The organism is Streptomyces liliiviolaceus, assembly GCF_018070025.1.
Classification (GTDB): domain Bacteria; phylum Actinomycetota; class Actinomycetes; order Streptomycetales; family Streptomycetaceae; genus Streptomyces; species Streptomyces liliiviolaceus.
This window is the reverse complement of sequence record NZ_JAGPYQ010000002.1, coordinates 1,954,537-2,012,207: the sequence shown is the minus strand read 5'-3', so window position 1 is coordinate 2,012,207 and position 57,671 is coordinate 1,954,537. Positions and strand designations below refer to the sequence as shown.

Below are 57,671 nucleotides of genomic sequence, written 5' to 3'. Positions count from 1 at the left end.
CGCGTCGGAGAAGTCGACGCTCACCTTGGTGCCGTCGACCTTGTAGGGACGCGAACCGGCCTGCCACAGCATGCTGGTGGTGAAGCCGGCGTCGCCCGCGTCGTTGGCGATGTAGACCTTCGGGTCGGCCTTGTGCAGCTTGCGGGCCGCCTCGACGTACTCGTCCCAGGTGGTCGGCACCGCGATCTTGTACTTGTCGAAGACCTTCTTGTTGTAGTACAGCGCCATGGGGCCCGAGTCCATGGGCAGGCCCCAGACCTTGTCGCTGCCCTGGGTCACGGCGTTCCACGGGCCGGCGGTGTACTTGGACTTCAGCTTGTCGGCGCCGTAGGGGGCCAGGTCGCTGAGCCCCTTGGTCAGGGCGTACTGCCCGAGCGCGAAGTACTCGACCTGCGCGACGTCGGGAACGCCCTTCTCGGCCGAGATGGCGTTCGACAGCGCGGTGTAGTGCTTGTCGCCCGACCGCTCGGCGACGAGGTTGATCTTGACCTTGGGGTACTTCTTCTGGAAGTCGGCGGCGACCGTCTTCAGCGTGGGCTCCCAGGCCCAGACCGTGACCGAGCCGCCCTTCTTGAGGGCCGCCTGGATGTCACCGGAGGAGACCGGCTTCGAGCCGGAGCTGTCGTCGTCGGAGCCACCGCAGGCGGTCGCGCCCAGGGCGAGGACGGAGAGGACGGCGAGGCCGCGCATCAGGCGGCTGGTCGTTCTGCGCATGGAGGTGCTTCCACTTCTTCGTGGGCGGGACAGGGTGAGGGTGGAAATGCGGCTCTGGGGGGTGGTGGCCTGTGAGTGGTGCGTCATTCCTTGACGCTTCCGGCGGCGAGGCCGGACTGCCAGTACTTCTGCAGCAGCAGGAACGCGGCGATCAGCGGCACGATGGTGAGCAGCGAACCGGTGATCACCAGGTTGAAGATCACGTCTCCGCCGATCGTCTGGGCCTGGTTGTTCCAGGCGTCCAGACCCAGGGTCAGCGGGTACCAGTCGGGGTCCTTCAGCATGATCAGCGGCAGGAAGTAGTTGTTCCAGGTCGCGACCGTGGTGAAGAGCAGGACCGTCACGATGCCGGGAGCGAGCAGCGGCAGGGCGACCTTGAAGAAGGTGCGCGCCTCGCCCGCCCCGTCGATCCGGGCGGCCTCCAGCAGTTCGACGGGGATCGCCTCGGTGGCGAAGACCCACATCAGATACAGACCGAAGGGCGAGACCAGCGAGGGGATGATGACCGCCCACGGGGTGTCGGTCAGTCCCATCTTGCTGAACATCAGGAAGGTCGGCACCGCGAGCGCGGTGCCCGGGACGGCGACGGCACCGATGACCACGGCGAACACACCGCGCTTGCCGGGGAAGTCGAACTTGGCCAGCGCGTAACCGCCCAGGATCGCCAGGAACGTGGCACCGCCGGCCCCGAGTCCCACGTACAGCAGCGTGTTCAGCAGCCAGCGGACGAAGATGCCGTCGTGGTACGTGAACGTGTCGTGGATGTTGGACCAGAGGGCGAAGTCGTCGGCGAACCACAGTCCGGACGAGTCGGCGAGCCCCTCCTGGGTCTTGGTCGCGCTGATCACCAGCCACAGCAGCGGAACCACGGTGTAGACCAGGATCAGACCGGTGAGCACGGTCAGCAGGACGCTGCGCCTCGGGCGCCCGGCGGAGTGCTCACGGCGCTTGCGCAGCCGGGGCACGGCCCTGGTCGTACCGGTGGCCGCGGCGGATGCGGACGGGGAGGCGGAGGTGGCGGAACTGCTCGTGCCGCTCATGCTGCTCATTGCTGGTCACGCTCCCTTGCGCATGCCGCGAAGCTGCACGACGTAGGCGATGACCATGGTGATCAGCCCCATGATGATGGCGACCGCCGCGGAGTAGTTGTGCTGCTGGCCGTTGAAGGACAGCGAGTACGTGTAGAAGTTCGGGGTGAAGTCGGTCGTGATGGCGTTGCGCGCCAGCGGCCGCAGGATGCTCGGCTCGTTGAAGAGCTGGAAGCTGCCGATGATCGAGAAGATGGTCGCGATCACGAGGGCGCCGCGGATGGCGGGGAGCTTGATGGCGGTGATGACCCGGAACTGTCCGGCCCCGTCGATCTCCGCGGCCTCGTAGAGCGAGTTCGGGATGACCTTCAGCGCGGAGTAGAAGATCAGCATGTTGTAGCCGATGAACTCCCAGGTCACGATGTTGCCGATGGAGGCCAGCACCAGATCGCTGGAGAGCGGGTCGGGCAGCGTGACCCCGAACGCGCTGTTGATGTCACCCACCAGCCCGTACTTGGTGCCGTACATGAAGCCCCACATCAGGGTGGCGACCACGGCGGGCACGGCGTACGGCAGGAAGATCGTGATGCGGAAGAAGTCCGTGCCGTAGAGACGGCCGCTGTCCAGCGCGAGGGCGATCAGCAGGCCGATGAAGAGCATGATCGGCACCTGGACGGCGAGGAAGAGCGAGACCCTGCCGAGCGAGTCCCAGAACCGTTCGTCCTGCAGCGCCTGCTGGTAGTTGTCGAAGCCGACGAACTGGGTGCCGCCGATCAACTGGTCCCGGAACAGGCTGAGATAGATCGAGTAGGCGATCGGTGCCAGGAAGACGAGGGCGAACACGGCCACGAAGGGACCGATGAAACCCCACCCCGTCCAGGAGCGGCGGTCACCCTGTGCCGGAGGCCGTGACTTGCGCGGCTTGGCGGCCGCCGGCGGTTGTAGCGTCGTCATGTCGTTCCTCGCTCGTCCCTCTCGCGAAAACCCGGCGTCCTGCGCCGATGATGTTTGCGTAAACACGAAGACCCTCGAAGGCCCGTGGCCTGTTATGTTTACGTAAACATCTGATGGCGGCATGTCTACACTGCCCCGTTGACGGTGGTCAAGGGTCATTTGAGGAAACTACGGTTCGGAACGACGAGGGGGACGGGTGGACACAGCGGACAGCGCCTCGGCGAGCAGACCGCAGGCCGCGGCGCGCACCAGGAAACGGGCTTCCCGCCGGACGGCGAGCGCCTCGATGGCGGACGTGGCCCGGCTGGCCGGCGTCTCCTCGCAGACCGTCTCGCGGGTCTCCAACGGTTACGCGGGTGTGAACGAGGAGACGCGCCAGCAGGTGCTGGAGGCCATGCGCGAGCTGGGCTACCGGCCCAACAGCGCCGCCCGTGCGCTCAAGCGTGGCGAGTTCCGCACCATAGGCGTGATCACCTTCGGTCTGTCGACCACCGGTAACGTCCGCACCCTGGAGGCGATCGCGACCTCCGCCGCGCACGAGGGCTACGCCGTGACGCTGCTGCCCGTCGCCGTGCCCACCCAGGACGAGGTGCGCGGCGCGTTCTCCCGACTGGGGGAGCTGGCCGTCGACGCCGTCATCGTCATCCTGGAGGTGCACCTCCTCGACGCGGTGACCCTCTCCCTGCCGCCCCACATCAAGGTCGTGGTGGCCGACTCGGACGCCGGTGACCGGTACACCGTGGTCGACACCGACCAGGCGGGCGGCAGCCGTGACGCCGTGCGGTATCTGCTGGGCCTCGGCCACGAGACGGTCTGGCACCTGGCGGGCCCCGAGGAGTCCTTCGCCGCCCAGCGCCGGGCCGACGCCTGGCGCGCCGAGCTCACCGGGGCGGGCCGCGCCACACCCCCGCTGGTACGGGGCGACTGGTCGGCCGAGTCCGGCTACCGGGCCGGTCTCGAACTGGCCGAACAGCCGGACTGCACCGCCGTGTTCGCCGCCAACGACCAGATGGCGCTGGGCCTGCTGCGGGCACTGCACGAACGCGGGCGGTACGTGCCCGACGACGTCAGTGTGATCGGCTTCGACGACATCCCCGAGGCGGGTTCCTTCCTCCCGCCCCTGACCACCGTCCACCAGGACTTCGCCGAGGTGGGGCGACGCTGCGTCGAGGGTGTGCTGCGGCAGATGGGCCAGGACACCCCCGAGCACGGCACGACGCTGGTCCCGACCCGGCTCGTGGTGCGGGACAGCGCGGGGGCGCCGCGACCGCGGTGACCCGTGCTCGGTGGCCGGTGGCTGACGGCTGGCGCCGGTGGAGATGGCGGGTGGCCGGTGCGGGGCCTGGCTGGAGCAGGCTCCTCACGGCCCCGGACACGGCTCATCGGTGCGTGCCGGCCGGAAGTATTGATCATGCGGACACGCCGGAGATGAATCCGGACGCGTCGGCGGACGTACTGACGGTTGTACTGAGAGGAGAGATTCTTTGATGACACAACCGGCAACCGCAGAAGGACTGTTGGCGTGGGTGCCCGGCCACGGGCTGATCGCGGGTCTCGCGGCCGACACACAACTGCTGGTCGCGGACTCCTGGCTGCTCAGGGACGGGCAGGTGCGCGGCCTCGACCGGCACCGCGAGCGGTTCCTGCGGGCCTGCGGCGACTGCGGAGGGCCATCTCTCCAACAACTGACCGAGTTCTGGCGGGACATGACGGCGGCGCTGCCCCGCACGGGATCCTGGTTCCCGCGCGTCGAGCTGGTGGCCGGCTCTCTCCAGCTGAGACTGCTCCTGCGGCACGCCCCGCCGCTCGCCCCGGATGTGCGGGTGTGGGCGGCCGGCCAGCCCGATCCGCGTACCGTGCCCCGACGCAAGGGGCCGGACCTGGACGTCCTGGCCCGGGTCCGGCAGCGGGCGGCCGGACAGGGCGCGCAGGAGGCGGTGCTGATCGCGCCGTCCGGCCTCGTACTGGAGGCGGCCACCTCCAGCGTCCTGTGGTGGGAGGACGACGTCCTGTGCCTGCCCCCGCCGCAGCTGCCGATCCTGGCCGGCATCACCACGGGCCTCATCCAGGAGCACGCCCTGCGCGGCGGGGTCCAGCTGGCCCACCGCGAACGAACCCTGGACCAGCTGGCAGGCCGGGAGGTGTGGCTGGTGAACGCCCTGCACGGAATCCGTCCGGTGGCCGGCTGGGAGGGACGGCCCATGGAAGCGGGGCCGGCTCCCCGCGCGAAGCCATGGCGGGAATGGCTGGACGGCCGGTTGGAACCGCTGCCGGTCGGCTGACGGGCCGGCTGCCCGGACAACCCGCCGAAGAGACGCGCGCCGGACCGGTCGGGTCCGGCCCGGCGCGCAGCGCCGCGTTCCACGCGAGGGCTTCCGCAGGACGACGTGATCGAGACGTTGTTCAATGGACGAGTCCGACCCATGACGTCGTGGGAGTGCGTATGTCAGCGACGGAGTCCAGCTCAGGAGGGGGGTCGGGGGCAGCGGGGAGACTGCGCCGGCTGGGGGAATGGTGTGCCCGGCATTTCGTGATCGTCATCGTGGCCTGGCTCGTCGCCCTCGCGGCCGTACAGGTCCTGAACCGGTCGTTCGGTGGGGAGTACTCGGACGACTTCTCCCTCTCCGGGGTCCAGTCGCAGCAGGGCCAGGACGTCCTGAGACGGCACGACCCGGCGGCGGGCGGCTACAGCAGCCAGATCGTGCTGCGCGACGCGAAGCAACCGCTGGCCTCGGTGAGTGCGCAGCTGGGCCAGACGGTCACCGACCTGCAGAAACTGCCGCACGTCCTGGCCGTGCAGAACCCGCTGACGGCGGCCCAGAGCTCCTCGCAGCAGAGTTCCTCGCAACAGAACTCCTCGCAGCAGAACGTGGGCCCGCTCTCCGGTGACGGAAAGACCGGATACATCACCGTCCGCTTCGACGTACAGCCGTCCACGCTCGGCGACTCGTACCTCGACGGGGTGGACACCTCGGTCGAGCCCCTGCGAGGAGCGGGCGTCGACGTCGAGTACGGCGGACCGCTCGGCGAACTCGCCCGACCCGCCCCCGACGACCGGGTCAGCGAGCTGATCGGATTCGGCGTGGCGATCGTGGTCCTGCTCGTCGGCTTCGGCAGCGTCCTTGCGGCGGGCCTCCCGCTGCTGACGGCCCTGGTCAGCGTCCTGGGAGGGCTGGCCTGCCTGGGACTGCTCGCCGCGGCCTTCACCTTCGCCACGGTGTCACCGACGCTGGCCACGATGATCGGGCTCGGCGTCGGCATCGACTACGCGCTCTTCCTCATCACCCGGCACCGGCAGAACCTCATGGACGGCGACGATCCGGTGCGGGCGGCGGGACGGGCCACCGCCACGAGCGGCCGGGCGGTACTCGTCTCCGGCTGCACGGTCATCGTGGCCCTGGCCGGACTGTCGGTCTCCGGCGCCGGATTCATCGGGAAACTGGGCGTCGCCGCCGCCGTGACGGTCGTCTCCGCCGTCGCCGGCGCGCTGACCCTCGTCCCCGCCCTCCTGGGCCTCATCGGCCACCGCGTCGACCGCTACCGGGTACGCCGCCCCGTCGCCGAGACGGACGCCGAGCCGGGAGCCCCCGCCCACGGCACCTGGCACCGCTACGCCCGGCGCGTACAGCGGCGGCCCTGGTGGTTCCTGGCGGGCGGCACCGTCACCGTGCTCGTCCTCGCCGTTCCGCTGCTCTCGATCCAGCTGGGTCACATCGGGGACGGCGCGGACCCGAGGTCGTTCACGGACCGGCGGGCCTACGACATCATGGCGCAGGCTTTCGGGCCCGGCTCCAACGGCCCGCTGACCGTCGTCGTCGACCAGACGGGTGTGCCCTCCGACCAGCGGTCCTCGCTCAAGACGCAGGTGCAGAAGTCACTCACCGATGTGCCGGGCGCCGCCACGACCACCCCGCTCACGTCCACCCAGGACACGGACGTGCTGATCGCCACCGTCTACTCGAAACAGGCCCCGCAGAGCGCCGACACCACCGACCTGACCAACCGCCTGGTCGACGAGACCCTGCCCGCGGCCGTCGCCGGAACCGATGCCAAGGGCTATGTCACCGGTACCACCGCGGCCCAGGTCGACTTCCGGGACATCGTCGCGGAACGCCTCCCGCTGATCATCGCGGTGGTCGTCGCCCTGGCCTTCCTGATCATCCTGATGGTCTTCCGCGGCGTGCTGGTCGCACTCAAGGCGGCGGTCCTCAACGTCCTGTCGATCGCCGCCTCGTACGGTGTGGTCGTCGCCGTCTTCCAATGGGGCTGGGGCGGCCCGGCGCTCGGCGTGGACGGGAAGGTCCCCATCGAGAGCTACGTACCGATGATGATGTTCGCCATCATCTTCGGCCTCAGCATGGACTACGAGATCTTCCTGCTGTCCCGGGTGCACGAGGCCTGGCTGCGCACCGGCGACGCGAGGGCGAGCGTCGCCCACGCCCTGGAGATCACCGCCCGTGTCATCACCTGCGCCGCCCTGATCATGGTGAGCGTCTTCGCCGCGTTCATCGTCAGCGACAACATCGTCGTCAAGATGCTCGGACTCGGCCTTGCGGTGAGCGTCCTGATCGACGCGACCGTCGTGCGCCTGCTCCTCGTCCCCGCCGTCATGACCCTGCTGGGCCGTCACGCCTGGTGGACCCCCGGCTGGCTCGACCGGATCATGCCCCATGTGGATCCGGAGGGCGATCACGGCTGACCGGGGGCCGCGCGGGCGGACGCACAGCGCCTACAGGGCGTACGGGGTGGAGAGGTCGCTCAGGGAGCGATGCCCACGCCGTCGATCCGGCTCCAGGCCTTCTCCTGGCCGGACGTCATGGCCGGCCAACGCAGTCCGCCCGGCCGGGCGTCGACCTTCGAGGCGTACGAACCGGGCCGGAAACCCGGGTCGTAGAAGCAGCCGGTGCCGTGGACGGCGTCGAAGGCGGGGCAGGACGCGGCGACCGACTTCGGCGTCGGCTTCCTGCCGGTGCGCACCCAGGAGTCCAGCGCGGCGATCGAGTTGGCGTACTCGGAGTCGCTCAGCCCGCTGTGCTCGCTCTCCCGGGAGAAGGTCTGCACGAGGTGCCGGTCCCGGCCCGCGCCCCGCAGGCTGTCCCGGTACGCCGACTCGTGCTCGACGAACGCCGTCGGGTCGTCGATGGCGTGGAGCGTGAGCACCGGGATGTCGACCTTGCCCGTCAGATCACTGTCGTACGACAGGTCGCGTACGGCGGTGGGGTCGGCGGAGAAGCGCTCGACGCCCGCGTTGAGCGCCTTGTCGTCATGGGACCCGGAGTAGCGCACGCCCTGGTTGCTGAACGGATTGCGGCCGCCGAGCCGGTTGTGCACGATGTCGCGGAAGGTGAAGGTGGCGAACCGCAGATGCGACTCCAGCGTGCGCTCGGGCACTCCCGTGACGCCGAGGATGTCGTCCAGGTTGCGCTGCTGCACGGCGGTCCGGTCCTGCGGCGCGGACTCGAAGCCCGTGCACTCCTGCAACCGGGCGCCGAGCCCGGCGGACGTCATCGTCGAGCCCTCCCGCAGCCCCTCCCACAGCGGGTACTGGACCTCGGTGGGACGAGGATGGTTCTGGCAGTAGTACTGGTAGACCACGCGCAGATCCACGCGGTAGTCGTAGCCGCGCGACCCACCGCCGAGGACACCGTTGGTCAGCAGCGCCCCGTCGTAGGGGCCGCGCTTGCCCGCGCCGTACGTCTCCACGACCTTCGCGGCGACGTCGCCGCCCCACGACTGACCGTGCACGTACGTCCGCTTCGGTGTGCCGAACTCCTCGACGAACAGCCGGCGCACCTTCTCCGTGTCGGCTGCCGCCATCCGGGTTCCGTACCCACCGCGACGGTACGAGGAGCCCGCCCACGCGTAGCCCTCGTCCACCATCACCGACCAGCGCTCCAGGTCACCCGTGCTGCGCTCCGGGTCGGACTCCGCGCCGAGGTCGGGGCCGCCGTGCGCGTGCACGACGAGGGACCTGTTCCAGTTCTTCGGGACGGCCATCGCGTAGTAGGCGCCGTCGGCGTCCCGGCCGGTGTAGCAGGTGGCCTTCCCCGCGAGGTTCGCCGGGCACTCCACGACCGCCGGTGCGCTCGCGTCCGTGGTCGTCGTCGCGGAGGCAGGCCCGGAGAGCGTGCCGAGGAGGATTCCCGCGATGCCGGCGGCCACCGCCGCCCGGCGGCGCCGGAGGAAACCGGACCCGCCCTGGATCTCCGACGTACTCGGCCTCGTCCTGTCCATGACGTGCTCTCCCTCTCCTGGTCGGCGCACCGTTGCGCGACGGGGCCGATGCTAAGGAGGGGCGCGGCGAAAACCCATGGCTTGATCATTTGCGTTCATTGAGTTCGTGATCGGACCGTGCACGACCGGAACCCCGGGCCGGCGCAGGAGCCGTGAGATCCTGCTCCTGCGGCAGGAGGTCTGTGACTCGGGGGGATCATCCGTGCTCCACATACATTTCTCCACGGCGGATCTGAGCCGGATCCGCATCGCCCAGGAGCCGGATCCGGCCTGGGAGATCCTGCTGAGCCTGCATGCTCTGGGCGGCCCGGCCGATCACGTGGTCTTCGGCCCCTGGAGGTCCGAGACGCTGACCCGCGTCGACTCCTCGACGCGCATGCTGCTCGCGCTGGCGCCGCCCCGCGGCTACTCGCCCGACTTCCTCACCCCCTCCGGTGCCCCCGACGTGCGCTCCGCCGTGGACGCCGTGCTCAGCACCGGCCGCAGGCAGCTGCGTGCCGACCTCGCGCAGTTCGCCGTCCGGCGCCGGACACCCTCCTGGACGCGGCTGATGGCGGAGGGCGACGCCGAGACGATGGGCAAGCTCGGCAGCGCCCTCAACCGCTACCACGACCGTGTGCTCGCCCGTCGCTGGAACCGCATCCGCGCGGTGACCGAGGCCGAACGGACCCTGCGCGCCCGCGACTTCCTGGACGGCGGAGCCGAGGGGCTGCTCGGCGGCCTCGGACCGTCGGCCCGCTGGGAGGCCCCGGTGCTGACGGTGGACTACCCCCTCGACCAGCAGTTGCGTCTCCGGGGCAGGGGACTGCGGTTGGTTCCCTCGTACTTCTGCTGGCGAAGGCCCATCACCCTGCTCGACGAGGAGCTGACACCGGTCCTCGTCTATCCGGCCAACCGCGGCCTGCACCTGCTCACCGGACCCGAACGGCCGGGCCGCTCGGCGCTGGCCCGGCTGCTGGGACAGGACCGGGCGTCCGTGCTGGAGGAGATCGCCCTGTCCGGTGGAACGACGGAGGAAGACATCGCGCGGCGGCTCGGCATGTCACCCGTGTCGGCGGGCGAACACACCGCCGTCCTGCGGAGCACCGGTCTGATCGCCACCCACCGGAGCGCCGACACCGCACGGCACACCCTGACTCCGCTGGGTCTCGCACTGATCGAGGGACACCTGCCGGTCGACGACCTGCCGTACGGGACGGGTCCGCCGGGCCCGGAGCACTGACATACTCCACGACCAACGGTGTGTGTCCTCAAGGAGGTTGCCGGTGACCCAGGACTCGTCCGCTCCTGACAAAGCGGCGTTAGCGAAGATCGACTCGACGGTGCCGCATTCGGCCCGGATCTGGAACTACTGGCTCGGCGGGAAGGACAACTACCCCGTCGACCACGTGGCGGGAGACGCGTTCCGCGAGGTCTTCGCCGGTATCACCGACCTCGCCCGCGGCTCCCGGGCCTTCCTCGGCCGGGCCGTGCGCCATCTGGCAGGCGAGGCCGGGATCCGGCAGTTCCTCGACGTCGGCACCGGACTGCCGACGGTCGACAACACCCATGAGATCGCCCAGCGGGTGGCCCCCGAGGCACGCATCGTCTACGTGGACAACGACCCCCTGGTCCTCACCCATGCCCGGGTCCTGCTGACCAGCAGCCCCGAAGGGGCGACGGACTACGTCGACGCCGACCTGCACGACCCCGCGACCGTCCTGCGGGAGGCGTCGAGGACCCTGGACCTCACCCGGCCGGTCGCGTTGACGCTGATGCAGGTCAGCGGACACATCGCCGACTACGACGAGGCACGCCGCATCGTCGGCACGCTGATGGCGGCGCTCCCCTCCGGCAGCTGGTTCGCGTTCAACGACAGCGTCGACACCAACAAGGCCAACGCCGAGGCCACCCGGCTCTACAACCAGAGCGGCGCGGCACCGTACCACCTGCGCAGCCCGCGGCAACTGGCCGGATTCTTCGACGGGTTGGAGCTGCTCGCCCCGGGTGTGGTCCCCATCGACGACTGGCGCCCCGACCTGGGGGAGGCCCGCTCCGTCGGCGACGTGATCGCGTTGGGCGGCGTCGCACGCAAACCCTGAACGGGGGAAGCCCCGGCCGGACCGGCGGCACGCCGACGGCCCGGCTCACCGCCGGCGGGCCCGCCGGTTCCCGTCGTCCGCGATCGCCTCGGCCACCTCGGCGAGTGCCCTGAGGCTGTGCCCGCTCACGAACGCGTCGCAGTGGGGGAGGGCGGCGGCCATCCCGCCGGTGCGCGGGGCGTAACCGGGCGCCGCCCTGCGCGGGTTGACCCAGACGATCCGGTGCGCGAGCCGTGCGAGGCGGGACATCTCGCGCCCGACCGCACCGGGATCCTCGCCCTCCCACCCGTCGGAGAAGACCACCACCACCGCCCCGCGCGCCATGCCCCGGCGGCCGTAGCGGTTGTTGAACTCGGCCAGCGCATGGCCGATCCGGGTGCCGCCCGACCAGTCGGAGGCCGCGCCGCCCACCCGGCGCAGCGCCGCGTCCACACCGGAAGGACCGGTGTGCCGCAGCACCGGGGTGAGCCGGGTGAGCCGGGTCGCGAAGACGAACGCCTCCGCCGCGCCCCCGGCCGCCGCGCGCGGAAAGAGCCGCAGGTAGGCACGTGTGTACGGTTCCATCGAGCGGGAGACGTCGCACAGCAGCACCAGCCGTCGCCGCCGCAGCCGGTCGCGGCTGTGCGTCAGGGACAGCACCTCGCCCCCAGTGCGCTGTCCGGCGCGCAGGGTGCGGCGCAGATCGACGCGGCGCCCCCGCCTGCCGGTCTCCTGGCGGCGACCGCGGCGCAACGGCGTCCGCAGCACCAACAGGGCGAGCAGCCGCTCCACTTCGGCCAGCTCACCGGCGTCGAGAGCGGCGAAGTCCTTGTGCCCGAGGACTTCGGCCGCGCTGCCCACGGAGGGCAGCGCCTCGGTCCGCCGGTCCCGGCCCGGTCTCAGGACCCCGCGGTCCGACACCGCCCGGAGGGCGCCGCTCGGCAGAGGCGCGGCGACGGCGTCCGGACCGGCCCCGCGCGGCACTGCGGCCCGCCCGCCCACGGGATCCGGCTCGACCCCCGCCCCAGGCCGCCCCCGGTCCTTGCGTACGGAGAGCGACACCGACCGCGGGAGGCCCCCGAAGACCCTCTCGAAGACCCGGTCGAACGGACCGATCTGCTCGCGCCCCGTCACGAAGGCCAGCCGCGCCGCCCAGTACAGCGCCGCCCGGTCCACCGGCGGCAGCAGACGCAAGGCCTCCAGGAACCGCACCGACCGCTCCGGTGTCACCGCCACCCCGGCGCGGCGCAGTTCCGCGCCCAGCCGGACGCCGAACTCCGCCCGGTCGAAGACCGGCACCCGCGCCGCGGTCACGGCCGGCGGCCCGCGACCAGCCAGTCCGGACCGCGCTCGCGCACCGACTGCTGGTCCTCCCGGTACTTGAGCAGCGAGCCGAGGGTGCTCCCGGCGATCTGCGCGTCCAGGACGTCCACACCGAGCAGCCTCAGCGCGGAGATCCAGTCGATGGTCTCGGCGATGCCCGGCGGCTTCTGCAGCTCCAGCGCCCGCAGCCGCCCTACGGCCGCCGCCACCGCGACCGCCAGCTCGCGTGACGTGCCGGGCACCCGGCGGCGCACGATCTCGATGAGCCGCTCGGTCTCCGGATAGTCGATCCAGTGGTACAGACACCGCCGTTTGAGCGCGTCGTGGAGGTCACGCGTGCGGTTGGAGGTGAGCAGCACGACGGGCGGCACCGTGGCCCGTACGGTGCCCAGCTCCGGAATCGTGACGGCGGCCTCGGCGAGCACCTCCAGCAGGAACGCCTCGAAGTCGTCGTCGGCGCGGTCGATCTCGTCGATGAGCAGGACGGCGGGCGCGGGCCCGGGATGGCTGAGCGCGGCGAGCACCGGCCGACGCAGCAGATACGCCTCGCTGAACAGGTCGTCCTCGCCGATCTGTTCGTGCCGTGCCTCGGCGAGCCGGATGCCGAGCAACTGGCGGGGATGGTTCCACTCGTACAGCGCCTCGGCCGCGTCCAGGCCGTCGTAGCACTGCAGCCGGATCAGCGGGCCGCCCAGGATCGCGGCCACCGACTTGGCCGCCTCGGTCTTGCCGACCCCCGCCTCCCCCTCAAGCAGCAGCGGCTGGGGGAGGCGCAGCGCCAGGAACAGGGCGGTGACCAGGCCGTCGTCGGCGAGATAGCCCAGTGCGTCCAGCGCGGCGCGCAGACTCCCGACATCGGGGAGAGCGCGCTCGACGTACTCGCTCACGAAGTCCCGGCCTCCGTCTCCGCCGCCGCCCGCGCCTTCGTGTACCGGCCGGGGTCCTTCTCGTACGCCTCTCGGCAGGAGGGGCGGCAGAACCACTGCCTGCCCGCGCCGCCCGCGTCCGAGTACGGGGTGGTGGCCGCCGAGCCGGCGACCTCCATCCCGCAGACCGGGTCGGTGGCCGTCACCGTCACCGGGGCGCCCACCCGGGCCTCTTCCGCCGCGGCCGTCGGCAGACGGACCGCCTGGACCACCTCCGCCAGGATCGACAGCGCGATCTCGCCCGGTGTACGGGCCCCGATCCACAGGCCCGCCGGAGTGCGGACGCGGGCCCGCTGCTCCTCGTCCAGCTCGTGGGCGAGCCCGGCCAGCACCGCCGCCCCGCGCCGGGGACTGGCCACCAGTCCGACGTACGGCACCCCGGCCCGTACCGCTGACAGCAGGGCACGTTCCTCGTCGCGGCCGTGCGAGGCGATCACCACGGCACGGGTGCCGGCCAGTGCCTCGGCGCCCGGGGTGTCGAGCGCGTCGGCACCGGACACCGACGAGATCGCGTAACCGAGCGCCGGTCCGAAGTCGAGCAGGGTCCGTGCGATGGGGGACTCGCCGAACACCAGCACGCGGGGCGCGGGCCGCAGCGGTTCGAGGAAGATCTCCAGTTCGCCGCCGGACAGACACGGGTTGCGGACGCTGACCGCGCCCTCCTCGACGACGGGTTCCCCGGTGCCGTCGGCCGTCTCCTCCGGCGAGATGCGCAGCAGCAGGGACTCGCCGTCGCGCAGGGTCCGCAGGGCCTGGACCCGTACCGTGGCCTCCGCGCAGACCCCACCGACGAAACCCTCGATCCTGCCGTCGGCGAGGACCAGCGCGGTGTCGCCGGGGCGCGCGCTCGCCGGACGGCGGGCGCGGACGACGGTGGCCTTCACGAACGGCACCCGCCGGCCCGTCAGTTCGGCCATGCGCGCTTCGAGCGGCCCGGCCCGCGACGGTCCGACGGGAGTGACGGGGACGACGGGTACGACGCGGCTCATTGCGGTGCCTCCACCTCGCCGCCCTGCAGCGCCTGCCACACCCGGCTCGGCGTCAGCGGCATGTCGGCATGGCGTACGCCGATGGCGTCGAGGACCGCGTTGACGACGGCCGGCGGGGAACCGACGGTCGCGGACTCGCCGATGCCCTTCGCCCCGAACGGATGGTGCGGGGACGGCGTGACGGTGTGGTCCAGCTCCCAGGCGGGCACCTCCAGCGCGGTCGGCAGCAGATAGTCCATGAAGGACCCGGAGAGACAGTTGCCGTCCTCGTCGAAGCCGATGATCTCCATCAGCGCCATCCCGATGCCGTCGGCGAGACCGCCGTGCACCTGCCCCTCGATGATCATCGGGTTGATACGGGTCCCGCAGTCGTCCACCGCCACGAACCGCCGCACCTTCACCGAGCCCGTGCCGGGATCGACGTCGACCACGCAGACGTACGCGCCGAACGGGTACGTCATCTCGGGCGGGTTGTAGACGGTCGTCGCCTCCAGATGGCCCTCCACGCCGTCCGGCAGCTCCAGCGAACCGTGCGCGGCGAGCGCGATCTCCTGGATGGTCGTGGTCATGGAGGGATCGCCCTTGACCGACCAACGGCCCTTCGTCCAGGCGAGATCGTCCGGGGCGACCTCCAGCATCGCGCCCGCGATGATCCGCGCCTTGTCCCGCACCTTGCGCGCCACCACGGCCGCCGCGGCCCCCGACACCGGCGTGGAGCGGCTGCCGTACGTGCCGAGTCCGAACGGCGTCTGGTCGGTGTCGCCGTGCACGACGTCGATGTCCTCGGGCGGGATGCCCAGCTCCTCCGCGACGATCTGCGCGAACGTCGTCTCGTGGCCCTGCCCCTGTGTCTGCACACTCAGCCGTACGACCGCCTTGCCCGTCGGATGGACACGCAGCTCACAGCCGTCCGCCATGCCGAGACCGAGGATGTCCATGTGCTTGCGGGGCCCGGCGCCGACCGTCTCGGTGAAGAACGAGAGCCCCACGCCCATGAGTTCGCCCCGGGCCCGCTTCTCGCTCTGCTCCTTGCGCAGCTCCTCGTACCCCGCGAGATCCATCGCCTTGCGCAGACAGGCGGGGTAGTCCCCGGAGTCGTACGTCCAGCCGGTCTTGTTCTCGTACGGGAACTGCTCCGGCCGCAGCAGATTGCGCATCCTCAACTCGGCCGGGTCGGCGCCCAGTTCGTCGGCGAGGCAGTCCACCAGGCGCTCGATGAGATAGACCGCCTCGGTGACCCGGAACGAGCAGGCGTACGCGACACCGCCGGGGGCCTTGTTGGTGTAGACGCCCGTGACCCGGCAGTGCGCGGCCTCGATGTCGTACGAGCCGGTGAAGATGTGGAAGAAGCCGGCCGGGTACTTGGTGGGCTGCGCCGTGGAGTTGAAGGCGCCGTGGTCGGCGAGGACCTTGACCCGCACGCCCAGGATCTTCCCCTCCCGTGTCGCCGCGATCTCGCCGGCCATGTGGTAGTCGCGGGCGAAGGACGTGCTCATCAGGTTCTCGGAGCGGTCCTCCATCCACTTCACGGGCCGCCCGGTGACGATCGATCCCACGATCGCGCAGACGTATCCCGGATAGATGCCGACCTTGTTGCCGAAACCGCCGCCGATGTCGGGGGCCACGACCCGGATCTTGTGCTCGGGGATGCCCGCCACCATCGCGTAGAGCGTGCGGTGGGCGTGCGGGGCCTGGGAGGTGGAGTAGAGGGTGAGCTTGCCGTCGACCGGGTCCATCGAGGCGACCGCCCCGCAGGTCTCCAGCGGGGCGGGGTGCACCCGCGGATAGAGCATGGTCTGCTCCACGACGACGTCGGCCCGCGCGAAAGCCTCCTCGGTGGCCGCGCTGTCGCCCGCCTCCCAGTCGAAGACGTGGTTGTCCGTACGTCCCTCCAGGTCGTCCCGGATGACGGGCGCCTCGGGGGCGAGGGCGTGCCGGGCGTTGACGACCGGGTCCAGGGGCTCGTACTCGACGTCGATCAGCTCGATCGCGTCGCGCGCCGCGTAGTGGTCCTCGGCGACGACGAACGCGACCTCCTGGCCCTGGAAACGGACCTTGTCGGTGGCGAGCACCGCCTGGGTGTCCATCGACAGGGTGGGCATCCAGGCGAGCCCCAGACCGGCCAGGGTCTCGCCGGTGATCACCGCTGTGACCTTGGGATGCGCCTCGGCGGCGGACGTGTCCACGGAGAGGATGCGGGCGTGCGCGAACGGGCTGCGCAGGACCGCGCCGTGCAGCATGCCGGGCAGCTGGATGTCGTCGACGTAGCGGCCCCTGCCGCGGACGAAGCGGGGGTCCTCCTTGCGCTTCATCCGGCCGAAGCCGATGGGCCGTTCGGGCTCCTGTCCCTGTGCCGGCTCCTGCGGTGTCACCGGGGGTTCGTCGACGGCGGTCATGCCTGGCTCCCGGTGGTGGCTGTGGCTGTGGCCGGGGTCGTGGCTTCCGGGGCGGCGACGGCGGCCTCTTCCCTGGCCGCCCACCGGATGGACCTCACGATGTTCAGATAGCCGGTGCACCGGCACAGCTGGCCGGAGATGGCCTCCCGGATCTCCTGGTCGGAGGGGTCCGGATTGCGGTCGAGGAGCGCCCGGCCGGTCAGCATCATGCCCGGCGTGCAGAACCCGCACTGCAGACCGTGCTGTTCGATGAACCCCTGCTGCACGGGGTCGAGCCGGTCGCCGTCCGCCAGGTCCTCGACCGTACGGATCTCATGGCCGGCCGCCATCACCGCGAGAACCGTGCAGCTCTTCACGGGCTCGCCGTCCATCAGCACCACACAGGTGCCGCAGTTGCTGGTGTCGCACCCCCAGTGCGTGCCCGTCAGCTCCAGGTCGTCGCGGAGGAAACGTACGAGCAGATGACGGGGTTCGACCTCCCGGGTCCGGTCCTCACCGTTGACGTTGACGGTGATCCGCATACGTCTCACGCCTCCCCTGTGGTGCCCTGGGCGGTCCGTGCCCTTGCGACGGACCGCCGCAGGGCCCGCCTGGTGAGTTCGCCGGCCAGATGCCGCTTGTACTCGGCGCTGCCCCGGCCGTCGGTGACCGGCGAACAGTTCGCGGAGGCCAGCAGGGCCGCCTCCTCGTACAGTGCCTCGGACGGTTCGCCGCCGTTCAGCAGCTCCTGCACCGCGTCGAGGTTCAGCGCGCCCGCGCCCACCGCGGCCAGACCCACGCCCGCGTCGGCGATCCGCCCCTCGCGCAGGGTCAGCGCGACCCCGGCGGCGGCGACGGCCCAGTCGCCGGACTTGCGCTCGACCTTCTCGTACGCGCTGCCCGCCCCCGGCAGGACGGGGATCCGCACCTGGACCAGCATCTCGCCGACGCCCACCGCCGTCTCGTACGGGCCCTGGTGGAAGTCGGCCATGGGCACGACCCGTTCGCCGCCCTCCCCGCGGATCACGACCCGCGCGTGCAGCGCCCCGCACACCGCCGACAGGTCCTCCGACGGGTCCGCCTGGCACAGGGAGCCGCCGATCGTGCCCCGGTTGCGGACCGGCGGGTCGGCGATCACCTTCTCCGCGTCGTGGACGATGGGGAAGTACCGGCCGACCAGCGGCGACTCCAGGAGGGTGCGGTGCCGGGTCAGCGCGCCGACGCGCAGCTCGTCCCCGACCAGCTCGATGTGGTCGAGTTCGTGCAGGTCGTTGATGTCGACGAGCAGTTCGGGGCCGGCGAGGCGCAGCTTCATCATGGGCAGCAGACTGTGTCCGCCGGCCACGACCCGCGCCTCCTCGCCGTAGCGCCGCAGCAGCTCCAGCGCCTCGGCCACGCTCGTCGCACGCCGGTAGTCGAACGAAGCGGGTACCTGCACGGCACGCTCCCTCCCTTGAGGACCGGGCCGGTGCCTTGCGATGCGACGGTCCGGCGGCCGGTCCGGGGGAACAATCGCGCGGTCGTACGGGCCGGTCAACGGCGACTCAAGCGAATGCTTAAGTCGGTCGGCGACGGAACGGGTCCTACCGGCCGAACAGCCGTTGTAATGGCGGACATGACGCTGACTCAGCTGCGCGCATTCGTCACAGTGGCCCGACTGGGTTCCGTGAAAGGCGCGGCTCAGGCGCTCGGAGTCACCGAGGCCGCCGTCTCCGGGGCGGTCGCCGTGCTCCGCCGCGAACTGGGCGACGTGCTCTTCATCCGGGCCGCCGGCGGGATCAGTCTCACCCCGGGCGGCAGCAGGCTGGCCGCGGGCGCCGCCGAGATCGTCGGTCTCGCCGAGGAGACCCGGCACCGGGTCCGCCAGGCGAGTTCCGGTACCGCCCATCTGCGGGTGGCGTCCACCGAGGCCGGCGTCGAGCAGGTGCTCCCCGCACTGCTGACGTCCTTCGGGCGCAGGCAGCCCGACCTGGACGTGGAGACCCTCGCCGTGCCGGTGGCGGTCTTCGGCGACCTGCTCCGCGACCGGCGTGCCGATGTCACCATCGGTCCGGCCCCGCGTCCGGCACCGGCCGTCGAGTCGATACCGTTCCTGCGCTTCCAACTAGCCGTCGTCGCGGCGCCGGACCATCCGCTGAAACACGGGCAACGGCTGGGCCCCGCCCAACTGGCCCACGAACCATGGCTGCTGGGCCCGGCCGGGCTCGACCCGGACACACTGTCGGGCGCCTTCCTGGCCCACGTCGGAGTCGAGGCGACCGGCGCGAAGGCCTTCCCCAGCGTCACCGCCTCGCTCAACGCGGTGGCCGCCGGGGCCGGTCTGTCCGTGGCCTTCCTGCACGTCGTACGCGACGACCTGCGGCGCGGGTCGCTGATCCGGCTCGATGTCACGGGCGCCCGGCTGAGCGGCATGCTGTACGCGAGCGCGCTCATCGGCGAACGCCGTTCGACGACGGCCGCCGCGCTGTGCCGCTTCGTGACGACACCGGCCGCGACGCAGGCGGTGCTGACGCGGTCCAACGGGGTGCCCATGAACGAGTTCCGTCCGCCGGTCCACGTCACCATCTGGAGCTGACGTCCGCCACGCCCGCCGGACGGGGTCGCCCGGCGTCTTAAGCAAAGACTGAAGAGCACGTTGACGGTCCGGCGGGCCGCGCCCATCGTGTGTCCGTCATGGACTTCACCAATGAGTTCCGAGTGAACCTGCCGCCCGACGAGGCCTGGGACCTGCTGACCGACGTGGAGCGGATCGCTCCCTGTATGCCGGGCGCCCAGCTCACCGGCGTGGACGGCGACGCGTACAACGGGGTCGTGAAGGTCAAGGTCGGACCCATGACCGTCCAGTACAAGGGGGTCGTCTCCTTCGAGGAGAAGGACGAGGCGGGGCGCACGGCGGTGCTGCACGCGCGCGGCCGTGACACCCGGGGGCAGGGCAACGCCGACGCCCGCGTCACCGCCCGCCTGGTCCCGGACGACTCCGGAACGCGGGTCACGGTGGACACCCGCCTCACCATCACGGGCCGGGTCGCGCAGTTCGGCAAGGGGATGATCGAGGAGATCAGCGGGCGGCTGCTGGCCCAGTTCGTCGACAACCTGGAGGGGCAGCTCGCGGCGGACCGACGCCGGGGGCGGGCCGCGACCGGAGCCGGCGAACCACTGGCGCCTGCACCTGCATCGGCGTCTTCGCCGGCACCGGCGTCTGCGCCTGCGGCCACGTCTGGTGCCGCGCCCGGACCGGCCGCGGCGGGGACGGACACCGGCCCGGCCCCCGGCGCGGAGACCGCGGTACCGGCCGCCGCCACGGCGAACGGCACCGCAGCGGACGCTTCCACGACCGGAACCGTGCAGGAGCCCGCTCCGGCGAGCCCGGCGGCTCCCGTCACCCCCGTGTCGAACGGGGTCCGCCCCGCGTCCCCGCCGCCCGCCCCGGCAGCGGTGCAACCCTTGAACCTGATGAGCGTGGCCCGCGGCGCGGTCCTGAAACGAGCCCTCCCGGCAGTACTGCTGCTGGCCGTGATCGTCATCGCCCTGATCATCTGGCTCACGCGGTAGAACCGCCGGTGCGGATTTCGCGCTCGGCCCGCGTGTCGACAGGATGGGGGCATGAACGACATCCGTACCCCCCGCCTGCTGCTGCGCCGCTGGCAGGACGACGACCTCCTGCCCCTGTCCGAGATCCACGCCGACCCCACGGTGATGCAGTGGATCGGCGACGGCCGGCCGCGGTCCCTGGAGGAGACCGCCGAGGACATCGAGGCGTGGGAGGAGGAGTGGGACGACGAGGGTTTCGGGGTCTTCGCCGTCGAACTCCTCGGCTCGGGAGAACTCGCCGGAGCCGTCGGCCTGTACGTCGCCGACTCCCCGCCCGAGATCGCGGACCGGATCGCCATCACCTGGCGGCTCGGACGGGTCTACTGGGGACAGGGATACGCGTCCGAGGCCGCCCACGCCGCGCTTGAGTTCGCCCTCCAGGACCGTGGCATCGACCGGGTTGTCGCCGCGCCCCGGCCGGGCGACAGCGCCTCCGCGAACGTACTGGAGAAGCTCGGCATGAAGAGGGAGGGCGCCGTACAGGACCCGGTCCACGGACACGACCTCCGGCTGTGGACGATCGACCTGACGGAGTACGAGGGCTGACCGGCGCGAAGCGCGCACGGCCGTCGGCGGACCTGCCGACGGCCGTGCGCACAATTGGCCGGAGTTCGCCCTGGCTCGTCACGGTCGGGCTTCGTACGATGCGATCGCTCCCGGCCTTCACAGCCTCTTCATTGAACCTTCACAGGGTCGGGTGCGGGCGTGCCTTCGAGTGATGAGCCTGTAGTTGATGAATTGACATGTTCATGACTTGTCTATCGATGGTGCGCTCCACCGTTCCATCGCTGCCTGACTGCCTGCCTGACTGTCTGATCCCAAGCACCTGGTCCGCGACGGCCTCCGTACACGGGGGCCGCACCCCCCATTTCGCGGCGGGGCACGCACCCCGCCGCCGGAACACCGACGCAACGGATTGGAGCACCATGACCGGTGGACTGCTGCTGAGCGGCGCGATCGCCGCTCTGTTCGCCACCGCACTGCCCGCGCACGACCCGTCGAGCGCGATCGTCGACCCGCCCCCGGACAAGATCGTCATCAATGTCGCCACCGTGAACGGCTCCGGCTGTCCCGCGGGCACCGCCGCCGTCGCCGTGTCCCCGGACAACACCGCGTTCACGGTGACCTACAGCGACTACCTCGCCCAGGTGGGAGGCAACTCCGATCCCACCGCGTTCCGCAAGAACTGCCAGCTCAACCTGGTCGTCGCCGTACCGGGCGGCTTCACGTACGCCATCGCCAGCGCGGACTACCGCGGCTTCGCCTCGCTCAAGGCGGGGGCGACCAGCACCGAGAAGGCCTCGTACTACTTCCAGGGCTCGTCGAACACGGCCTCCATCACGCACCCCTTCAGAGGCCCCCTCGACGACAACTGGCAGGCCACGGACACCACGGAGTGGGCGCAACTGGTCTGGGCGCCCTGCGGTGTCCAGCGGAACTTCAACATCAACACCGAGATACGCGTCAACGCGGGCACGTCGGCTCCGAGCAGTACCAGCTTCATGACCATGGACTCGACGGACGGTGAACTCAGCACCATCTACCACCTGGCATGGAAGGAGTGCCCCGCCTCCTGAGAGCCTGAAGGGCCCGCACCGGGTCCCCTCGGCCGGCTCCTCCGCACCGGGAGCCGGCCGAGGGCGTACCACCGGCGCACGGGATTCAGCCGCCGGGGCCGGCGCAGATGTGCTCGGGCGGCCGGAACGAGCGGGCGTCGTCCGCGTCCTCGTCCACCTGGACCCGTATGGTCTCCAACTGCCTGAGCAGCGAGTCGAGATGCTTCTTCGCGGGGTCGCGGAAGAACTCCAGGACCGCACGGTGGAAGGCGTCCCGCAGTTCGGGTGGCATCACGTCGGAGGCGTCGAAACACAGGGTCCGGGCCGTCGAGTTGAGCAGGCCGTCGATCTCCTGCTCGACGGTGTTCGCCGGCTCCGTGGGAGGCAGCCCCTTCGTGTCGGGGAACAGCGGACGCACCGCCGGGTCCGCCTCGGCCCGCCACCGCGCCCGCCCGGCCGGACTCGACAGCCGCTCGACCAGTTCCTGGGCGTCGGGGTCGTCGCTGAAGACGGCGGCCATGTCACCGGCGACCTCGAACGCGTCGCGGTTCTCGGCCCGCCCGCGCAGGAACCGGGCCGACGGCTCCACCCGGATGTCGTCGCCCGCGTACACGTACCGGATGAAGGCGCTCTGGTGTTCGTGGGTGCACGCGAAGCCGGGGGAGTTCAGCAGCCCGCGGGGCCCGGCCGGTCCGGACGTGCCTTCGTACGACGTGGTCAGCGACTGCTCGACGGAGGCGTCGGAGCGGCCGTCGAGCAGTTCCGCCCAGGTCGTCCACGCCCGTACGACGTCCGGGTCGCGCCAGCTGAGCCTGCTCGTGGCCCACTGCTCGTACCGGCCGGGACCCGCCTGGTGGAGCAGGATGTCCTCGATCCAGTCCGTACCGGGCCAGCCCGAGGTGGCCTGCGAGGCGAGCCCCACGCACCACGCCGGATCGTCGCTCGGTGTGCCCTTCTTGCTCCACACCAGGCTCTTCAGGTCGACTTTCAGCGGCACCCAGTAGGTACGGCTGCTGCCGTCCACCAGGAGTTCCGGCGACCACGGGGAGAAGGCGCGTTCGCGGGTCGGCTCGGTGAGCGGCTTCAGCTTGTCGCGGCGGGCGTACTCGGTGAGTTCGCCGATGCTGTTGAGGACCGCCACGTCCGGCGGGGTGTCCGCCTCCAGCTGTGAGACGAGGGTCTCGCGCAGGGAGCGCGTGCCCTCGTAGGTGTAGGTCCTGCCGGTCCCGTCGTCGAGCCGCTGGAGCGCGGCCTCGAAGGCCTCGCCCTCCTTGCCGGTCCACGGGCCGAGCACGACGAGGGGGTCGGGGGCGTCCGAGGCACAGCCGGGAACCAGGGCGAGCAGACATCCGGCCATCAGGACCCGCAGCCCTCGCAGGACACGCGTCCCGGGCGGGGCGGTCGGCGGGCGGGTCATGAGACGGCTCCCGGGCGGGCGACCACGAGATACTCGCGGCGGTACGCGTGCAGGGCGCCGCCGACGAGACCGGCGGCGAGCAGACCCGCGGGGAGGACGAAGGGCGCGACCCCGTCGAGGAAGGGGAGCCGGCCGTCGGACAGCGTCTTGTCGATCCGGGCCTCCAGCACCTCGATGGCTTGTGGGTCGGGGCCGTCGAAGGGGCGTTCCTCGGCGATCGTCTCCGTCTCCGGAGAGGTCCGTTCGGCGAGCGTGTCGGCCAGCGGAACGGCCCGCGCCTGGGCGTGCTGCGCGAGCAGCGCGTCGGCCGCCAGGAGCGGTACGGCGAGCAGCGGCAGGGCGGCTGCCGCCAGCGGAACACTGAGCCGGATGCGGAAACGGCGGCGCAGGAACACCACGGTGCGCCAGAGCCCGACGGCGACCAGCACGAGGGCGAAAGCGGAGACCACGGTCGCGGTGAGCACGCCCGGGCCCCAGGCGGCCCGTTCCGCGAGCCGTTCGTGCAACTCCCGCTCCAGCCCCGTGACGCGGTCCACGATCGAGGTCGCCCCGGAACCGGTCGCCGGCGGACACGGCGGATAACGGTCCTGCCGGTCCGCGGCGGCGACCGGCTCCGAACAGAGCATGCTGCGCGCGTACGTCAGCTCGGCGTCCCGCAGCACGGCGTCGCTCGCGTGGCCCTGCGCCCGGCCGATCCACCCCGTGTAGTCGACGACCAGCGCGGACACCACACGCAGCTCCTGCTCCTCGACCACCGTCAGGGCTCCGCTGCGGGTCACCTGGTTGAGGCTCTGCGTCGCCCGCGCCACCCGCGTGCGGTACCGCTCGCTGAGGCCGCCCAGTTCGGCCGCCCCCGCCTCGGCGAGGTTCTTCTCGGCCTCGCCCTGCGCGATGAACAGCGACGCCTTGGCGTTCGCGAGGCCGACCAGCGCGGGCGCCAGCCGGTCCCGCAGATACGCCGAGTCGTCCCGCACGTCCAGGTACGCCCACCCGAGCGTGCCGAACGCCACCACGATGAGCAGGGGCAGCGCGATGAGGCGGTCCCGCAGGTACGCGCGGTTGCGGCGGCCGGTGGGCGAGGGCCACAGGTAGCGCCAGAGCCGGCGGGCGAGTTCGGTGACGACGACCACCGCTCCCCGCGCGGCCCGGCGCAGACGTGCGGGCAGTGGGGTCGCGCGCGGCGCGGTCGCGGCACCCGCGCCCCGGGCCGTACGTCCGCGTCGTGCCGAACCGGTCACTCGCGGGCCGTCCGGACGTTCTCTTCCTGCGACTGCGACTGCGACTGCGACTGCGACTGCGGCTCCTGCGGCTCCGGGGATCCTTGAGGCCTCTGCGACCCCTGTGACCTCGGCGACCTCTGCGATCCCTGTGACGGCGTATGGGCGATCGTGCGCAGCCAGGCCGTCGCTCTCTTCCCGAGCCACGGGCTGTCCCGGTGGTGCCGGAAGGCGAGCGGGCGGACCGCGTAGGCACGGTCCAGCAGGGTCTCGGCGACGGCCCCGTCCTCGGCTCCGGCGGAACGGGCGGCCTGGTGCGCGAGGGTGAGATAGAGGCGGGAGAGCTCTCTGCGCAGCCCGGGTTCGTCGGACGGCAGGCCCAGCCGTGCGTCGGCGTCCGCGGCGAGCCCGGCCAGTCCCGCCGCGTCGATCGCACCCCGGACGAGGGCTCCCCGTACCGCCTCCCACACCTCCGCCGTCATCCGGACCCTGGCCTGCTCGTCCGTCAGGCCGTGCGCGTGGAACAGCCGGGCCAGTGCGGCCAGCACCTCGCGGAGCCGGTCGGCCGCCTCGTCCGGGCGCTCGGCGGTGCGCACGTGCTCGACGCCGACGCGTACGGCGGCCGTCCGTGCGGCGGTCCGGTGCCGGGAGTGCTGCGGCACCGCGTCCAGGGCCCGTACGGCGTCGTCCCACGCCCGTTCCCCGCCCAGGGCGAGACGGGCCCGCGCCGCGCCGAACGCGGCGCTGCCCAGCGACGGGTTGCGCAGCCGGACCGCCTCGTAGAACGTCAGCGCCTCCTGCCAGCGGCCGAGGCGCTCGGCGCAGTAGCCGAGGGCCAGTTTCGGCGCGTACTCGCCCGGGATCGCCGCGAACACCTCGTCGAAGTGGCGCCGGGCCGCCCCGACCCGGTCCTGTCCGAGCGCGAGCAGTCCGCGGTGCCAGCCGAGCCGCCAGTCGTGCGGGGCGTGCTCGGCGCCGATCAGGGTCTCGGCGGACCGCAGTTCCCGTTCGGCGGCCGAGGTCCCGCTCCCGGCGCTGCGCAACCGCAGACGGCAGCGCAGCAGCAGGACCTCCGGCGAGTCCCGCCAGTCCCCGGTGTGCTGGAGCAGCGCCTCGGGAGCGGCGTCGGCCAGCCGGCTCAGCTCGGCGTGGTGGAGGTCCTGCGGATCGGGGCGCGGCACGGGCAGCCGGCTGGCGACCTCGGCGGGCGACGGCGGTGCGTACGGGGCGGGCGCGTCCGGCGCCGCCCACCGGGTGACGGGCGGTGCCGAACCGAGGGCCGCGTCGAGCGCGTACGGCGACTGGAAGAAGAGCGGGGACGGCTCGAAGGTCTCAAGACCGGTCCGCAGCGACCGCAACTCCCGGAAGACACCGCGCAGTTGTTCCTCCATCTCGCGCGCGGTGGCGAACCGTTCGGCCCGTTCGGCGCGGGTGGCACGGTGCAGGACCCGGGCCAGCGACACCAGGCCGAGTCCGTGCGGAGGCGGCGCGGTCATGGAGGGTGCCCCGGAGATCCGGAGGGGCTCGTCCCCGCCCGGTGACTCCGGTGACTCCGCTGACTTCGGTGATCCGGTCGACTCCGGCGTGCCGGTCGTCGTCGGGCCGATCATGTCCAGGCGGCCCAGCTCCGCCAGGTCGCCGGGGCAGCGCCCCAGCCCGCTCAGCCGCCGCAGGGTCTCCCCGAGGCTGAACAGGTCGTCCTGGCCGGTGGACTGGCCGTTCGGGCCGACGGTCGGAGCCCGGAAGCCCTCCGTGGTGTGGCCGGGCAGTCCGGCCGAGCGGACGCTCCCCACGTCGATGATCTTCGTGGCGGTGCCGTCGTGCATCACGTTGTCCGGCTTGAGGTCGCCGTAGACCTTGCCGGGCCGGTCGGCGTGCAGATGCCCGAGAGCGGCCAGGATCCTTACCCCGTAGGCGAGTACGAACTCGTGGAACCGGCCGCCGCCGAACTCGTCCGCGTTCACCTGGACCCGGGCCCGTACCTCTTCGAGCGTGAGACCGTCCACGTACTGCAGGACGAGGAAGTCGCCGACCTCCGGATGGTGCCCGTAGTTGAAGACACGGATGATGTCGCCGTGGCTGAGATCGACCAGGGCCCGCCGCTCCTGGGCCAGGGCACCCGACGAGGTCGCCGCCTGCTGCGGGTGGAGGATCTTGATGGCGACCTCGCGGTTGTCGACCTTGGTGTCGAGCGCCAGGTAGACCTCGCCCATCCCGCCGTAGCCCAGCGGCCGGATCAGCCGGTACTGTCCCGCGAGCAGTCGCCCCGAGGGCAGGGGCAGTTCGTCCCGGCCGCCCCCGTGGGACGCCGCCCGGTCGAGCAGGGTGATCGACGGCAGCAGCACGGGGTCGGGGCTCTCCTCGGGCAGGACGACGTGCGCGGCCCGCAGAATCGGCGACGAGACCACGAGCGGGCCGAACGACGCACTGGACTCCGGCGGTTCACCGGTCGCCCCGCTGCCCGCTGCCCCCTCCATGCGACCCCAGAATAGACGTGGCGGCTCCGAATGACCCCGTGCCGAGGGGGAGATGCTGTGTCGGAGTCGATCTGCGTGCCGGTCCGGGAGGGGTCAGTCGGTGGCCTTCGCGTACTCCTGTGCCATCCCTCCGGCGAAGTCGAACACCACGGTGGGTTCGTCCCCCACGACCCAGGCGTCGTGGCCGGGCGGGCAGACGAAGACGTCTCCGGGGCCGACCTCGCCCTCGGCGCCGTCGTCCATCCGGATCCGCATACGGCCCTGGAGGACGTATCCGTTGTGGTGGACCTGGCAGCTCCCGGTGCCCGCGATCGGTCCCACGGACTCGGACCAGCGCCAGCCCGGCTCGAACGTCGCCACGGCGAAGTCGAGGCCGGTGAGGTGTACGGCCTCCAGGTGACCGTGCGGGAAGTCCCGCCGTTCGTCCGGTTTCTCGACCGCCTTGATCTCCATCATGACGGTCCCTCCAATTCAGCGTGTTCCGCGGCCTCTGGGCCCTTTCCTCCTCATCGTCCGCCCGCAAGCCGGGCGCCGCCAATCGGGGGAACCGCCCGGTGGATCACCCCGCGTCACACCAGGGGGATGACGACCTCGTCCTCGACGGGCGGATCGAGTTCCTGCGGCAGGTTCCCGGTCGCCGAGAAGCAGCGCAGCCGGACGGACTCCGGACTGACGTCCAGGCGCAGGAAGCACTTGAAGAACGGCGGACTGTACGTCGCCGACCCCGGCGAGAAGAGCTGCGTGTAGGCCTTGCGCACCGGCAGGCGCATGCGTGAGGTGCGGTCGGGTCGGCCGCCCGCGCCCAGCAGGCTCGCTACGAGGCGGGTGCGCGCGGTGACACGGGTGGCCCCGGCCTCGGCCCCGGCTCTGGCCCGGGTCCGGGGGATGCCGAGACGTTCGGAGACGACGGCGGTCGCCTGGTCCTCGGTGAGCGTGAAGAAGCGCCGCATCCGCAGCCGGCGCCCGTAGAGCCCGCTGTAGAAGGCCAGCGAGTCGCCGCGCAGCGGATAGCAGCGGAAGTCGGCCTCGGTGACACCGCCGATGGAGACGCGCGGCATGGTGTGGGTGGCGTGCATGAAGGCTCCGCCGCCACCGGCGACCACGTACTGGATGGTGCGGCCGTCCACCTCCACCGGATAGCGCTGGTAGTTGTGGATGTCACCGCCTATCGCGGCCACGTAGTGATGGGCGGGATCGCGCACGATGTCGTCGACCGTGCCGCCGCCGTCGATCTGGCAGGGGTGGTGCTCGGCGTCCACGTACAGGGGGGAGCCGGTGACGAGGATCTTGGGGGTGTCGCCCTGGGAGACCTCGCGGAGCCAGCGGCCCTGCTCGGCGTCGATGGTTCCCAGCAGTCCGGTGTCGATGCCTATGATCCGCACCGGGCCCGCGTCGACGGCCCAGTACGGGCCCGGCTGGACGGCCTGTTGGGCGGGGGCCGAGCGCAACTTCCGCGCCTCCGCCAGGCGTTGTTCGTCGGGGGCGCGCGGTTTGTGCCACAGCAGTGAGCGCCACCAGGCGGACGACAGGGGGCGGGGCCGGGGCTGTGGTGGGAGGGGCCGCGCGTCGCAGAAGACGCGCATGAAGCCGTCCAGGTCCTCGTACCAGTCGTGGTTGCCGGGTATCGCGTAGATCGGTGCCTGGTAGTCCTGGTACGGGCGGAAGAACTTCGTGCCGTAGTCGTCGGTGGCGCCGACCGGGTAGATCACGTCGCTGGCGAGCACGGCGAACTCCGTGTCCTGACCGGCTCTCAGGAAGCCCGGTACGACGGCGTACTGGGGTTCGTCGCCTTCGCCGGTGTCCCCTATGACCATGAAGGAGAAGTTGTCCGGGGCGGGGTGTCTGAACACCTTGTCTGCCGGGGCTCCGGCGGCCGTTCGTTGCTCCACCCAGCGGTTGCGGGTGTGGGCGGTCGGGTCGCCGAAGAGGGAGGCGAGTGTGCCGTTGCGGGCGGGCCACAGGGTTTTGGGGTTCACCCAGGACAACTTCTCGGTCCGTTGTGGCATCAGGTGCGTGTACGCGCCGCGTTCGGTGCTGCCCCAGCCTGCGCCGGCCGCGGTGTCGCGTGAAGAGTCGGACATCCGCGAACGGTAACAACGTACCTAGCTGCGCCGTTCCCCGCGCCCCTAAAAGCAGCCGGGCGTGCGGAGTTGCTTTTGCCTGCGGGCCGGTGGGGGCTGGCCGCGCAGTTCCCCGCGCCCCTAAAAGGCAGGGGGTGCGGCCGGTTTCCTTAGGGGCGCGGGGAACTGCGCAATCTTTGACGGGGCCGAGACGGGGGTTACGGGCGGAGTGTCAGGCGGTCGGAGGGGATCACCGCCACGCCCGTGATCTCGATCATCGCCTCCGGTTGCCACAGCGCCGTGCAGCCGATCCCGGCCATCGCCGGATAGACCGGCCCCGCAAGCTCCCGCCACACCCGCCCGATCTCCTTGCCGTGCGCCTGGTAGTCGGGGATGTCGGTGAGGTAGATCGTCACGCTCACCAGATCCCCCGGCTCCCCGCCAACCTCGCGCAGCGTCGTCAGGACGTTGCCGAACGCCTGGCGGAACTGCTCGACGATCCCACCCGGCACGATCTTCATGTCGGCGTCGAGAGCGGTCTGCCCGCCCAGATGGAGCGTGTTCCCCGCGAGAGTTCCGTGCGAGTAGCCACGGGGCGTCGGCAGCGCTCCCGGGTTCACGGCGATGGGAGTCACGTGGCCTCCGGTTCAAGTTCGCGGCCCGGTCCGACGGGCCGTCTCCGGTCGGGTGCGGCATGCTGTATTGACAATAAATGACGGTCGTGAAAAAAACGAGATACCACACGTACCGTGCCACCGATCGCCCGCTCCCGAAACCGCACGACCGGAACGGAGCCAGCCCCCATGGAGCCCGACCTCAGCAAGTACCGCCTGGAGGGTGACGCCTCGATGTACCGGCTGCCCAGCGGGATCGTCGCCCCCGTGGTCACGCGCGCCGGATCGGAGAGCGGGAACACCGCAGACTCCGGCGGGGCCGTCCGGATCTCGGGCGTCAGCATCCAGCACACCCCCGCCACGAAGCTGTGGTTCGGCAAGGTCAGCAACGAACCCGGCTACCGCTCGGTCACCCACCACCACGGCGAGGCCGAGACCGGCGGTTACGTCCTGTCGGGGCGGGCCCGCATCTACTTCGGCGAGAAGTTCGAGGACTACGTCGACATGGCGGAGGGCGACTGGGTCTTCGTCCCGCCGTTCATGCCGCACATCGAGTGCAACCTCTCCCGCAGCGAGCCGCTGACCTGGATGACCACCCGGACGCCGGAGAACATCGTCGTCAACCTGACCGACGTCCCCGACGCCGATCTGCGCGACTGGCTCGACCGATGACGCCGGGTCCCGGACCGACGCCCAGCGGTACGCCGCCCACCTCGGCCTTCTTCACGGACGCCGTCGCGCTCACGCCCACCGCGGCCGAGCACTTCGACCTGGCCTTCACCGCCGTCACCCAGCCCTGCCCCTGGCCCAAGGCGTACGGCGGCGACCTCGTCGCGGCGGCAGCGGCGGCGGCCATGCGGTCGGTGACCGACGCCAAGACGCTGCACTCGATGCACAGCTACTTCCTGCGCCCCGCCGACATCGGCGCCCAGGTGCGCTACGAGGTGGAGGTGCTGCGCGACGGCCGCGGCTACAGCACCCGGCAGGTGCGCGGCTACCAGAACGGCAAACCGCTCTACGTGTGCCTCGCCAACTTCGCCGCGGGGGAGCCCGGCGGCACCTTCCATGCCGAGTTCGGCGAGGTCGTCCCCGACCCGGAGGACCTGCCCAGCTCGGCGGCGTACCTCGAAGAGCGCAGCGGCGGCTCGATGACCGACGAGTCGAAGGCCTACTGGTCGGCCGGCCGCAGCTTCGACATGCGGCACGTGCCCGGCCCGGTCTACCTCACCGTCGAGGGCAAACGACTGCCCCAACAGGCGCTGTGGGTGCGGCCGTTCGACAGGCTGCGTACCGTCGAAGGACTGACCGACGTCCAAAGGGACCTCGCCGCGCTGGCGTACGTCTGCGACTACACGATCCTCGAACCCGTCCTGCGCGTCCTGGACCTGGCCTGGGCCGATCCCGGGCTCGTCACCGCAAGCCTCGACCACGCCATGTGGTTCCACCGCTCCGGGCCGGTCGGCGACTGGCTCCTCTACGTCCAGGAAGCGGTCGCCGCCGACGCGGGCCGCGGACTGGGCACCGGCCGCTTCTTCACCCGCGACCACCGCCACCTGGCCACCGTCGTCCAGGAGGGCATGATCCGCCCCGCCTGATCCGCCGCCCGGTACGGCCCGGCCCGGCCGGCCTCGTCCGGTACCGAGCGGCCCCGCCCGGCACCGACGGGCTCCCGGAAGGACTCCTCCGTTGACTCTTCCGCCACCGCACCCACCGCACCCACCGAGGCCCTCCCGGCCGCCGTCCTCCTCGGCGTACGAGGACACGTTCGCCCGCGACCATCTCCCGCCCGCCCACCTGTGGCCGACGATCGAGTTCACCACGCCCGGACCGCGCCACCCCGAACGGCTCAACGCCGCCGCCGAACTCATCGACCGTCCCACGTCGGCGTTCGGGGCCGACCGTCCGGCGCTGCGCACGCCGGCCGGGGAGATGTGGACCTACGGGGAGCTGCGGACCCGCGCCAACCAGGTGGCCCAGGTGCTCACCGAGGACCTCGGCCTGGTCCCGGGACAGCGGGTCCTGCTCCGCTCGCCCAACACCCCCTGGACGGTCGCCAGTTGGCTCGGCGTGCTCAAGGCCGGGGGAGTCGTCGTCACCGTCATGGCCGCGCTGCGCGCCCGGGAGATCGCCCCGGTCGCCGAACGGACCCTGCCCGCCCTGGCCCTGGTCGACCACCGCTGCGCCGAGGACGTCCATGTCGTACGCGACACCGTGCTGCCCTCGCTGAGGGTCGTCGAGTTCGGCGGCGGCGGGCCGGGCGACCTCGTGGCCCGCGCCTCGGCGAAGTCCGGCGAGTTCACCGCCGTGGACACCGCCGCCGACGACGTGGCGCTCCTCGCGCCCACCTCCGGCAGCACCGGCACCCCGAAGATCACCATGCACTTCCACCGGGACGTCCTGGCCATCGACGACACCTTCGGCCGCCATGTGCTGCGGCTGCTCCCGGACGACCTGGTCGCCTGCAGCGCCCCCTTCGCCTTCACCTTCGGCCTCGGCATGCTCGTCGTCTTCCCGCTGCGGGCCGGCGCCTGCGCGCTGCTGACCGAGGCCGTGACCCCGCCGGGCATGGCGGAACTCGTGGAGCGGCAGGGCGTCACCGTCCTCGCGACGGCGCCCACGGCGTACAAGGCGATCCTGCGCGAGGGGCGTGAACAGCAGCTCGCCGGACTGCGTGTCGGCGTCTCGGCCGGCGAGCACATACCGGTCGGCACCTGGGAGCAGTTGCGCGACCGCATCGGACTGCGGGTCGTCGACGGGATCGGCGCCACCGAACTGCTGCACATCTTCATCTCGGCGGCCGGTGACGACATCCGCCCCGGCGCCACCGGGAAGCCGGTGCCGGGCTTCCGCGCCACGATCCTCGGCCCCGACGGCACGGAACTGGGCCCCGGCGAACCGGGCAGGCTGGGAGTCATCGGCCCGGTCGGCTGCCGCTACCTCGACGACGAACGCCAGAAGGACTACGTCGTCAACGGCTGGAACGTCACCGGTGACGTCTTCCACCGCGACGAGGACGGCTACTTCCACTACCACGCCCGCGGCGACAACATGATCGTCTCCTCCGGCTACAACATCGGCGGCCCCGAGGTGGAGGCCGCCATAGACACCCACCCCGACGTCCTGGAGTGCGCCGTCGTGGGGCGCAGCGACGCCGAACGAGGCGAGGTTGTCTGCGCCTTCGTCGTCCTGCGGGACGGCGTGGGCGGTGACGCCGCCAAGGCCAAGGAGATCCAGGACCACGTCAAACAGGTCATCGCGCCCTACAAGTACCCGCGGGACGTGCGGTTCCGTGCGTCCCTGCCGCGCAACGCCAGCGGCAAACTGCAGCGTTTCGCACTCCGCGCGGCCGTCGAGGACGAACGGACCGCCGCGGCCGACGGCGAGCACTGAAAGAGGAACCCCCGTGAAGATCGCGATCGTTGGCGGTGGCCCCGGCGGCCTCTACTTCGCCGCTCTCATGAAACAGCTCGACCCGGCTCATGAGATCACCGTGTGGGAGCGCAACGCCCCGGACGACACCTTCGGCTTCGGCGTGGTGTTCTCCGACGAGACGCTCGGCGGCATCGAGAACGCGGACCGCGAGTTCGCCGACGCCATGGCCCGCCGCTTCGCCCGCTGGACCGACATCGACATCCACTACCGCGGCCGGACCCACACCGTGGGCGGCCAGGGCTTCGCCGCGATGGGCCGCCGGGAACTGCTCGGACTGCTGCAACGCCGCTGCCACGACCTCGGCGTGCGCGTCCGCTTCTCCACGGCCGCCCCCGACACCGACGCCCTGCGCGCCTCGTACGACCTCGTGGTGGGTGCGGACGGAGTGAACTCGCAGGTCAGGGACGCCCACCGGGACATCTTCCGTCCCACGCTGGACCAGCGGCACAACAAATACATGTGGCTGGGCACGGACCGGGTCTTCGAGGCGTTCCAGTTCTTCGTCAAGCAGACGGAGTGGGGCACCATGCAGGTGCACGGCTACCCCTACTCCGAGACCGGCTCCACCTTCATCGTCGAGATGCACGAGGACGTGTGGCGCCGGGCCGGCTTCGACGTCACCGAGGAGACCGCCTTCGCGCCGGGTGTCTCCGACGAGCGGGCCGTCGAGCGCGTCCGCGGTCTCTTCGCCGAGGAACTGGCCGGGCACCGGGTGTTCGCGAACAACTCGAAGTGGCTCGGCTTCACCACCGTACGCAACGAACGCTGGCACCACGGCAATCTCGTCCTCGTCGGGGACGCCGCGCACACCGCGCACTTCTCGATCGGATCGGGCACCAAACTGGCGATGGAGGACTCCCTCGCCCTCGCCGCGTGTCTGCACGAACACCCGGACACCGAGGGCGCGTTGAGGGCGTACGAGGCGGAGAGACGCCCCGTCGTCGAGTCGACGCAGCGGGCCGCCCAGGCCTCCCTGGAGTGGTTCGAGAACATCGGCATGTACGCCCATCAGGAGCCGACCCAGTTCTGCTTCAACCTGCTGACCCGGTCCCGCCGCATCACGTACGACAACCTCCGCACCCGCGACAGTGAGTTCGCCGACCGGGTCGACGCGGCCTTCGCGGTCTCCCAGGGACTGCCCGAGACCGCTCCGGCGATGTTCCAGCCCTTTCGGCTCGGGGAACTGGAGCTGAAGAACCGGGTGATCGTGTCCCCGATGGACATGTACTCGGCCGTCGACGGCGTCCCCGGCGACTTCCACCTCGTCCACCTCGGCTCGAAGGCGATGGGCGGCGCCGGACTGGTGATGACGGAGATGGTGTGCGTGTCGCCCGAGGGCCGCATCACACCCGGCTGCACGGGACTGTGGAGCGACGAACAGCGCGACTCGTGGGAGCGGATCGTGTCCTTCGTCCATGAGCGCAGCTCCGCCCGGATCGGGCTGCAGCTCGGTCACTCCGGCCGCAAGGGCTCCACCCGGATCATGTGGGAGGGCATGGACGACCCGCTGCCGGACGGCAACTGGGAGCCCGTCGGCCCCTCTCCGCTGCCGTACGGACCTGGGTCGGCCGTTCCCCGCGAGCTGGACCGTGCCGACCTGGACGCCCTGGTCGCCGACTTCGTCGCCGCCGCCCGCCGCGGCGCCGAGGCGGGGTTCGACCTCCTCGAACTCCACTGCGCCCACGGCTATCTGCTGTCCTCGTTCCTCTCGCCTACGGCGAACCACCGCACCGACGAGTACGGCGGTCCGCTGCGGAACCGGCTCCGCTTCCCCCTGGAGGTCTTCGACGCGGTCCGTGCCGTCTGGCCCGCCGAACGGCCGGTGATCGTACGGATCTCCGCGACGGACTGGGCCCCGGACGGCAACACCGAGCACGACGCCGTGGAGATCGCCCGCGCCTTCATCGCGCACGGCGCGGACGCGATCGACGTCTCCTCCGGGCAGGTCACCAAGGACGAACGCCCCGCGTACGGCCGCTCGTACCAGACGCCGTTCGCCGACCGGATCCGCCACGAGGTCGCCGCGGCCACCGGCACGGCCGTCATCGCGGTCGGCGCCATCGCGTCCTACGACGACGTGAACTCGATCCTCCTCGCGGGCCGCGCCGACCTGTGCGCCCTCGGCCGCACCCATCTCTACGATCCGCACTGGACCCTGCACGCGGCGGCCGAGCAGGAGTACCGCGACAGCGCCGGCCAGTGGCCGCTCCCGTACCGGGCCGGTGCCCGCAAGCCGCCGAGCGCCCGTACCGACGCCGTCCGCCCACGTCTGTCCCTGCTGCGGGCCGAGGACCCCGGACAGGCCGTCCACCTGCGCTGGATCCCGCCCCGGAAACCGGCCGCCGTCTCCTGAGAACGCGCCACCGTGCACCGCTCCCACATGACCGAAAAAGAGCCCCTCACTACGTCATGTGACGCATTGACCCCAATGCTCCATCACGGTTGCATGCATCTGGACCTCCGGCGGGGAGCCGGGGGACACGGCATGCCGAGTGTGGGGGGAAACGATGATGCGTACGGGCTGGGGCACCACAAGACGGGTGAGAGCCGCCGTGAGCGTGTCGGCCGCGGTCTGCGCGGTCACGGCGGTGCTGCCGGGAGCCGCCTCGGCCGAGCCTGCGCGCGGCGCGCTCGGAGCCGGGGTCGAGCGGGTCAGTGTCGCGTCCGACGGCACCCAGGGCGACGGCGCCTCCGTCGGCGGCACGATCACGTCCGACGGCCGGCGGATCGCCTTCTCGTCGGTGGCCCAGAACCTCACGACGGGGTTCCCGATGACCTACGAGAAGGTGTTCGTCCGCGACCGGCGGACGAGCCAGACCTTACAGATGAGCACCAGCGCGCCCCCGATCGAGCGACGGCCGGTGATCAGCGGTGACGGGGAGTACATCGCCCACTGGGGGCTGATACAGCGGGACACGAAGTCGTTCCTGTCCCAGCTGGAGTCGCAGGGCACGATCGGCATCAACTGCTCGGGCCTCAGCTGCAGTCAGCCGTCGCTGAGCGAGGACGGCCGCTACGTCGCCCAGGTCGGCACCTCCGGGCGGCCGGCGGTCCGGCAGCGCATCGAGGTGCAGGACTGGCACGCCAACACCACGCAGACCGTCTTCGAGTTCGACCACATCCTCCCGTCCCGGCCGTCCATCAGCGGTGACGGCCGGTTCGTCGCCTTCGAGGACGGCCAGGCCCAGGACGTCTTCGTGTGGGACCGGACCGACGACACCTCCGCCGGCCCGATCGAGGGCCCGTCCGAGGCGGCGACACTCGTCCAGCTCAGCAGGGACGGCAGCAGGATCGTGTACCTCTCGGGCTCCGACACCTACGTCCAGGACGAGAGCTCGGGCAGTGAGCAACTGGTGCCTGACGCGCGGGGCCTGGCCATCGACCCCACCGGCCGCTATCTGCTGTACGCCCCGCGGGACACGAGCGGACCGTCGCTCGTGCTGCGCGACCTGGTGACGGGCACCGACGAGATCGTCTCGGAGCAGCCCGCCTCGGCCGGGACCGACGCGGTCAGCACCGGTGGGCGTGACGTGGTCTTCCACTCCACGGCCGACGACCTCGTGCCCGGCGACACCAACGGCACGTCGGACGTGTTCGTCCGCCGCTTCTACTGATCGCGCACTTCCGCCGATCGCTACGGCCGTTACGTCGAGGCCTGGTCGTTGTCCTTGAGCGCGCCCCAGCCGTGCCACCGGTCGACCTCGATGAAGGCGCTGACCCGGTCGCGGACGCGGTCGGGATAGGCCTCACCGGTGTAGTGCCGGGAGATGCGGTCGATGTCGACCAGGCCCTCGTCGTCCTTCATGTCCGTCACCTGGCCCAAGAGGGTGACATGGGTGTACCAGTCGTCGCCGTCGAGGACGGTGAGCGTCACGCGGGGGTCGCGGCGCAGGTGTTTCAGGCGCACCCGGCCCAGGTCCATGCTGATCAGCGCGCGGTCGTCCTCCCACAGGTACCAGGTGGGGGTGGACACGGGCGCGCCGTCCGAACGCACCGTGGCGATGACGGCCGCGTTCGGACGGCTCAGCAGTTCGACGGCCTCGGGCGGAAGCGGCGGCTTGGACATGTGCACTCCTCCATCTGGGCGGGCCCGCAGGGTGAGGATCTCCCGCGACTGCATCCTCGTGCCCCGCGTTCGCCCTCGCCACTCGGCGCCCCTGCCACTCGGCGCCGCCGCCACGCCGGGCGGGCCCGGCCCCGAAGGTCAGGGCTTCACGGCCACCGCGCCGAACTGCGGGACCGTCACGGGGGAGGCGGTCCCGGGGTGCCACTGCGTGCAGGAGACCAGGCCCGGTTCGAGGAACTCCAGACCGTCGAAGAAGGCGGTGACCTCCGCGCGGGTGCGGGCGGTGATCGGCGGGGTGGCGTTCTCGTTCCAGAACTCCATCGCCGCCACGTTGCCCTCGCCGCCGAGGTCGGGGTCGGTGGTGGGATGGGTGAGCACCAGATAGCTGCCGGACGGGACGGCCGCCAGGACCTGGCGCACGATGTCCTGGGCCTTTTCGGTGTCGAGGACGAAGTTGAGGATGCCCAGCATCATCACCGCGACGGGCCGGTCGAGGTCCAGGGTCGCCGAGGCGCGCTCGATGATGCCCTCGGGGTGGTGGACGTCGGCGTCGATGTAGTCGGTGGCACCCTCGCGCGTGCTGGTCAGCAGCGTCCGGGCGTGGGCGAGCACGATCGGGTCGTTGTCGACGTACACGATGCGCGCGTCGGGCGCGGAGCGCTGAGCTATCTCGTGGGTGTTGTCCAGCGTCGGCAGACCGGTGCCGATGTCCAGGAACTGCCGGACCCCGTGCTCCTCGACCAGGTGCCGGACCGCACGCCCGAGGAACTCCCGGTCGGCGCGGGCCACGTCGCGGATCACCGGGAACATCCCGGCGACCTGGTCGCCGACGGCCTGGTCGACCTCGTAGTTGTCCTTGCCGCCGATCCAGTAGTTCCAGACCCGGGCGTTGTGCGCCACCCCGGTGTTGAGCCTCCCGGAACCGCTGGACGGGGCCTGGTTCTCACTCATGTCTTTCCTCTCCCGGACACCCGCGGACCCGCCGCGCGTGTCCTGGGCGTCTGCGGCCGCCGTGGCGGCACCCAACCGTCGTCCCCGCCATTCTGCCGCCTGGTGATCACGCCGTCCCCGGATTCCGGCACGCCCGCCCACAAAGCTTTCTTGATCACTTTGAACGTTTCAAATCAGAGGGTGCCTACCTGGCAACATCCCTCCGTGCGCGAACCCTTGACGCTTGTGGTGTGCACACTTACCGTCTCCCGCGGACGATGTAAAACGATTCAAGTCTCTTCGGTTCGCCCCCTCTGCTTTCCGTCTGGTACTTCCCCTGCCCGGAAGGAGCACGGCGTCTTGCCCGCACCGCACGACCTGCCTCGCCCGTCCCGCCGCCGGATCCTGGCCGCCGCGTCCGCGGCGGCCGCGGCCACCTCGCTCGCCTCGTTCGCGCCGCGGGAAGCCGCTGCCGCGACGACCGGACCGCGATCGGTCCTCACCGCCTTCCGGCTGTCCGACGTCCGGCTGCTGGAGAGCCCGTTCCTCGCCAACATGCGGCGCACCTGCGCGTATCTGCTCTTCGTCGGCACCGACAGGCTGCTGCACACCTTCCGGCTGAACGTGGGGCTGCCCTCCACCGCCGAACCCTGCGGCGGCTGGGAGGCGCCGGGCATCCAGCTGCGCGGCCACACCACCGGACATCTGCTCAGCGCACTGGCCCAGGCGTACGCCAACACCGGCGACGACGCCTACGCGGCCAAGGCCCGTTCCCTGGTGTCCGCCCTGGCCGAGTGCCAGCGGGCGGCTCCGGCGGCCGGGTACCACGCGGGATATCTGTCCGCGTTCCCCGAGTCCGTCTTCGACCAGCTGGAGGCCGGCGGCAAGCCCTGGGCCCCGTACTACACCATCCACAAGATCATGGCGGGGCTGCTCGACCAGTACGAACTGGGCGGTGACAAGCAGGCGTTGGCCGTGCTGCTGGACATGGCGGCCTGGGTGGACGCCCGCACCGCGCCGCTCTCCGCCGAGCGGATGCAGACGCTGCTGAAGGTCGAGTTCGGCGGGATGAACGACGTACTCGCCCGCCTCCACCTGCTGACGGGCGACCCGGCGCAGCTGCGGACCGCCCGGCGCTTCGACCACGAGGAGCTGTACGCCCCGCTGGCCGCAGGCCGGGACGAACTCGCGGGCCGCCACGCCAACACCGAGATCGCCAAGGTCGTGGGAGCGGTCCCGAGTTACGAGGCCACGGGCGAGAGGCGCTACCTCGACATCGCCGACCACTTCTGGACGACGGTCGTGCGGGACCATTCGTACGCCATCGGCGGCAACTCCAACCAGGAGCTGTTCGGGCCGCCCGGCGAGATCGTGAGCCGCCTGTCCGAGGTGACCTGCGAGAACTGCAACAGCTACAACATGCTCAAGCTCGGCCGGCACCTGTTCCTGCACCGCCCCTCCCGAGCGGCGTACATGGACCACTACGAGTGGACGCTCTACAACCAGATGCTCGGGGAGCAGGATCCCGACTCCGCGCACGGGTTCGTCACCTACTACACCGGACTGTGGGCGGGTTCGGAGCGGCAGCCCAAGGGCGGCCTCGGCTCGGCGCCCGGCAGTTACAGCGGCGACTACGACAATTTCTCCTGCGACCACGGCTCGGGTCTGGAGACCCACACCAAGTTCGCCGACAGCATCTACTTCCGGGACCGTGACTCCCGCGGCCCCTCGCTGTACGTCAACCTGTTCATTCCCTCCGAACTGCGTTGGCGAGACGTCGGTGTGACGGTGCGTCAGGAAACCGGCTACCCCACAACCGACCGCACCCGCCTCACCGTCACCGGGGGAGACGCCCGCTTCACGCTGAGGCTGCGTGTTCCCGCCTGGGTTGCTGACAGTGGCCGGGAACCCCGGCTTGAGGTCAACGGCCGCCCCTTCCCGGGCCGGCTGAAGCCGGGCACGTACGCCGCCGTGGAACGGCACTGGCGTCCCGGGGACACCGTGGAACTCGTCCTGCCCCGACGGCCCGTCTGGCGGGCCGCCCCCGACAACCCGCAGGTGAAGTCGGTCTCGTACGGGCCCCTGGTCCTCGCGGGGGAGTACGGCGACACCGCGCTCGCCACCCTCCCGGCGATCCGGCCGCAGACCCTGCGCCCGGTGTCCGGCAGTCGCACGGCGTTCACCGCTGTCGCCGACGGGCGGCACGTGTCACTGCGCCCGTTCCACGAGGTGCACCACCAGCGCTACAACGTCTACTGGGCCGTGCGGCCGCGGCCCGCGCGCGAACGGGACATCGCGCGCTACCCCTTCGACGAGGGGACCGGCACCTCGGCGGCCGACCGTACCCGCACCTTCGCCGACGCGACCCTCGCGTCGGGTGCCACCTGGACCGAGGCGGACGGCGTGCGGTCCGTGTCCCTGGACGGGAAGGGCGCGCATGTCGTCCTCCCGGCCGGACTGCCCGGCGGACTTGACGAACTGACCGTGAGCGTCCGGGTCCGCGTGGACACCTTCGTCGCCTCCGCCCGCGTCTTCGACCTGGGCTACCACAAGGACACGTACCTGTTCCTGGCGGCGACCACCGGAGCTCGGCGCGCCCGCGCCGCGCTGAAGATCGCCGGCATGGAGTCGGAGGACGTCATCGACGCGGGTGGTCCGCTCCCCGTCGGCCAGTGGGTCCACGTGGCCCTCACCCTCGGCGGCGGCACGGGTGTCCTCTACCTCGACGGTGTCGAGGCGGGACGCAACGACGCCATGGTCGCGAGCCCGCTCCTGCTCGGCGCGAGCACCCGCAACCACCTGGGCCGCTCCCAGAACAGCACCCACCCCTATCTGCACGGCGCTGTCCGTGACTTCCGCCTCCACAACCGGGCCCTGAGCGCGTCCGAGGCGGCGCGCCTGGCGGCCGGCTGATCCGCCGTCTCCGGTCTCCGGCGCTCCACCGAGCACCGGCCCCCCTCGTCACCCCGATCTCCCGGATACCCCCAGCACACCGTTCCGTCCGGCGGACGCCCCGGTGCCCGCCGTTCACGCAGGAGTTCACCCATGTCCCACATGTCTCACGACGACCTGTCCAGACGCCGCTTCGTGGCCGCGGCCGGTGCCGCGGGCACCGTTCTCGCGGTCGGCTTGCCCGATGCCGCCCACGCCGCGGGAGAAGGCGCCACCGGCGCTGCGGCCCCGAGCCCCGAACGCTCCTTCTCGGCACGGCACTTCGCCGATCCCCGGCGGGACAGCAGGCCGACCGTCTACTGGTACTGGAACGGGCCCGTCACCCCCGAACTCGTGGACCGGCAGCTGGCCGACCTGCGGGACAAGGGCATGTACGAGGTGGTGCTCTTCCCGTTCGACAACGCCGAGATGCAGCCGGTGTTCTTCACCGAGGAATGGTTCGACATCGTCGGGCACGTACTGCGCACCGCGGAACGCACCGGCATGCGCGTGTGGCTGTTCAACGACGACCACTTCCCCAGCGGTCGCGCCGGGGAGTACATCGTCAAGGGCGGCACGGTCGGCTCCCGTACGTACGAGCCGCGGCCCGAGCTGCGCCTGAAGGCGCTCTGGCGCTCGACCACCGTCGTCGAGGGACCCGCCACCGTCGACCTGCGCCGCAGCAGCGGGGTGGGCGTGGCGGCCGGACAACTGGTCGCCGACGCGGCCGTGCTCGACGGCGCCGCCGTACTGCGCGGCGGCGACGGCTGGACGGACTACACCGTCACCGGCAGCGCCAAGGCCGACCACACCGCGGCCGGTCTCGTCGTCCGCGCCTCCGCCGACGGACTCGACGGGTACGCCGTCACCTTCGACCAGACCGGCGTCGTCACCGTCCTGCGTCTGGCGCGCGGCACGGACCCGGCCGAACTGCTGCGCAGCACCCGCACCGACGGCTTCAACAAGACCAAGTTCCACACGGTGGCCGTCACCGTCCGCGCGGACACCCTGTCCGTCACCCTCGACGGCAAGGACAAGGGCACGGTCACCGACGACCGGTACGCGACCGGCGGGGCGGGCGTACGGGCCGTCGCCGACCAGCGCTCCCTGTGGGACACCTTCACGGTCACGGGCGCCGACGGCACCTCCCTCCACACCACGGCCTTCGACGACCCGGCCGACGCGGGGGACTTCCCCGACCGGACCCGGCTCGCCGCCGACGCCACGGCCGTCGCCGCCGCGGCCCGCCCGGTGGGCACGACCGAGGCCACCGAAGTCGTCGACCTGACCGCCCGGTTGGGCGGCGCGCACACCTGGCAGGTCCCGGCGGGCCGCTGGCAGCTCGACCTGTTCGGCGGCTCCCCGCTCGTCGACGACAGCCAGGGCTACAGCCGCAGTTACGTCGACCTGCTCGACGACGAGCCCGTGGACCTGTTCCTCGACATCGTCCCGGGCGAGTACCACCGCCGCTTCCGCCGCTACTTCGGTACGGTCATCCCCGGCTTCTGGGACGACGAGCCGTTCTTCGCCTCGGCCGAGGCGCACTTCAAGCGCCTGCCCTGGTCGCCCACCCTCGACAAGGCACTGCGCGCGGTGGACGTCGAGCCGGGCATCGCCTACGCCTGCGCCTTCGACGACCTGGGCCGCGACGGCCGGATCGCCCGGGGCCGCTACTGGCAGGCCGTGTCCAACCGCTTCGCCCGCTCCTTCCGGAAGCAGGCCCGCTGGTACGAGCAGCGCGACGTCGCCCTGATCACCAACCCGCTCTACGACGAGACGTCCCCCGCCAAGCGCATCCCCTCCACCGGGGATCTGCACAAGGTCAACCAGTGGGCCCATGTGCCCGGCGGCGACATCATCACCGCCGAGTACGTGGCCGGCGAGCCCACGATGATTCCCCGCAATCCGGTCTCCGTCGCGCATCAAATGGGCCGGGAGCGCGCCCTGTTGGAGATGTTCGGCAACATGGGCTGGCAGGTGACGCCCGGGTTCGTGCACACCACGGTCGGCGCGCAGGCCGCCCGGGGCGTCAACCTGACGGTCCTGCACGCCCTGTGGACCGACGAGGTCCGCGTCTACTTCCCGCCGCCGTTCGGACCCCGCGCCCCCTGGTGGTGGGCGATGCGGCCGCTCGCCGAGTGGATCGGCCGCGTCATGGAGGCCGGACGCGGCACCTCCGGGGCCCGCACCGCCCTACTGCAACCGCAGCGCGCCGCCGAACAGTGGACCGGCACCGACCGGCAGGGCGAGGTCGACGGCGCGCTCTCCGACGCCGCCTACGCGCTGGAGCGAGCCCAGGTCGACTTCGACCTCGTCCACGAGGGCGCCCTGACCGGCGACCCCGACCTGCTGAGCCACGCGGACGTACGAAGCGGCCGGCTGACCGTGGGCGCGGCCCGCTACGACCTCGTGGTGGTGCCCGTGACCCCGACCCTGGACGTGGCGTCCGTGCGCGTCCTCGCGGAGTTCGCGCGGGCCGGCGGCACCGTCGTGGCCGTCGGCGCCCTCGCCGCCGAGGAGGCGGCCCACAAGGACCGGTCCCTGGCCCGCGCCCTGACGGACCTGTTCGGCGAGCGGGTTCCCGGCCGCCGGACGGTCGGCCGCGGGCACGCCGTGCGGGTCGCCGATGTGGAGGGTCTGCGCGCCGCGACCCACGAGGCAGGGGTCGCCGCGGCCGTATTGGAGACACCCCAGGACGCGGTCCGCGTCCTACGGGTCCACCGCGGCGAGGACACCGCCTTCATCGTCAACAACGAGGGCGGCGAGCCCGTCGAGACGACCGCGACCCTGCCGGCCACCGGCGTCCCCGAGCTGTGGGACCCCGCGACGGGCGGCACCGGCACCGCGCCGGTGCACCGCAGCGGCAGGAACGGCATCCAACTGCCCCTGACCCTGGAGCCGTACCAGACCCGGATCGTCGTCGTACGCCACGACGCACGGGCGGTGCCGCACCTGACGGCCGCACCGCTGCCCGTCCTCGCGGTCGAGCGGCACGGGAAGGGCCTGCGGGCGACGGTGGAGGCCTCGGCGCCCGGCAGTCACCGGTTCACCGGAACCGACGGCTCCCACACCTACCGCGGTACGGCCCGCACCGACGACCCCCTCACCCCGGTCACCGTGGACGGCGACTGGACCCTCACCCTGGAACGCGAAGGCTCCACACCGGTCACCGGGCCCCTGGGCAGCTGGGTCGAGCACGACCGGCTCTTCTCCGGCAGCGGCACCTACACCAAGGACCTCGACGTCGAGCGCGCGCTCCTCGACGGGCGCCGCGTCCTGCTCGACCTCGGCGAGGTCCGTGACGTGGCGGCCGTCACCCTCAACGGCACCGCCCTCCCGCCGCTGCTGTGGGCGCCGTGGACCGTCGACATCACCCGGCTGGTGAAGCCCGGCCGCAACTCCCTCGCCGTGCGCGTCGCCAACACGCTCTCCAACGAGCGCAACAAGCCCCTGCCGTCCGGCCTGCTCGGACCGGTGACCCTGCGCTTCCGACGCCACCTCACCGTCGACCTCACCCGCGACTGACCCTGCCTTTCGCCTCCTTCCCGCCCCGCACGCACTTCATGGAGCCCTCATGCGCAGACCCCGTTCGCGACCGCGTCCCCGCAGCGGACACCGGCGGCCCCTACCCGTACTGCTCGCCGGACTGACCGCGTTCGCGACCGTGCTGGCCGGCGCCGTCACCGCCGATGCCACCACCACCGGAAACAGCGCCACCATCACCCCGGACCGGCTGCGCACCCAGCACCTGAGCCGGGCCCTGGGCATCGACGACACCACGCCCGACCTCAGCTGGGAGACCGAGGCCCGCGCCACGAACACCCGCCAGGCCGCCTACCGCGTCCAGGCGGCCAGTTCCCCGGACCTGCTGCGCCGCGGCCGGCCCGACCTGTGGGACTCGGGCAAGGTCCGCTCCACGGTGCCCGAGACCACGTACGCGGGGAAGAAACTGGGTTCCCGCGACCGCGTGTACTGGCGCGTCATGCTCTGGTCGTCGCACGGGTCGCGCGACTCCGGCTGGAGCGACACCGCCGTCTTCGAGACCGGCCTGACCCGGCAGTCGGACTGGACCACCGACGGCGACGCCCGGTGGATCACTCACCCCGACTGGCGGCTGAGCGAGCGCATGGTCGAGCCCATAGTCGTCAAGGTCCCCCGCACCACGGCCCGTTACGTACGGCTGGACGTCACGAAGCTGGGACTTCCCCTCGAAGAAGCCTTCCCCGAGCGCACCTGGCGCCTCCAGCTCGGCGAGATCGACGTACGTGACTCCGCCACCTCCACCACCGGTCTCGCCCGCGGCGCCGCCGTGACCGCCTCCGAGACCAACACCCTGCGCAAGACCTGGGAACCGGCCCTCGCCGTCGACGGTCTGCCCAACAGCGCCCTGCAGACGGCCGCCGGCTACGCGAGCGCCGCCCACACCGGCGCCGACGTCTCCGGTACACCCGTGGTCCTCACCCTCGACCTCAAGTCGGCGAAGACCTTCGACGAGGTGGCGCTGTATCCGCGCGCCGACGTCCTCACCGCGGACGGCCGTGTCCCCAACTTCCCCGTGGACTACGCCCTTTCGAGCGGCGACAACGCCGCAGGACCGTTCACCGCACTCGCCGACGTGGCCGGGCAGAAGGCACCCGAGCCCTACCTCCCGGCCGGACTGCCCCTGCTCACCGACGACTTCAAGCTCCCCAAGAAGGTGCGCAGCGCCCGGCTGTACATCGGGGGACTGGGCATCTACGACGCGACCCTCAACGGCGAACCGGTGGGCGACGCCGTCCTGGAACCCGCCAACACCGACTACGCGGAACGCGTCCAGTACGCCACCTACGATGTCACCGACCGTCTCAAGACCGGTGCCAACACCCTCGGTGTGGCCCTCGGCAACGGCATGTCCAACGTCGTCAGCACCGCCGACCGCTACCGCAAGCTGTACGGCAACCTGAGCGACCCCAAGCTGATCGCCCGCCTTGAGGTGACTCTCGCCGACGGCAGCGTCCGTACCGTCACGAGCGGCGACGACTGGCGGACCACCCTCGGGCCCACCACCTCCTCCAACTGGTACGGCGGCGAGGACTACGACGCCCGCCGCGAGAGCTCCCACTGGGACGAGCCGAGCGGCGACCGCCGCGACTGGGACAAGGCCGTCGCGGTGGCCGGTCCCGGCACGGCCGAGAAACCCGCCGTACTCAGCGCCCGCGAGACCGAACCCATCAGGGTCGTCGAGACCCTCAAGGGCAAGGAGGTCGAAGGCGCCGCCGACAGCAGGGTCTTCGACCTGGGCCGCAACATCGCCGGCTGGCCCGAGATCACCGTCAGCGCGCCCGCGGGCACGGACATCCGTCTCTACCCGGCCGAAAGCCTCAAAGACGGGCACGCGTTCCAGTCCATCAGCAACGTGGGCGCACCCCTGTGGGACAGCTACACCACCCGGGGCGCCCGCACCGAGACCTGGCACCCGCGCTTCAGCTACCACGGCTTCCGCTACCTGGAACTGAGGGGCGTCCCCGAGGGCGCGACGGTCACCGTACGCGGCAAGGTGCTGCGCACCGACAACACCTCGGCCGGCGACTTCACCAGCTCCGACCCGCTCGTCAACGACATCCACTCGCTGATCCGCCGGGCGATCGAGGGCAACATGATGAGCGTCCTCACCGACTGCCCCAGCCGGGAGAAGCTGGGCTGGCTGGAGCAGAACCAGCTCGTGTTCCCGGCGCTCGCGGGCAACTACGACATGCGGTCCTACCTGCGCAAGATCGTGCGCGACATGGCCGACGCACAGACCACGGACGGGCTGATCCCCAGCACCGTGCCCGAGTACACGAACCTGCCCGGCGCCTACCGCAACGACTCCAACTGGGGCGGCGCGTTCGTCCTCGTCCCCTGGCAGCTCTACACCACCTACGGGGACCGGGACACGATGGCCACGTACTACCCGCGGATGCGGCAGTACGCGGACTTCCTTCAGACGCAGGTCTCCGGCGGCATTCTCGACTACGGTCTCGGCGACTGGTTCACCCCGGACCGCACCTTCCCGCGCGCGGTCGCGGGCACCTACGGCTACTGGCGCGTGCTCGACGCGCTCAGCAGTACGGCGGCCGTCCTCGGCGACCAGGACGCGGCCGACACCTACCGGGCGAAGGCCGACGCGAGCGCCACCGCCCTGGCCGCCAAGTACTACGACTCCACCACCGGCACCTTCGGCGGCGGAGGCCAGGGCGCCGAAGCCCTGGCCCTCGACATGGGCGCGTACCCGGCGGGGGAGAAGGACCGGCTGCTCGACCACTTCAGCGGCGCCGTCGAGGCCGCGGGCTACCATCTGACACTCGGCGAGATCTCCCTGCCCGCCGCGTTCCGGGTGCTGTCCGCCAACGGCCGCGACGACATCGTGCACGAGATCGCCACGCAGACGACCAGCCCGAGCTACGGCTACCAGGTGCGGGCCGGCAACACCACGCTCGGCGAGTCCTGGGACGGCGGGCCCGGCCAGTCGCAGAACCACTTCATGCTCGGCGCCATCGACTCCTGGTTCACCACCCGGGTCGCGGGCATCGGCCAGACCGCCGACTCGGTCGGCTACTCCGAACTCCTCGTCGACCCCGCCGTCGAGGGCGACCTGACCTCGGCCACCGGCTCGTACCGCACCCCGTACGGGATCGCGCGGACGGAGTGGAAGCGGGACGGCGGCCGGTTCCGGCTCACCGTGGACGTGCCGGCGGGGAGCACGGCGGAGGTGCATGTGCCGCTGTTCGGCGGCAGGGCCACCGCGCCCGCCGGGATACGTCCGGTGCGTACGGAGCAGGGCGAGGCGGTGTACGAGGTCGGCTCCGGCAGCTGGACCTTCCGCTCGACCGCGTCGTAGGGCGTAGTCCGACTGCCGGGTGCCCCGGGATTCCGTCCCGGGGCACCCGGGTGCGATCAGACCGCGGGCGCCGGGTACGTCGGGTACTCGACCCCCGTCACATGCTGGACCACCCGGACGACCTGGCAGGAGTAGCCGAACTCGTTGTCGTACCAGAGGTAGAGGATCGCGTTGTCGCCGTCGACCTTGGTGGCGCCGGCGTCGACGATCGAGGCGTGGCGCGAGCCCATGAAGTCGCTGGAGACCGCGTCGGGGGCGGTGGTGAAGTCGATCTGCCGCTTCAGCGCTGAGGTCAGCGACACGTTCCGCAGATACCCGAGGACTTCCTCGCGGGTGGTCTCGCGGCCGAGCCGCAGGCTGAGGATCGCGATCGACACGTCCGGCACCGGCACCCGGATCGAGCTGCCGGTGATCGGCGCGTCCAGGTCGGGCAGCGCCTTCGCCACGGCGGAGGCCGCGCCCGTCTCGGTGATCACCATGTTGAGCGGCGCCGAGCGGCCACGGCGGTCGGCCTTGTGGTAATTGTCCAGCAGGTTCTGGTCGTTGGTGAACGAGTGGACGGTCTCCACGTGCCCGCGCAGCACGCCGTACTCGTCGGCCATCGCCTTCAGCGGCGGGACGATCGCGTTCGTGGTGCAGGACGCGCAGGACAGGATCTGCTCGTCCGGCTTGATCATGTCGTGGTTGACGCCGTGCACGATGTTGGGCACGTCACCCTTGCCCGGCGCGGTCAGCACGACCTTGTCGATGCCGGGGCGCAGATGCTGGGACAGGCCCTCGCGGTCGCGCCAGATACCGGTGTTGTCGATGAGGACGGCGTCCTTGATGCCGTACGCCGTGTAGTCGACCTCGGAGGGGTCGTTCGCGTAGATCACCTTGATCGCGTTGCCGTTGGCGAAGATCGTGCTGCTCGCCTCGTCGACGGTGATCGTGCCCTGGAACTGGCCGTGGATCGAGTCGCGGCGCAGCAGCGAGGCGCGCTTCACGATGTCCTGGGCCCCGCCCCGGCGGACGACGACGGCCCGCAGGCGCAGACCGTTGCCGGAACCGGCCTTCTCGATGAGCAGGCGGGCGACCAGGCGCCCGATGCGGCCGAAGCCGTACAGGACGACATCGCGACCCGAGCGGCTCTCGATCTTGTCGGCGCCCGTGGCACCGGCGACGGCCTCGGCGGTGAAGGCCTCGACCGTGAGACCGCGGTCGTCGCCGCGGTGCGTGGCGGCGAGCATCCCGATGTCGATCTGGGAGGGGCCGAGGTCGAGCGTGGTCAGAGCCCGCAGATAGGGCAGGGTCTCGGTGACCGACAGCTCCACCCCGGTGATCTGCCGGGCGAACCGGTGGGTCTTGAGGATGCTGACCACCGACTTGTTCACCAAGGAGCGGCTGTGCAGCAGGACGGTGACGTCCCGCTCGCGGTGCAGCTTCCCGATGATCGGGATCATCGACTCCGCGATCTCCTCGCGGTTCTTCCAATTGGTGAACGAGTCGTCATTGACAGTCACAGGTTTATCTTTCGAGCTAGGCGGTGCTCATATGATAAACGGTCGATGATCTCGCTCCGCACGCGGCCCGCCCTCCCGGTGGGGAGGACGGGCCGCGGACACTGTTCAGCCGGTTGTCGCTGTCGCTGTCGCTGTCGCTGTCACCGTCACGGGAAGCTGGTGATCTTCGACGGGATGGTGTCCGAGCCCGAGGTCGGCGCACCCGTGTTGTTCACGACGTGCGCGTACTGGCCCTTCCCTCCCAGCGAGATCACCTGGATGCTGTGCAGCTTGACGCCCGACTTGACCGGCACCTGGAACCCGTGGTGCTGGACGATGGTCGAGTCGGACGTGAAGTTGCAGTAGCTGCCCAGGCCCCACGCCTCATGGGTGTTGACGCTGTCGGCCACCTTGTAGGCGGCGTAGCCGACGATGCCGTCATGGGTGATGGCGGCGGAGTTCGGCACGTCGTAGGCCTTCTCGTTCTGGAAGAAGATCGTCCGGCCGCGTTCGCCGCTCCAGACCACGTCGTACTTGTTGAAGTGCTCGACGAACAGGCCCGTGGCGAGGACGTCGTCGCCGTTGACCTCAAGCCCGTAGTCGGCGCGGTTGGTCTCCCAGCCGACGCCCGCGCCGTGGTCCGCCCGCCAGATCCACGTGTGGTCGACGATGGCGTCGTCGCTGTTGATGACCATGGAGTGGGTGGCCAGACCGGGTCCTGCCCCGCCGATCCGGACGAACACGTCCTGCACGGTGGTCGGGTTGGCGGCGTGGTCGGCCGAGGAGCCGGGCGCGCCGACCTGGAGCAGGGTGTCGGACTTGGTGGCACCGGCGTCGATGAGGAAGCCCGCCAGCCTGACCCCGTCGACATCGGCGACGTGCATCGCGTCCACGCCGTTGTCGGGGACGATCGTGGCGAGACCGAGCCCGAGGACGACGGTGTTGGCGCGGTTCACGTTGATGGTCTGGTCGAGGTGGTAGACACCGGGCGTGAACAGCAGGTTGAGGCCCTGCGCCAGCGCCGCGTTGATGGTGGCGGCGGTCGCGCCGGGCTTCACGACGTAGAACTGGCTGAGCGGGAGCGAGGTGCCGCCCGCGTTCGCCGGCCACGACACACCACGGGCGTTGGTGCGCTTGGCGGGCACGAACACCTTGTAGTCGTTGCCGTCCAGGTACAGGAACGGCTTCTCGCGCGAGATCGGCGTGGTGTCCAGCGTCGTGTACGGACCGGTGTCGAAGTTGGTCGCAGGGGCGCCCTGCACACCGGAGAACGTCATGTTCCAGACGCCGTTGGTCCAGCCGCCGACCGAGCTCTCGCGGGTGTACCACTGCTGCTGCGAGTACGGACCGACCGTGCCGTCGATCTTCGAGTCGGCGATGTAGCCGCCGGAGGCCCAGCCGTAGCCCGCCGGCGCGAGGTTGAGGCCGCCCTCGACATGGATCCGGCGGAACGGCGCGGCCTGGGCCACCGCCCAGCGGTCCGTGCCGTTGACGGGCCTGATCGACAGATTCTCCGCCGAACGCCAGAAGTTCTGGGTGGCGTTGCCGTTGAACCAGCCCGCGTCCACGGTGATGTCACCGTTGATCTTCACGTCGTCGGGGTTGAGACCGAGCCCGGAGATCGAGGTGTAGAAGCCCAGTTGCGCGTTGATGCCGTTGTACGTGCCCGGCTTCATCAGGAACTGGTAGCGGCCGGAGCCGAACTGGTTGGACTCCTGCTGGGTGAAGACCTGGTCGAACTTGGCCTGCAGATTCGGTGTGCTCGGGTCCACGACGATGACGTTGGGACCGAGGTCGCCGCCACCCTCGACGGGCGGGGTGCCGCCGCCGGTGCCGGTGTGCACCGCGACCTCCCACAGCGAGTAGCCGTAACCGGTGCCGCGGGCCGTCCCGTTGATCCGGACGTACCGGCCCGAGCCGCTGACGTCGTAGGAGGCGGTGCCGCCGGTGCCGCCTGTGACGGACTTCAGCGTCGTCCAGTCCTGGCCGTTGGCCGAGGCCTGGATGGTGAAGTCCTTGCCGTAGGCGGCCTCCCAGTTGAGGTCGACCTTGCAGATGTCCTGGACCGAGCCGAGGTCGACCCGCACCCACTGCGGGTCGGACGCCTGGCTGGACCAGCGGGTGCCGTTGTTGCCGTCGAAGGCGGACGCGGCGGGGGTGCCCGCGTTCTCCGTGGACGACGCGGTGGCCGGCTTGCCCTGGGCGGCGTTGGCGGTCGAACAGGCCGCGGCGGCCTTGGTGTTGCCGGCGGCCGAGGAGGCGGCGGTGCTGTCGGGGGAGAGGGGCGCTTGGGCCGCGGCGGCCGGTAGCTGGGCGGGGAGGGTGATGAGCGCGGCCGTGGTGGCGAGCGCGAACCCCAGGGATCTGAGTCGCAAACGTTGACGTCTCATACGTTGACTCCGTGCGGGTGTGGAGGGCGGGGAACGGTCGGGGGGAACCCGGACCATTGCGGTGGGGAACCCGATGCCGGTGCGATGACGCTTAGTTCAGGTGTTGATTTAAGTAATGAATCAACTGCTCGGCAACCCGTCGGACACGACTTCTTTCCGGCGCTGTTCGCGGGCGGGGTGCCCGGGGGAGGGCTTCGGCCCGGGCGGGGCGGCAACGTCAGGAGGTGAAACCGCCCGGGAACGGCACCGGCCGCCGACGCGGGGTCGGTCGCGGGCAAGGGGGTGGTGTCGGGGCGGTGGAGGATCGACGGCCCACGTGCGGGCCCCGGGAGCGCGGGGAAGGCATACGAACGCCGGGCGGATGGAAACACACCGTCATGGAACCCACCAGCGTTGGAGACGGCACCGTGGAGGGCAGCAGTGTGGAGGGAAGCAGTGTGGAAAGCGGCAGCGTGGAACATCACGGCCTGGACATCGAGGCGCTCCGCGCCGAGGCCCCGGGTACCGCGCACCGGGTGCACCTCAACAACGCCGGGGCCGGGCTGCTCTCCCGGCGGACTCTGACGGCGATGACCTCCCACCTGGAGCTGGAGGCGGACATCGGCGGATACGAGGCCGCCCGCCAGGAACGGGACCGCATCGACGCCACCCGCACGGACCTCGCCCGACTCGTGGGCGGGCGGCCCGACGAGATCGCGCTCTTCGACAACTCCACGCACGCGTGGAACGCCGCCTTCTACTCGATGACCTTCAAGCCGGGCGACCGCATCCTGACCGGTCGTTCGGAGTACGGCAGCAGCGTACTGGCGTATCTGCAGACCGCCCGGCGGTCCGGCGCGGAGATCGTGGTGGTCCCCGACGACGCGTACGGGCAGCTCGACACCGCGGCGCTGACCGCGCTGATCGACGAGCGCACCCGGCTCATCGGCGTCACCCACATCCCCACCAGCGGCGGCCTGGTCAATCCGGCGCACGAGATCGGCCGGATCGCACGGGCCGCCGGCGTGCCGTTCCTGCTCGACGCCACACAGTCCGTGGGCCAGTTCCCCGTCGACGTCACCCGGATCGGCTGCGACATGCTCACCGCCACCGGCCGCAAGTTCCTGCGGGGCCCCCGCGGCACCGGCTTCCTGTGGGTCCGCCGTGAGGCCCTGGACTACCTCGATCCGTTCGTCAGCGACATCGAGGCGGCCACCTGGGACGGCGAGCGGGGCTTCACCTGGCACGCCGGCGCACGGCGCTTCGAGAGCTGGGAAGCGAGCTACGCCAATGTCCTGGGCCTCGGAGTGGCCGTCCGTCAGGCCCTGGACCTGGGCATGGACCCGATCGGGGAGCGGGCCGTCGCCCTCGGCGCGTATCTGCGCGACGCCCTCGACGCCCTGCCCGGCGTCAGCACGTACGACCTCGGCCGGGTCCGGTGCGCCATCGTGACCGCGAAGGTCGACGCCGTGCCCACCGCCGACGTCGCTGCGGCGCTCGCACGGCAGGGCATCAACGTGAGCACGACCGTCCCCGAACACACCCAGTTCGACACGGAGGTGCGGGACGTCCACCCCCTCGTACGCCTCTCACCGCACTACTACAACACCCATGCCGAACTGGACCGGGCGGTGGAGGCCGTCGCCGAGATCGCACGCACGGCGGGATGACCGGCAGGCGCCCCCATCCCCTTCTCCCTGCTCGTCATTCCATCCGGCGCTGCTCCTCGTCGCTCCAGGCGCGGGTGTCCCGGGGCGGCACATAGGGCTCCTCGGTGTCCGGCAGACCTCCCGCGATGGCGCGTTGCCGTGCCATCTCGGAGTCGAACTCCAGCCCGAGCAGGATCGCGATATTGCTGATCCACAGCCAGACGAGGAAGACGATGACACCGGCGAGCGTGCCGTAGGTCTTGTTGTACGAGCCGAAGTTCGCCACGTAGAACGCGAACCCGGCCGAGGCGACCATCCAGATCAGCAGGGCCAGCACGCTACCGGGAGTGATCCACTTGAAGCCGCGGCCCTTCACGTTCGGTGTCGCCCAGTAGAGCAGGGCGATCATGACCGTGACGAGCACGACCAGCACCGGCCACTTCGCGATCGACCACACGGTCAGCGCCGTGTCGCCGATCCCGAGCGCACCGCCCGCCTCACGGGCCAGCCCACCGGTGAACACCACGATCAGCGCGCTGATCACCGTCAGCACCAGCAGCACGACCGTCACCCCCACGCGGATGGGCAGCACCTTCCAGACGGGGCGCCCCTCCGGCATGTCGTAGACGGCGTTGGCGGAGCGGATGAAGGCCGCCACGTAACCGGAGGCCGACCACACGGCGAGCACGACACCGACCACGGCCATGACCGAGCCGACACCGCCCCGGCCCTGCAGTTGCGTCACCGCGTCGCTGATGATGTCCCGGGCGGAACCGGGAGCCAGCTTCCTGAGGTTGTCCAGGACCTCCTGGGTCGCGGACTTCCCCGCGATGCCCAGCAGCGAGACCAGGAGCAGCAGCGCCGGGAACAGCGAGAGCACCCCGTAGTACGTCAGTGCCGCCGCCCTGTCGGCGAGCTCGTCGTCCTGGAACTCCTTGACCGTGCCTTTCAGAACGGCAAGCCAGGACCGCTTCGGCAACTCGCGGAGCGTGTCCGGCGCCCGCTCCTCGACCTGCTCCGCCGGACCAGGAGCCTGCTGCTCGGATTCAGGTGACCTCGACATGGCCCCCGGGTATCCCACCCGGCCCACCCCATGCACCGACGCCCCCGAGGGACGCGGAGAACTGCGCGACCAGCCACAACGAACCGGCACCCACAATCGCACGCCCTCACTCGGGCGCCCTGTCCATCAGGCGGGACCCCAACCTCCCAGGGGCGCGGGGAACTGCGCACCCAGCCCCAACGAACCCGCACCCGCAAACGCACCTACAACCAACCCACCCACCCCGGTGGGCGCACCCTCAGACGTCGACGTAGCAGCGAACAACCGTGCCCTCAGCCCCGGTACGCACACGCACCAGATCCATGAGGTAGTTCACCAACAACAACCCCCGCCCACCCACCTGCGCCGGAGGCGAAGGGCGCCGCCCCGCGAGCTGATCCTTGAGCTCCCCCTCGTCGCGCACCTCGCACACCACCTGCCCACCCTCGCCCCACACGTACACCGTGCCCGAACCACCCCCGTGCACCACGCTGTTGGTGGTCAGCTCGGCCACGACCAGCGCCAGATCGTCCAGCCGGACACCGGACAGACCGAACCGCGCGGCCCGCTCGGCCACGAAGTACCGGGCGGCAGGCAGCTCGTCCGCCCCGAAGACGTACCCCTCCGCCCCCTCCACCACCGGCAGGGGTTCGTTGTACCGCTCGACCACCGCCTCCGGCGCGTACGACGGGCTGGTCCGCCACCGGCCGCCCGAGATCACGACGGGATGCGTCGCATACGCGTCGGTCAGCACCTGCTCGCTGAACCCAGCCTCGTCGTACGGACACAGGATCATCGCGTCCCGCCCCTCGAACGCGGAGTTGATCAGCGCCTCGTGCTGCACACAGGCCGGGTACTCCACGCCGGTGCGCCCGGGCCAGACCGGCTCCCCGATGATCCGGACCCGCGCCTTCGGGTGGGCGTCGGCGAACACACTCAGCACCCTGGGAATGATCCGTCCGGGATTGCGTCCCGCCTGCGTCAGGTCGATGAAGCGCACGTCCGTCGAGCCGTCGCCCAGAGCCGAACGCAGAACGTCCAGCTTCGGGCCGGGCACGGCCACCGCCACCGGTTCGCCGGCCGCCAGACCCTCACGGATGAACGGCACGGTGGCGTCCACGTACTCCTCCTCGCCCCGGTAGAAGAGGGCGGGATGCACGAACGGCTCGGAGAGCGGGGCCGTCATCGCGCCACCACCTCGACGCCCGGCAGGTCGGGCCAGAACATGTCCAGTACCCGTCCCACGGCGGCAGGCGGCTGTTCGATCATGAGGCGACGTCCTTCGGGAAGCCCTTGCGCCGCCGCCGCGAGGGCGGAGACACCGGCGACGTCGACGAAGGTGACCGCCGAGAGCTCCAAGTGGCACACCTCCACATCCTCCAGAGCCAGCCGGTCCAGCGCCCGTTCCCAGGCGGTGCGGGTCGCCAGACTGACCTCGCCCGCGGCCTGCCAGCCCGTACGGTCCGCCAGCGGGCGCACCTGGAGGGTGCCCGTGGACCGTGCGGACGACACGTCCGGCGGGCCGTCGGCGAGGTCCGCCTCCCACGCTCTGTCCACGCTGACCACCCCTGGAGTGTCGTCGTTTCCAGCCCAGTATTCCCTCTCCGTACCCCTCGCGAGGCCACAAGCGCAAGGGAGGTTTGACCGGGTCCCAGGGGTCACGGCCACGGCCTCGCGGAGGGAGCGGCCGGGGAGAGGCCGTGGCGCGATCAGGGCGTGGTCAGGGCCGGACGGGCTTGCCGCGTCCCCAGGCCCAGGCCAGCCGGTCGGCGCCGGACCGGTTGGTGGTGACCAGCCACGGCCGGGCGGGGTCACCGACCAGGGTCTGCAGCGAGTACGTGTCGTCGGTGCGCAGACCCGGCCAGTACACGGAACCCATCTTGAGCTCGCGGAACGTGTCGGTGACGGCCTGCAGGTAGTTGACGAAGTTGTCGTCGGGCGTCGGCCTGTCGTAGTCGAGCCCGGTGGTCATCGGGGAGCCGAACTCGTCCGCCACGGTCCGGCCGGCGCAGTCACCGATGCGCACCTTGAGGTCGGCGACCCACTCGTCGTAGGTCGCGTACTCCTTCCAGAACCCGTAGTGGTGCAGCGACAGGTACGTGCCCTTCAGCCGCGGGTCGGCGCAGACGGACGTGACGTGGTCGTTGTAGCCGGCGCCGCTGACGAACACCCGGTCGCGGGGCACGTTCCGGTACGTGTCCAGCCACTTCGCCGCTATGTCGGCCCACTCGGTGTCCGTGTAACCGTGCGGCTCGTTCATCGGCTCGAAGTAGACGCGCCTGTCGTCCTTGTACGCCTTGACCACGGTGTTCCACATGGGCCAGAAGGTGGCGGGGTCGTCGATGAAGCCGTCCTTGCGCGGGCCCGTGCCCTCCCAGTAGGACAGGATCACCTTGAAGCCCTTGTCCGACGCCGCGTCGATGACCCCGCGATAGGACTTCCAGTACGAGCCGTCGACGGTGTACGGGTTGATCGGCAGCCGGACCGTGTTGGCACCGAGGTTCGCGCGGAACGCCGAGATGACCCGGGTCGCCTTGGCGTAGGTGCGGGCATAGCTGTCGGAGGTCGACAGGCCGGAGAGCACGACGGGATCGTCGGCGAAGTTGTCGCGGGGATCGGCCCAGTTCACGCCCTTGAACTGCGTCGTGTCGACGCGCGGCGCGGCGGTGGCGGCAGGGGCGGCGGCGATGCCCGTACCGCTGCTCGCGGCGATCGCCAGGGCCACCACGGTGGCGCGCAGTCGGTGGGTGGAGCGGGAACCGGCGGATGTTCTGCGCATCATCGTGCCCTTTCTAAGATGTTTACGTAAACATCGAAGGCCCGAAGCTGCCCCGGCCGACATCTCGGCCAGGGCTGGGTCGGTGGTGATGTTTACGTAAACATGGCGGCGCCGGAATCGTGGCACCCACGGGAGTGATCGTCAAGGTTTCTCACACGTAACGTTCGTTGCCGCAGAGTCGGGGGAACGTCGTCGCGAAGCCGGGCGCAACAGTGGTCCGCAGCGGGCGAGTTCGGGCCCGCCCCGGGCCGGGGCCCGGGGCGGTGGGCCGAACGTCGGGAGCAGGATGCCGGATCAGCCCTGGTAGGGCTGCTGCTGCGGCTGCCGGCCGTGGGGCTGACTGCCCGCGCCCTGGACCTGCAACTGCTCCGCCTGCTCCTTGGTGATCTTCTGCTGTGCGCCGCAGAACGTGCACTGGGTCGCGTACTTCGTCGAGACGGGGAACAGCGGGACGAAGAACAGGGTGAACTTCGTGACGCGCTTGCTGAGCGTGTGCGCGGCCGGATTCCCGCACCGGCCGCACACCAGGGTCAGTATCGCGAGCTGGTAGAGGTACCCCTTGGTGCCAAAGATGATCATGCGGTGGTTCCTTTCGGGC

Annotated in this window: 43 protein-coding genes (1 of these 43 running past the window's edge); 18 read left to right on the top strand and 25 right to left on the bottom strand. The window is 71.0% G+C overall.

Annotated features, from left to right (window positions below):
* From J8N05_RS44135 to J8N05_RS44125, 3 genes are all read right to left on the bottom strand, one after another.
* Positions 1-714, bottom strand: partial view of an ABC transporter substrate-binding protein gene (locus tag J8N05_RS44135; RefSeq protein ID WP_210893324.1) — the 5' portion only. 627 nt of this gene lie to the left of the window's left edge; the window shows 714 of its 1,341 coding nt (coding positions 1-714); the start codon lies at positions 712-714; the stop codon falls past the left edge of the window.
* A gap of 83 nt (positions 715-797) precedes the next feature.
* A complete protein-coding gene (locus J8N05_RS44130; protein WP_210894338.1) occupies positions 798-1,754 on the bottom strand; it encodes a carbohydrate ABC transporter permease in 957 nt (318 codons plus the stop codon).
* Between the two features lie 15 nt (positions 1,755-1,769).
* Positions 1,770-2,696, bottom strand: a complete 927-nt coding sequence (locus tag J8N05_RS44125) for a carbohydrate ABC transporter permease (RefSeq protein ID WP_107017335.1) — start codon at positions 2,694-2,696, stop codon at positions 1,770-1,772.
* A 196-nt stretch (positions 2,697-2,892) separates the two neighbouring features.
* Between J8N05_RS44125 and J8N05_RS44120 the strand changes: the two genes are divergently transcribed.
* The 3 genes from J8N05_RS44120 (at position 2,893) to J8N05_RS44110 (ending at position 7,395) form a co-directional block, all read left to right on the top strand.
* On the top strand, positions 2,893-3,972 hold the full coding sequence (locus J8N05_RS44120) for a LacI family DNA-binding transcriptional regulator (RefSeq protein ID WP_384270764.1): 1,080 nt from the start codon (positions 2,893-2,895) through the stop codon (positions 3,970-3,972).
* Between the two features lie 211 nt (positions 3,973-4,183).
* The gene (locus J8N05_RS44115; protein WP_210893321.1) at positions 4,184-4,978 is read left to right on the top strand and encodes an aminotransferase class IV; all 795 of its coding nucleotides are present in this window, start codon (positions 4,184-4,186) and stop codon (positions 4,976-4,978) included.
* Positions 4,979-5,139: 161 nt separating this feature from the next.
* Positions 5,140-7,395 carry an MMPL family transporter gene (locus J8N05_RS44110; protein WP_210893319.1) on the top strand — a complete coding sequence of 752 codons (2,256 nt, stop codon included), beginning with the start codon at positions 5,140-5,142 and terminating at the stop codon, positions 7,393-7,395.
* A 59-nt stretch (positions 7,396-7,454) separates the two neighbouring features.
* On the opposite strand, the gene J8N05_RS44105 is transcribed toward J8N05_RS44110, so the two are convergent.
* Positions 7,455-8,930: a hypothetical protein gene (locus tag J8N05_RS44105; protein WP_210893316.1), complete on the bottom strand. Its 1,476-nt coding sequence runs from the start codon at positions 8,928-8,930 to the stop codon at positions 7,455-7,457.
* Positions 8,931-9,132: 202 nt separating this feature from the next.
* On the opposite strand from J8N05_RS44105, the gene J8N05_RS44100 reads away from it, so the two are divergent.
* Both J8N05_RS44100 and J8N05_RS44095 read left to right on the top strand, forming a co-directional pair.
* The gene (locus J8N05_RS44100; RefSeq protein WP_210893314.1) at positions 9,133-10,152 is read left to right on the top strand and encodes a MarR family winged helix-turn-helix transcriptional regulator; all 1,020 of its coding nucleotides are present in this window, start codon (positions 9,133-9,135) and stop codon (positions 10,150-10,152) included.
* 43 nt (positions 10,153-10,195) lie between these two features.
* Positions 10,196-11,011 (top strand): SAM-dependent methyltransferase, encoded by an 816-nt coding sequence (locus J8N05_RS44095; RefSeq protein ID WP_210893312.1) that lies wholly within the window; start codon positions 10,196-10,198, stop codon positions 11,009-11,011.
* Between the two features lie 45 nt (positions 11,012-11,056).
* Here J8N05_RS44095 and J8N05_RS44090 read toward each other — a convergent pair whose 3' ends face one another.
* Genes J8N05_RS44090 through J8N05_RS44065 form a run of 6 tightly spaced genes read right to left on the bottom strand, consistent with a single transcriptional unit; the run spans position 11,057 to position 18,041 of the window.
* Positions 11,057-12,304 (bottom strand): vWA domain-containing protein, encoded by a 1,248-nt coding sequence (locus J8N05_RS44090; RefSeq protein ID WP_247706945.1) that lies wholly within the window; start codon positions 12,302-12,304, stop codon positions 11,057-11,059.
* The gene (locus tag J8N05_RS44085) at positions 12,301-13,200 is read right to left on the bottom strand and encodes an AAA family ATPase (RefSeq protein WP_247706944.1); all 900 of its coding nucleotides are present in this window, start codon (positions 13,198-13,200) and stop codon (positions 12,301-12,303) included. The genes J8N05_RS44090 and J8N05_RS44085 overlap by 4 nt, the downstream gene beginning before the upstream one ends.
* Positions 13,197-14,228 (bottom strand): XdhC family protein, encoded by a 1,032-nt coding sequence (locus J8N05_RS44080; RefSeq protein WP_210893310.1) that lies wholly within the window; start codon positions 14,226-14,228, stop codon positions 13,197-13,199. Before J8N05_RS44080 ends, J8N05_RS44085 begins: the two co-directional genes overlap by 4 nt.
* Positions 14,225-16,624, bottom strand: coding sequence for an aerobic carbon-monoxide dehydrogenase large subunit (locus J8N05_RS44075; protein ID WP_210893308.1), 2,400 nt, complete (start codon positions 16,622-16,624; stop codon positions 14,225-14,227). The genes J8N05_RS44080 and J8N05_RS44075 overlap by 4 nt, the downstream gene beginning before the upstream one ends.
* Complete coding sequence (locus J8N05_RS44070) at positions 16,621-17,145, bottom strand: (2Fe-2S)-binding protein (RefSeq protein ID WP_210893306.1); 525 nt, start codon at positions 17,143-17,145, stop codon at positions 16,621-16,623. The genes J8N05_RS44075 and J8N05_RS44070 overlap by 4 nt, the downstream gene beginning before the upstream one ends.
* A 5-nt stretch (positions 17,146-17,150) precedes the next feature.
* Positions 17,151-18,041, bottom strand: a complete 891-nt coding sequence (locus tag J8N05_RS44065) for an FAD binding domain-containing protein (RefSeq protein ID WP_210893304.1) — start codon at positions 18,039-18,041, stop codon at positions 17,151-17,153.
* Positions 18,042-18,218: 177 nt separating this feature from the next.
* Between J8N05_RS44065 and J8N05_RS44060 the strand changes: the two genes are divergently transcribed.
* From J8N05_RS44060 to J8N05_RS44045, 4 genes are all read left to right on the top strand, one after another.
* Positions 18,219-19,178, top strand: coding sequence for a LysR family transcriptional regulator (locus tag J8N05_RS44060; protein ID WP_210893302.1), 960 nt, complete (start codon positions 18,219-18,221; stop codon positions 19,176-19,178).
* 98 nt (positions 19,179-19,276) lie between these two features.
* Positions 19,277-20,155 carry an SRPBCC family protein gene (locus J8N05_RS44055; protein WP_210893300.1) on the top strand — a complete coding sequence of 293 codons (879 nt, stop codon included), beginning with the start codon at positions 19,277-19,279 and terminating at the stop codon, positions 20,153-20,155.
* A 51-nt stretch (positions 20,156-20,206) separates the two neighbouring features.
* Complete coding sequence (locus J8N05_RS44050; protein WP_210893298.1) at positions 20,207-20,740, top strand: GNAT family N-acetyltransferase; 534 nt, start codon at positions 20,207-20,209, stop codon at positions 20,738-20,740.
* 380 nt (positions 20,741-21,120) lie between these two features.
* Positions 21,121-21,771 (top strand): DUF4360 domain-containing protein, encoded by a 651-nt coding sequence (locus tag J8N05_RS44045; protein ID WP_210893297.1) that lies wholly within the window; start codon positions 21,121-21,123, stop codon positions 21,769-21,771.
* A gap of 85 nt (positions 21,772-21,856) precedes the next feature.
* On the opposite strand, the gene J8N05_RS44040 is transcribed toward J8N05_RS44045, so the two are convergent.
* From J8N05_RS44040 to J8N05_RS44015, 6 genes are all read right to left on the bottom strand, one after another.
* Positions 21,857-23,167, bottom strand: a complete 1,311-nt coding sequence (locus J8N05_RS44040; RefSeq protein ID WP_247706943.1) for a type 2 periplasmic-binding domain-containing protein — start codon at positions 23,165-23,167, stop codon at positions 21,857-21,859.
* Positions 23,164-24,405, bottom strand: coding sequence for a hypothetical protein (locus J8N05_RS44035; protein ID WP_247706942.1), 1,242 nt, complete (start codon positions 24,403-24,405; stop codon positions 23,164-23,166). The genes J8N05_RS44040 and J8N05_RS44035 overlap by 4 nt, the downstream gene beginning before the upstream one ends.
* A complete protein-coding gene (locus J8N05_RS44030) occupies positions 24,402-26,861 on the bottom strand; it encodes a serine/threonine protein kinase (protein ID WP_210893295.1) in 2,460 nt (819 codons plus the stop codon). Before J8N05_RS44030 ends, J8N05_RS44035 begins: the two co-directional genes overlap by 4 nt.
* Before the next feature lie 93 nt (positions 26,862-26,954).
* Positions 26,955-27,317 (bottom strand): cupin domain-containing protein, encoded by a 363-nt coding sequence (locus J8N05_RS44025; protein WP_210893293.1) that lies wholly within the window; start codon positions 27,315-27,317, stop codon positions 26,955-26,957.
* Positions 27,318-27,430: 113 nt separating this feature from the next.
* Positions 27,431-28,942 (bottom strand): metallophosphoesterase family protein, encoded by a 1,512-nt coding sequence (locus J8N05_RS44020; protein ID WP_210893292.1) that lies wholly within the window; start codon positions 28,940-28,942, stop codon positions 27,431-27,433.
* A gap of 197 nt (positions 28,943-29,139) precedes the next feature.
* A complete protein-coding gene (locus J8N05_RS44015) occupies positions 29,140-29,556 on the bottom strand; it encodes a RidA family protein (protein WP_210893290.1) in 417 nt (138 codons plus the stop codon).
* Between the two features lie 168 nt (positions 29,557-29,724).
* On the opposite strand from J8N05_RS44015, the gene J8N05_RS44010 reads away from it, so the two are divergent.
* The 5 genes from J8N05_RS44010 to J8N05_RS43990 all read left to right on the top strand — a co-directional run bounded on the left by J8N05_RS44010 (position 29,725) and on the right by J8N05_RS43990 (position 36,581).
* A complete protein-coding gene (locus J8N05_RS44010; RefSeq protein WP_210893288.1) occupies positions 29,725-30,207 on the top strand; it encodes a cupin domain-containing protein in 483 nt (160 codons plus the stop codon).
* Positions 30,204-31,130 carry an acyl-CoA thioesterase gene (locus J8N05_RS44005; protein ID WP_210893286.1) on the top strand — a complete coding sequence of 309 codons (927 nt, stop codon included), beginning with the start codon at positions 30,204-30,206 and terminating at the stop codon, positions 31,128-31,130. The genes J8N05_RS44010 and J8N05_RS44005 overlap by 4 nt, the downstream gene beginning before the upstream one ends.
* Before the next feature lie 91 nt (positions 31,131-31,221).
* Positions 31,222-32,925, top strand: a complete 1,704-nt coding sequence (locus J8N05_RS44000; RefSeq protein ID WP_210893285.1) for an AMP-binding protein — start codon at positions 31,222-31,224, stop codon at positions 32,923-32,925.
* Positions 32,926-32,938: 13 nt separating this feature from the next.
* Positions 32,939-35,320, top strand: a complete 2,382-nt coding sequence (locus J8N05_RS43995) for a bifunctional salicylyl-CoA 5-hydroxylase/oxidoreductase (RefSeq protein WP_210893283.1) — start codon at positions 32,939-32,941, stop codon at positions 35,318-35,320.
* Between the two features lie 199 nt (positions 35,321-35,519).
* Complete coding sequence (locus J8N05_RS43990; protein ID WP_247706941.1) at positions 35,520-36,581, top strand: LpqB family beta-propeller domain-containing protein; 1,062 nt, start codon at positions 35,520-35,522, stop codon at positions 36,579-36,581.
* 29 nt (positions 36,582-36,610) lie between these two features.
* Here the strand turns inward: J8N05_RS43990 and J8N05_RS43985 are convergent, their stop codons facing one another.
* Positions 36,611-37,033 carry a PPOX class F420-dependent oxidoreductase gene (locus tag J8N05_RS43985; RefSeq protein WP_210893278.1) on the bottom strand — a complete coding sequence of 141 codons (423 nt, stop codon included), beginning with the start codon at positions 37,031-37,033 and terminating at the stop codon, positions 36,611-36,613.
* A 138-nt stretch (positions 37,034-37,171) separates the two neighbouring features.
* Positions 37,172-37,984: an SAM-dependent methyltransferase gene (locus J8N05_RS43980; protein WP_210893276.1), complete on the bottom strand. Its 813-nt coding sequence runs from the start codon at positions 37,982-37,984 to the stop codon at positions 37,172-37,174.
* 339 nt (positions 37,985-38,323) lie between these two features.
* On the opposite strand from J8N05_RS43980, the gene J8N05_RS43975 reads away from it, so the two are divergent.
* The 3 genes from J8N05_RS43975 (at position 38,324) to J8N05_RS43965 (ending at position 47,753) form a co-directional block, all read left to right on the top strand.
* Entirely contained in the window at positions 38,324-40,876 is a 2,553-nt protein-coding gene (locus J8N05_RS43975) for a glycoside hydrolase family 127 protein (protein WP_210893274.1), read from the top strand.
* Between the two features lie 132 nt (positions 40,877-41,008).
* Positions 41,009-44,419, top strand: a complete 3,411-nt coding sequence (locus J8N05_RS43970; RefSeq protein WP_247706940.1) for a glycosyl hydrolase — start codon at positions 41,009-41,011, stop codon at positions 44,417-44,419.
* 49 nt (positions 44,420-44,468) lie between these two features.
* Positions 44,469-47,753, top strand: a complete 3,285-nt coding sequence (locus J8N05_RS43965; protein ID WP_210893272.1) for a family 78 glycoside hydrolase catalytic domain — start codon at positions 44,469-44,471, stop codon at positions 47,751-47,753.
* Between the two features lie 56 nt (positions 47,754-47,809).
* On the opposite strand, the gene J8N05_RS43960 is transcribed toward J8N05_RS43965, so the two are convergent.
* Together J8N05_RS43960 and J8N05_RS43955 are read right to left on the bottom strand one after the other, a co-directional pair.
* Positions 47,810-49,255, bottom strand: a complete 1,446-nt coding sequence (locus J8N05_RS43960) for a glyceraldehyde-3-phosphate dehydrogenase (protein WP_210893270.1) — start codon at positions 49,253-49,255, stop codon at positions 47,810-47,812.
* Between the two features lie 146 nt (positions 49,256-49,401).
* Complete coding sequence (locus J8N05_RS43955) at positions 49,402-51,624, bottom strand: discoidin domain-containing protein (RefSeq protein ID WP_407700010.1); 2,223 nt, start codon at positions 51,622-51,624, stop codon at positions 49,402-49,404.
* A gap of 377 nt (positions 51,625-52,001) precedes the next feature.
* Here J8N05_RS43955 and J8N05_RS43950 point away from each other — a divergent pair, with 377 nt between their 5' ends.
* Positions 52,002-53,273 carry an aminotransferase class V-fold PLP-dependent enzyme gene (locus tag J8N05_RS43950; protein WP_210893268.1) on the top strand — a complete coding sequence of 424 codons (1,272 nt, stop codon included), beginning with the start codon at positions 52,002-52,004 and terminating at the stop codon, positions 53,271-53,273.
* A 34-nt stretch (positions 53,274-53,307) separates the two neighbouring features.
* Here the strand turns inward: J8N05_RS43950 and J8N05_RS43945 are convergent, their stop codons facing one another.
* From J8N05_RS43945 to J8N05_RS43925, 5 genes are all read right to left on the bottom strand, one after another.
* Positions 53,308-54,315 (bottom strand): YihY/virulence factor BrkB family protein, encoded by a 1,008-nt coding sequence (locus tag J8N05_RS43945; protein WP_210893266.1) that lies wholly within the window; start codon positions 54,313-54,315, stop codon positions 53,308-53,310.
* A gap of 238 nt (positions 54,316-54,553) precedes the next feature.
* Entirely contained in the window at positions 54,554-55,480 is a 927-nt protein-coding gene (locus J8N05_RS43940) for a sensor histidine kinase (protein WP_210893264.1), read from the bottom strand.
* Entirely contained in the window at positions 55,477-55,851 is a 375-nt protein-coding gene (locus J8N05_RS43935; RefSeq protein WP_383935674.1) for an STAS domain-containing protein, read from the bottom strand. The genes J8N05_RS43940 and J8N05_RS43935 overlap by 4 nt, the downstream gene beginning before the upstream one ends.
* A gap of 163 nt (positions 55,852-56,014) precedes the next feature.
* A complete protein-coding gene (locus tag J8N05_RS43930) occupies positions 56,015-57,073 on the bottom strand; it encodes a glycoside hydrolase family 5 protein (protein ID WP_210894321.1) in 1,059 nt (352 codons plus the stop codon).
* 294 nt (positions 57,074-57,367) lie between these two features.
* Positions 57,368-57,652 carry a zinc-ribbon domain-containing protein gene (locus J8N05_RS43925; RefSeq protein WP_210893262.1) on the bottom strand — a complete coding sequence of 95 codons (285 nt, stop codon included), beginning with the start codon at positions 57,650-57,652 and terminating at the stop codon, positions 57,368-57,370.
* Positions 57,653-57,671 lie beyond the last annotated feature (19 nt).

Excerpts from the sequence above, each read along its gene's own strand:
- J8N05_RS44130 (WP_210894338.1), bottom strand. The coding sequence starts at position 1,754 with ATGAGCGGCACGAGCAGTTCCGCCACCTCCGCCTCCCCGTCCGCATCC.
- J8N05_RS44125 (WP_107017335.1), bottom strand. The coding sequence starts at position 2,696 with ATGACGACGCTACAACCGCCGGCGGCCGCCAAGCCGCGCAAGTCACGG.
- J8N05_RS44115 (WP_210893321.1), top strand. The coding sequence starts at position 4,184 with ATGACACAACCGGCAACCGCAGAAGGACTGTTGGCGTGGGTGCCCGGC.
- J8N05_RS44110 (WP_210893319.1), top strand. The coding sequence starts at position 5,140 with ATGTCAGCGACGGAGTCCAGCTCAGGAGGGGGGTCGGGGGCAGCGGGG.
- J8N05_RS44105 (WP_210893316.1), bottom strand. The coding sequence starts at position 8,930 with ATGGACAGGACGAGGCCGAGTACGTCGGAGATCCAGGGCGGGTCCGGT.
- J8N05_RS44080 (WP_210893310.1), bottom strand. The coding sequence starts at position 14,228 with ATGAGCCGCGTCGTACCCGTCGTCCCCGTCACTCCCGTCGGACCGTCG.
- J8N05_RS44075 (WP_210893308.1), bottom strand. The coding sequence starts at position 16,624 with ATGACCGCCGTCGACGAACCCCCGGTGACACCGCAGGAGCCGGCACAG.
- J8N05_RS44070 (WP_210893306.1), bottom strand. The coding sequence starts at position 17,145 with ATGCGGATCACCGTCAACGTCAACGGTGAGGACCGGACCCGGGAGGTC.
- J8N05_RS44060 (WP_210893302.1), top strand. The coding sequence starts at position 18,219 with ATGACGCTGACTCAGCTGCGCGCATTCGTCACAGTGGCCCGACTGGGT.
- J8N05_RS44055 (WP_210893300.1), top strand. The coding sequence starts at position 19,277 with ATGGACTTCACCAATGAGTTCCGAGTGAACCTGCCGCCCGACGAGGCC.
- J8N05_RS44050 (WP_210893298.1), top strand. The coding sequence starts at position 20,207 with ATGAACGACATCCGTACCCCCCGCCTGCTGCTGCGCCGCTGGCAGGAC.
- J8N05_RS44045 (WP_210893297.1), top strand. The coding sequence starts at position 21,121 with ATGACCGGTGGACTGCTGCTGAGCGGCGCGATCGCCGCTCTGTTCGCC.
- J8N05_RS44040 (WP_247706943.1), bottom strand. The coding sequence starts at position 23,167 with ATGACCCGCCCGCCGACCGCCCCGCCCGGGACGCGTGTCCTGCGAGGG.
- J8N05_RS44030 (WP_210893295.1), bottom strand. The coding sequence starts at position 26,861 with ATGGAGGGGGCAGCGGGCAGCGGGGCGACCGGTGAACCGCCGGAGTCC.
- J8N05_RS44025 (WP_210893293.1), bottom strand. The coding sequence starts at position 27,317 with ATGATGGAGATCAAGGCGGTCGAGAAACCGGACGAACGGCGGGACTTC.
- J8N05_RS44020 (WP_210893292.1), bottom strand. The coding sequence starts at position 28,942 with ATGTCCGACTCTTCACGCGACACCGCGGCCGGCGCAGGCTGGGGCAGC.
- J8N05_RS44010 (WP_210893288.1), top strand. The coding sequence starts at position 29,725 with ATGGAGCCCGACCTCAGCAAGTACCGCCTGGAGGGTGACGCCTCGATG.
- J8N05_RS44005 (WP_210893286.1), top strand. The coding sequence starts at position 30,204 with ATGACGCCGGGTCCCGGACCGACGCCCAGCGGTACGCCGCCCACCTCG.
- J8N05_RS43985 (WP_210893278.1), bottom strand. The coding sequence starts at position 37,033 with ATGTCCAAGCCGCCGCTTCCGCCCGAGGCCGTCGAACTGCTGAGCCGT.
- J8N05_RS43980 (WP_210893276.1), bottom strand. The coding sequence starts at position 37,984 with ATGAGTGAGAACCAGGCCCCGTCCAGCGGTTCCGGGAGGCTCAACACC.
- J8N05_RS43970 (WP_247706940.1), top strand. The coding sequence starts at position 41,009 with ATGTCCCACATGTCTCACGACGACCTGTCCAGACGCCGCTTCGTGGCC.
- J8N05_RS43965 (WP_210893272.1), top strand. The coding sequence starts at position 44,469 with ATGCGCAGACCCCGTTCGCGACCGCGTCCCCGCAGCGGACACCGGCGG.
- J8N05_RS43955 (WP_407700010.1), bottom strand. The coding sequence starts at position 51,624 with ATGAGACGTCAACGTTTGCGACTCAGATCCCTGGGGTTCGCGCTCGCC.
- J8N05_RS43950 (WP_210893268.1), top strand. The coding sequence starts at position 52,002 with ATGGAACCCACCAGCGTTGGAGACGGCACCGTGGAGGGCAGCAGTGTG.
- J8N05_RS43945 (WP_210893266.1), bottom strand. The coding sequence starts at position 54,315 with ATGTCGAGGTCACCTGAATCCGAGCAGCAGGCTCCTGGTCCGGCGGAG.
- J8N05_RS43940 (WP_210893264.1), bottom strand. The coding sequence starts at position 55,480 with ATGACGGCCCCGCTCTCCGAGCCGTTCGTGCATCCCGCCCTCTTCTAC.
- J8N05_RS43930 (WP_210894321.1), bottom strand. The coding sequence starts at position 57,073 with ATGCGCAGAACATCCGCCGGTTCCCGCTCCACCCACCGACTGCGCGCC.
- J8N05_RS43925 (WP_210893262.1), bottom strand. The coding sequence starts at position 57,652 with ATGATCATCTTTGGCACCAAGGGGTACCTCTACCAGCTCGCGATACTG.